This window comes from Methylobacterium mesophilicum (assembly GCF_022179445.1).
Classification (GTDB): Bacteria; Pseudomonadota; Alphaproteobacteria; order Rhizobiales; family Beijerinckiaceae; genus Methylobacterium; species Methylobacterium mesophilicum.
The window spans coordinates 1-54,618 of the sequence record NZ_BPQU01000012.1 but is presented as its reverse complement, the minus strand read 5'-3'; the positions used below and the strand labels follow the sequence as shown (position 1 = coordinate 54,618).

The 54,618-nt window shown below is 68.6% G+C and carries 58 protein-coding genes (1 of these 58 only partly in view); 21 read left to right on the top strand and 37 right to left on the bottom strand.

Annotated elements, in window-relative coordinates:
* The 8 genes from MFF40_RS13925 to MFF40_RS13890 all read right to left on the bottom strand — a co-directional run.
* A protein-coding gene (locus MFF40_RS13925; RefSeq protein WP_147853881.1) for a methyl-accepting chemotaxis protein crosses the window boundary here: on the bottom strand, positions 1 to 551 show its start. Its footprint begins 1,117 nt before the window's first position; 551 of the gene's 1,668 nt are visible here — the first part of the coding sequence; the start codon lies at positions 549 to 551; the stop codon falls past the left edge of the window.
* A 400-nt stretch (positions 552 to 951) separates the two neighbouring features.
* Positions 952 to 3,396 (bottom strand): DNA topoisomerase (ATP-hydrolyzing) subunit B, encoded by a 2,445-nt coding sequence (gene gyrB / locus MFF40_RS13920; protein ID WP_147853882.1) that lies wholly within the window; start codon positions 3,394 to 3,396, stop codon positions 952 to 954.
* A 178-nt stretch (positions 3,397 to 3,574) separates the two neighbouring features.
* Positions 3,575 to 4,537 carry an aldo/keto reductase gene (locus MFF40_RS13915; RefSeq protein WP_238260914.1) on the bottom strand — a complete coding sequence of 321 codons (963 nt, stop codon included), beginning with the start codon at positions 4,535 to 4,537 and terminating at the stop codon, positions 3,575 to 3,577.
* Positions 4,538 to 4,541: 4 nt separating this feature from the next.
* Positions 4,542 to 5,186: an MBL fold metallo-hydrolase gene (locus MFF40_RS13910; RefSeq protein WP_147853884.1), complete on the bottom strand. Its 645-nt coding sequence runs from the start codon at positions 5,184 to 5,186 to the stop codon at positions 4,542 to 4,544.
* Positions 5,187 to 5,271: 85 nt separating this feature from the next.
* Positions 5,272 to 5,661, bottom strand: coding sequence for a hypothetical protein (locus tag MFF40_RS13905; protein ID WP_147853885.1), 390 nt, complete (start codon positions 5,659 to 5,661; stop codon positions 5,272 to 5,274).
* Positions 5,662 to 5,719: 58 nt separating this feature from the next.
* On the bottom strand, positions 5,720 to 7,387 hold the full coding sequence (locus tag MFF40_RS13900) for an alpha-amylase family protein (RefSeq protein WP_147853886.1): 1,668 nt from the start codon (positions 7,385 to 7,387) through the stop codon (positions 5,720 to 5,722).
* Positions 7,388 to 7,452: 65 nt separating this feature from the next.
* Entirely contained in the window at positions 7,453 to 7,824 is a 372-nt protein-coding gene (locus tag MFF40_RS13895; protein ID WP_147853887.1) for a BrnA antitoxin family protein, read from the bottom strand.
* Positions 7,766 to 8,053: a BrnT family toxin gene (locus MFF40_RS13890; RefSeq protein WP_147853888.1), complete on the bottom strand. Its 288-nt coding sequence runs from the start codon at positions 8,051 to 8,053 to the stop codon at positions 7,766 to 7,768. The genes MFF40_RS13895 and MFF40_RS13890 overlap by 59 nt, the downstream gene beginning before the upstream one ends.
* A 173-nt stretch (positions 8,054 to 8,226) precedes the next feature.
* Between MFF40_RS13890 and MFF40_RS13885 the strand changes: the two genes are divergently transcribed.
* Positions 8,227 to 11,268 (top strand): penicillin-binding protein 1A, encoded by a 3,042-nt coding sequence (locus MFF40_RS13885; protein WP_238260912.1) that lies wholly within the window; start codon positions 8,227 to 8,229, stop codon positions 11,266 to 11,268.
* Positions 11,269 to 11,297: 29 nt separating this feature from the next.
* A complete protein-coding gene (locus MFF40_RS13880) occupies positions 11,298 to 12,344 on the top strand; it encodes a hypothetical protein (protein WP_147853890.1) in 1,047 nt (348 codons plus the stop codon).
* 55 nt (positions 12,345 to 12,399) lie between these two features.
* Here the strand turns inward: MFF40_RS13880 and MFF40_RS13875 are convergent, their stop codons facing one another.
* Complete coding sequence (locus MFF40_RS13875; RefSeq protein ID WP_147853891.1) at positions 12,400 to 12,615, bottom strand: hypothetical protein; 216 nt, start codon at positions 12,613 to 12,615, stop codon at positions 12,400 to 12,402.
* 269 nt (positions 12,616 to 12,884) lie between these two features.
* Here MFF40_RS13875 and MFF40_RS13870 point away from each other — a divergent pair, with 269 nt between their 5' ends.
* Both MFF40_RS13870 and MFF40_RS13865 read left to right on the top strand, forming a co-directional pair.
* On the top strand, positions 12,885 to 13,133 hold the full coding sequence (locus MFF40_RS13870; protein ID WP_058194484.1) for a hypothetical protein: 249 nt from the start codon (positions 12,885 to 12,887) through the stop codon (positions 13,131 to 13,133).
* A 209-nt stretch (positions 13,134 to 13,342) separates the two neighbouring features.
* The gene (locus MFF40_RS13865) at positions 13,343 to 13,951 is read left to right on the top strand and encodes a hypothetical protein (protein ID WP_238260911.1); all 609 of its coding nucleotides are present in this window, start codon (positions 13,343 to 13,345) and stop codon (positions 13,949 to 13,951) included.
* A 21-nt stretch (positions 13,952 to 13,972) separates the two neighbouring features.
* Here MFF40_RS13865 and MFF40_RS13860 read toward each other — a convergent pair whose 3' ends face one another.
* Positions 13,973 to 14,551: a polysaccharide biosynthesis/export family protein gene (locus tag MFF40_RS13860; RefSeq protein WP_187193723.1), complete on the bottom strand. Its 579-nt coding sequence runs from the start codon at positions 14,549 to 14,551 to the stop codon at positions 13,973 to 13,975.
* Positions 14,552 to 14,740: 189 nt separating this feature from the next.
* Between MFF40_RS13860 and MFF40_RS13855 the strand changes: the two genes are divergently transcribed.
* A complete protein-coding gene (locus MFF40_RS13855; RefSeq protein WP_238260909.1) occupies positions 14,741 to 16,954 on the top strand; it encodes a GumC family protein in 2,214 nt (737 codons plus the stop codon).
* A 71-nt stretch (positions 16,955 to 17,025) separates the two neighbouring features.
* Here MFF40_RS13855 and MFF40_RS13850 read toward each other — a convergent pair whose 3' ends face one another.
* The 5 genes from MFF40_RS13850 to MFF40_RS13830 form a co-directional block, all read right to left on the bottom strand.
* Complete coding sequence (locus MFF40_RS13850; RefSeq protein ID WP_147898088.1) at positions 17,026 to 18,210, bottom strand: GNAT family N-acetyltransferase; 1,185 nt, start codon at positions 18,208 to 18,210, stop codon at positions 17,026 to 17,028.
* Positions 18,211 to 18,790: 580 nt separating this feature from the next.
* Positions 18,791 to 20,302 (bottom strand): undecaprenyl-phosphate glucose phosphotransferase, encoded by a 1,512-nt coding sequence (locus MFF40_RS13845; protein ID WP_147898087.1) that lies wholly within the window; start codon positions 20,300 to 20,302, stop codon positions 18,791 to 18,793.
* 145 nt (positions 20,303 to 20,447) lie between these two features.
* Complete coding sequence (locus tag MFF40_RS13840) at positions 20,448 to 21,644, bottom strand: glycosyltransferase family 4 protein (protein WP_147857089.1); 1,197 nt, start codon at positions 21,642 to 21,644, stop codon at positions 20,448 to 20,450.
* 129 nt (positions 21,645 to 21,773) lie between these two features.
* Positions 21,774 to 22,457 carry a PAQR family membrane homeostasis protein TrhA gene (gene trhA, locus MFF40_RS13835; protein WP_147857090.1) on the bottom strand — a complete coding sequence of 228 codons (684 nt, stop codon included), beginning with the start codon at positions 22,455 to 22,457 and terminating at the stop codon, positions 21,774 to 21,776.
* Between the two features lie 147 nt (positions 22,458 to 22,604).
* Entirely contained in the window at positions 22,605 to 23,714 is a 1,110-nt protein-coding gene (locus tag MFF40_RS13830; protein ID WP_415623799.1) for a COX15/CtaA family protein, read from the bottom strand.
* A 170-nt stretch (positions 23,715 to 23,884) separates the two neighbouring features.
* On the opposite strand from MFF40_RS13830, the gene MFF40_RS13825 reads away from it, so the two are divergent.
* From MFF40_RS13825 to MFF40_RS13810, 4 genes are all read left to right on the top strand, one after another.
* Positions 23,885 to 24,091 carry a DUF2842 domain-containing protein gene (locus MFF40_RS13825; protein ID WP_147857771.1) on the top strand — a complete coding sequence of 69 codons (207 nt, stop codon included), beginning with the start codon at positions 23,885 to 23,887 and terminating at the stop codon, positions 24,089 to 24,091.
* An 80-nt stretch (positions 24,092 to 24,171) separates the two neighbouring features.
* Positions 24,172 to 24,507, top strand: a complete 336-nt coding sequence (locus MFF40_RS13820; protein WP_187193724.1) for a hypothetical protein — start codon at positions 24,172 to 24,174, stop codon at positions 24,505 to 24,507.
* A 69-nt stretch (positions 24,508 to 24,576) separates the two neighbouring features.
* The gene (locus tag MFF40_RS13815) at positions 24,577 to 24,816 is read left to right on the top strand and encodes a type II toxin-antitoxin system Phd/YefM family antitoxin (protein ID WP_147855503.1); all 240 of its coding nucleotides are present in this window, start codon (positions 24,577 to 24,579) and stop codon (positions 24,814 to 24,816) included.
* Positions 24,817 to 24,821: 5 nt separating this feature from the next.
* Positions 24,822 to 25,268: a type II toxin-antitoxin system VapC family toxin gene (locus MFF40_RS13810; RefSeq protein WP_147855501.1), complete on the top strand. Its 447-nt coding sequence runs from the start codon at positions 24,822 to 24,824 to the stop codon at positions 25,266 to 25,268.
* A 9-nt stretch (positions 25,269 to 25,277) separates the two neighbouring features.
* Here the strand turns inward: MFF40_RS13810 and MFF40_RS13805 are convergent, their stop codons facing one another.
* From MFF40_RS13805 to MFF40_RS13750, 12 genes are all read right to left on the bottom strand, one after another.
* Positions 25,278 to 26,339: a polysaccharide deacetylase family protein gene (locus MFF40_RS13805; protein WP_147855500.1), complete on the bottom strand. Its 1,062-nt coding sequence runs from the start codon at positions 26,337 to 26,339 to the stop codon at positions 25,278 to 25,280.
* Between the two features lie 341 nt (positions 26,340 to 26,680).
* Positions 26,681 to 27,034 (bottom strand): hypothetical protein, encoded by a 354-nt coding sequence (locus MFF40_RS13800; protein ID WP_147855499.1) that lies wholly within the window; start codon positions 27,032 to 27,034, stop codon positions 26,681 to 26,683.
* A gap of 255 nt (positions 27,035 to 27,289) precedes the next feature.
* The gene (locus tag MFF40_RS13795) at positions 27,290 to 29,863 is read right to left on the bottom strand and encodes a TonB-dependent receptor (protein WP_238260907.1); all 2,574 of its coding nucleotides are present in this window, start codon (positions 29,861 to 29,863) and stop codon (positions 27,290 to 27,292) included.
* A 256-nt stretch (positions 29,864 to 30,119) separates the two neighbouring features.
* Positions 30,120 to 30,755, bottom strand: coding sequence for a hypothetical protein (locus MFF40_RS13790; RefSeq protein WP_147855497.1), 636 nt, complete (start codon positions 30,753 to 30,755; stop codon positions 30,120 to 30,122).
* A 113-nt stretch (positions 30,756 to 30,868) separates the two neighbouring features.
* The gene (locus MFF40_RS13785; RefSeq protein WP_147898083.1) at positions 30,869 to 31,753 is read right to left on the bottom strand and encodes an ABC transporter permease; all 885 of its coding nucleotides are present in this window, start codon (positions 31,751 to 31,753) and stop codon (positions 30,869 to 30,871) included.
* Between the two features lie 262 nt (positions 31,754 to 32,015).
* The gene (locus MFF40_RS13780; protein WP_238260905.1) at positions 32,016 to 32,756 is read right to left on the bottom strand and encodes an ABC transporter ATP-binding protein; all 741 of its coding nucleotides are present in this window, start codon (positions 32,754 to 32,756) and stop codon (positions 32,016 to 32,018) included.
* Complete coding sequence (locus MFF40_RS13775) at positions 32,753 to 32,968, bottom strand: hypothetical protein (RefSeq protein ID WP_147899647.1); 216 nt, start codon at positions 32,966 to 32,968, stop codon at positions 32,753 to 32,755. Before MFF40_RS13775 ends, MFF40_RS13780 begins: the two co-directional genes overlap by 4 nt.
* A gap of 239 nt (positions 32,969 to 33,207) precedes the next feature.
* Positions 33,208 to 33,642: a cupredoxin domain-containing protein gene (locus MFF40_RS13770; protein WP_147898587.1), complete on the bottom strand. Its 435-nt coding sequence runs from the start codon at positions 33,640 to 33,642 to the stop codon at positions 33,208 to 33,210.
* Between the two features lie 105 nt (positions 33,643 to 33,747).
* Positions 33,748 to 34,731: a YVTN family beta-propeller repeat protein gene (locus tag MFF40_RS13765; RefSeq protein WP_238260903.1), complete on the bottom strand. Its 984-nt coding sequence runs from the start codon at positions 34,729 to 34,731 to the stop codon at positions 33,748 to 33,750.
* A 133-nt stretch (positions 34,732 to 34,864) separates the two neighbouring features.
* Positions 34,865 to 35,323: a PIN domain-containing protein gene (locus tag MFF40_RS13760; RefSeq protein WP_238260901.1), complete on the bottom strand. Its 459-nt coding sequence runs from the start codon at positions 35,321 to 35,323 to the stop codon at positions 34,865 to 34,867.
* A 2-nt stretch (positions 35,324 to 35,325) separates the two neighbouring features.
* A complete protein-coding gene (locus MFF40_RS13755) occupies positions 35,326 to 35,649 on the bottom strand; it encodes a hypothetical protein (RefSeq protein ID WP_238260899.1) in 324 nt (107 codons plus the stop codon).
* A 142-nt stretch (positions 35,650 to 35,791) separates the two neighbouring features.
* Complete coding sequence (locus MFF40_RS13750) at positions 35,792 to 37,051, bottom strand: ABC transporter substrate-binding protein (RefSeq protein WP_378994374.1); 1,260 nt, start codon at positions 37,049 to 37,051, stop codon at positions 35,792 to 35,794.
* 185 nt (positions 37,052 to 37,236) lie between these two features.
* On the opposite strand from MFF40_RS13750, the gene MFF40_RS13745 reads away from it, so the two are divergent.
* The 7 genes from MFF40_RS13745 to MFF40_RS13715 all read left to right on the top strand — a co-directional run bounded on the left by MFF40_RS13745 (position 37,237) and on the right by MFF40_RS13715 (position 42,857).
* Positions 37,237 to 37,749, top strand: a complete 513-nt coding sequence (locus tag MFF40_RS13745) for a DUF3280 domain-containing protein (protein WP_147898590.1) — start codon at positions 37,237 to 37,239, stop codon at positions 37,747 to 37,749.
* A 28-nt stretch (positions 37,750 to 37,777) separates the two neighbouring features.
* Positions 37,778 to 38,479 (top strand): (5-formylfuran-3-yl)methyl phosphate synthase, encoded by a 702-nt coding sequence (locus MFF40_RS13740; protein ID WP_238260896.1) that lies wholly within the window; start codon positions 37,778 to 37,780, stop codon positions 38,477 to 38,479.
* Complete coding sequence (locus MFF40_RS13735) at positions 38,476 to 39,048, top strand: amino acid kinase family protein (RefSeq protein ID WP_147853954.1); 573 nt, start codon at positions 38,476 to 38,478, stop codon at positions 39,046 to 39,048. Before MFF40_RS13740 ends, MFF40_RS13735 begins: the two co-directional genes overlap by 4 nt.
* Positions 39,045 to 40,604 carry a DUF6513 domain-containing protein gene (locus MFF40_RS13730; protein WP_238260895.1) on the top strand — a complete coding sequence of 520 codons (1,560 nt, stop codon included), beginning with the start codon at positions 39,045 to 39,047 and terminating at the stop codon, positions 40,602 to 40,604. Before MFF40_RS13735 ends, MFF40_RS13730 begins: the two co-directional genes overlap by 4 nt.
* A gap of 3 nt (positions 40,605 to 40,607) precedes the next feature.
* Positions 40,608 to 41,198, top strand: coding sequence for a DUF447 domain-containing protein (locus MFF40_RS13725; protein ID WP_147853952.1), 591 nt, complete (start codon positions 40,608 to 40,610; stop codon positions 41,196 to 41,198).
* Between the two features lie 115 nt (positions 41,199 to 41,313).
* Positions 41,314 to 41,847: an SRPBCC family protein gene (locus tag MFF40_RS13720; RefSeq protein ID WP_147853951.1), complete on the top strand. Its 534-nt coding sequence runs from the start codon at positions 41,314 to 41,316 to the stop codon at positions 41,845 to 41,847.
* A gap of 47 nt (positions 41,848 to 41,894) precedes the next feature.
* Positions 41,895 to 42,857: a YncE family protein gene (locus MFF40_RS13715; RefSeq protein WP_378994470.1), complete on the top strand. Its 963-nt coding sequence runs from the start codon at positions 41,895 to 41,897 to the stop codon at positions 42,855 to 42,857.
* Between the two features lie 255 nt (positions 42,858 to 43,112).
* Here the strand turns inward: MFF40_RS13715 and MFF40_RS13710 are convergent, their stop codons facing one another.
* The gene (locus tag MFF40_RS13710; RefSeq protein WP_187278183.1) at positions 43,113 to 43,400 is read right to left on the bottom strand and encodes a hypothetical protein; all 288 of its coding nucleotides are present in this window, start codon (positions 43,398 to 43,400) and stop codon (positions 43,113 to 43,115) included.
* Between MFF40_RS13710 and MFF40_RS13705 the strand changes: the two genes are divergently transcribed.
* The gene (locus MFF40_RS13705; protein ID WP_238260892.1) at positions 43,399 to 43,578 is read left to right on the top strand and encodes a hypothetical protein; all 180 of its coding nucleotides are present in this window, start codon (positions 43,399 to 43,401) and stop codon (positions 43,576 to 43,578) included. The two genes, MFF40_RS13710 and MFF40_RS13705, sit on opposite strands and share 2 nt — an antisense overlap.
* Before the next feature lie 134 nt (positions 43,579 to 43,712).
* On the opposite strand, the gene MFF40_RS13700 is transcribed toward MFF40_RS13705, so the two are convergent.
* From MFF40_RS13700 to MFF40_RS13665, 8 genes are all read right to left on the bottom strand, one after another.
* The gene (locus MFF40_RS13700; RefSeq protein WP_147898596.1) at positions 43,713 to 43,913 is read right to left on the bottom strand and encodes a hypothetical protein; all 201 of its coding nucleotides are present in this window, start codon (positions 43,911 to 43,913) and stop codon (positions 43,713 to 43,715) included.
* Between the two features lie 70 nt (positions 43,914 to 43,983).
* Positions 43,984 to 45,156 (bottom strand): lipase family protein, encoded by a 1,173-nt coding sequence (locus tag MFF40_RS13695; RefSeq protein ID WP_238260891.1) that lies wholly within the window; start codon positions 45,154 to 45,156, stop codon positions 43,984 to 43,986.
* A 94-nt stretch (positions 45,157 to 45,250) separates the two neighbouring features.
* Positions 45,251 to 45,451: a hypothetical protein gene (locus MFF40_RS13690; RefSeq protein WP_147853947.1), complete on the bottom strand. Its 201-nt coding sequence runs from the start codon at positions 45,449 to 45,451 to the stop codon at positions 45,251 to 45,253.
* Positions 45,452 to 45,531: 80 nt separating this feature from the next.
* Complete coding sequence (locus MFF40_RS13685; protein ID WP_238260889.1) at positions 45,532 to 45,987, bottom strand: response regulator; 456 nt, start codon at positions 45,985 to 45,987, stop codon at positions 45,532 to 45,534.
* A 191-nt stretch (positions 45,988 to 46,178) separates the two neighbouring features.
* A complete protein-coding gene (locus MFF40_RS13680; RefSeq protein ID WP_238260887.1) occupies positions 46,179 to 47,051 on the bottom strand; it encodes a dienelactone hydrolase family protein in 873 nt (290 codons plus the stop codon).
* Positions 47,052 to 47,134: 83 nt separating this feature from the next.
* Positions 47,135 to 47,539 (bottom strand): hypothetical protein, encoded by a 405-nt coding sequence (locus MFF40_RS13675; protein ID WP_238260885.1) that lies wholly within the window; start codon positions 47,537 to 47,539, stop codon positions 47,135 to 47,137.
* Between the two features lie 119 nt (positions 47,540 to 47,658).
* Entirely contained in the window at positions 47,659 to 48,153 is a 495-nt protein-coding gene (locus MFF40_RS13670; RefSeq protein WP_238260883.1) for a DUF192 domain-containing protein, read from the bottom strand.
* A 75-nt stretch (positions 48,154 to 48,228) separates the two neighbouring features.
* Positions 48,229 to 48,834, bottom strand: coding sequence for a cold-shock protein (locus MFF40_RS13665; protein ID WP_238260881.1), 606 nt, complete (start codon positions 48,832 to 48,834; stop codon positions 48,229 to 48,231).
* Positions 48,835 to 49,181: 347 nt separating this feature from the next.
* Here MFF40_RS13665 and MFF40_RS13660 point away from each other — a divergent pair, with 347 nt between their 5' ends.
* Positions 49,182 to 50,195 carry a heparan-alpha-glucosaminide N-acetyltransferase gene (locus MFF40_RS13660; protein ID WP_238260879.1) on the top strand — a complete coding sequence of 338 codons (1,014 nt, stop codon included), beginning with the start codon at positions 49,182 to 49,184 and terminating at the stop codon, positions 50,193 to 50,195.
* A gap of 225 nt (positions 50,196 to 50,420) precedes the next feature.
* On the opposite strand, the gene efp is transcribed toward MFF40_RS13660, so the two are convergent.
* Positions 50,421 to 50,987 carry an elongation factor P gene (gene efp, locus MFF40_RS13655; protein WP_147853941.1) on the bottom strand — a complete coding sequence of 189 codons (567 nt, stop codon included), beginning with the start codon at positions 50,985 to 50,987 and terminating at the stop codon, positions 50,421 to 50,423.
* Between the two features lie 234 nt (positions 50,988 to 51,221).
* On the opposite strand from efp, the gene epmA reads away from it, so the two are divergent.
* Genes epmA through MFF40_RS13640 form a run of 3 tightly spaced genes read left to right on the top strand, consistent with a single transcriptional unit; the run spans position 51,222 to position 53,946 of the window.
* Positions 51,222 to 52,277, top strand: a complete 1,056-nt coding sequence (epmA, locus tag MFF40_RS13650; protein ID WP_147898598.1) for an EF-P lysine aminoacylase EpmA — start codon at positions 51,222 to 51,224, stop codon at positions 52,275 to 52,277.
* On the top strand, positions 52,274 to 53,317 hold the full coding sequence (locus tag MFF40_RS13645) for a lysine-2,3-aminomutase-like protein (protein WP_147853939.1): 1,044 nt from the start codon (positions 52,274 to 52,276) through the stop codon (positions 53,315 to 53,317). The genes epmA and MFF40_RS13645 overlap by 4 nt, the downstream gene beginning before the upstream one ends.
* A gap of 17 nt (positions 53,318 to 53,334) precedes the next feature.
* Positions 53,335 to 53,946, top strand: a complete 612-nt coding sequence (locus MFF40_RS13640) for a glutathione S-transferase family protein (protein WP_238260966.1) — start codon at positions 53,335 to 53,337, stop codon at positions 53,944 to 53,946.
* Positions 53,947 to 54,618 lie beyond the last annotated feature (672 nt).

The window sequence follows — 54,618 nt, the reverse complement described above, 5'->3', positions numbered from 1 at the left end:
AGGCTGGTCCAGCCCGACGTCCGCTGCGCGCTCTCGAACGCCTCCCGCGCCTCCCGGATCTGCAAGCCCGTCAGCTGTCCGATGCTGGCTTGCGTCCGCACCATCGCGTTCAGGAGGTCCGCGTGCCGATCCGCATAGGCGCTCGTCTGGTTGGCGCCGGCGAGGCGCACGAGATCGGCGATGATCGTGTCGTTCCGGTCGATCTGCCCCTGAAGCTCCGCGGCGAGGATTTTTTCCTCGGGGGTCAGATACGTGGCGAGGTAATCGGCCCATTGCCGCTTCGCCTGCGCCTGCGCGCGCTGGATGATTTCGACCCCCGGACGCGGATCGGACTGTCCGCCACTCAGGGTGCGCGAAGCCTCCACCAGGCTGTCGTAGGCATCGCGCAATCCGCTGAACTGACCGAGCGGAACGACCCGGTCCTCGAAGACCGTCTGCAGACTTCGCGTGTTCCAGTACAGAGCCAGATTTCCGAGCGCGGTCGAGCCCAACAACAGAACGCCCAGGATCGCCAGAAGCGCAACGAGTCGGGTTTTAATAGTCACGTGCATCAACGACGTCCGGTCCACGGCGATTCGATTTTCGAAGCCGGCACGATATCAATCGATGCTCGAAGCGATGGCAAGTTTGATCAGAGTTATATTTATATGGTAATCTGTAATTATAATACTGTATTTTATCATAGATGCGCGAAAATAGATTGATGTCTTACTGAGCGCTATTGGGTTGTTGTGCTCATCGTTATGCGCGTCTCGAACGCACACACATCAAAATTTGTCACGCGAACGACACATCGATCACAGCAGCGCCGACTGGCGATCGAGCACCAGGGTCATATGGCGTGTTGCTGGATAAAGGCGTCTCGCGTCGCCGTTTCCGCCGATCAAACCGCTGCGGCGGCGGCCCATGCGGGTGGCCGCCGTCGCTTCGGGTCGTCCCCTAAGAAGCCGGTCACACGTCGAGATTAGCGACACTCAGGGCGTTCTCCTGGATGAACTCCCGCCGCGGCTCGACCACGTCGCCCATCAGCTTGACGAACAGGTCGTCGGCGTCGGTCGTGTCCTTGACCTTCACCTGCAGCAGGGAGCGCACCTCGCGGTCCAGCGTGGTCTCCCAGAGCTGCTGCGCGGTCATCTCGCCCAGCCCCTTGTAGCGCTGGAGCTGGAGGCCCTTGCGGCCGAAGGCCATCACGGCCTCGAACAGGGCGACGGGCCCGTGCAGCACGGTCTCGTCGGTCTTGCGCATCAGCGTGGCCGGCTCGCCGTAGATCTCCCGGAACGCGTCGGCGCGCTCGGACAGGCGCCGGGCTTCCTGGGACGAGATCAGGCTGGCATCCAGGGTGGCGACCTGCTTGACCCCGCGCAGGGTCCGGGTGAGGCGATAGCCGCCCTCGTGGGCTTCGCCCTGCCAGCCCTGCTCGATCTCGTCGGCGATCAGATCGAGGCGGCGCGCGGTCGTGTCGGCCAGGACCTCGGCCTCGCCCACCCTCGACGCCGCCTCCCCGTCGAACGCCCCGGCCAGAACCGCCTGCTCGACCACCGAGCGGTCGTAGCGGGTGTGGAGTCCCTGGAGCACGTTGCGGAAGCCGCGGGCCTCCTCGACCAGGCTCTTCAGCTGCGGCCCGGTGAACTCCGCCCCCGTCGAGAGCCGCAGGATCGCCCCGTCGGTGCCCTGGTCGATCAGGTAATCCTCGAGGGCGCGCTCGTCCTTGAGGTAGATCGCCCTGCGGCCGCGCTCGGCTTTGTAGAGCGGCGGCTGGGCGATGTAGAGGTGGCCGCGGTCGATCAGCTCCGGCATCTGGCGGAAGAAGAACGTCAGCAGCAGGGTCCGGATGTGCGAGCCGTCGACATCCGCGTCGGTCATGATGATGATGCGGTGGTAGCGCAGCTTCTCCGGGTTGAAGCCTTCCCGGTCGGTGGACGAGCGGCCGATCCCGGCGCCCAGCGCCGTGATCAGGGTGCCGATCTCCGCCGAGGACAGCATGCGGTCGGCCCGCACCCGCTCGACGTTGAGGATCTTGCCGCGTAGCGGCAGCACGGCCTGGAACGCCCGGTCGCGGCCCTGTTTCGCCGAGCCGCCGGCCGAATCGCCCTCGACCAGCAGGATCTCGCACTTCGACGGGTCGCGCTCCTGGCAGTCGGCGAGCTTGCCGGGAAGCGAGGCGATGTCCAGCGCGCCCTTGCGGGTCACGGTCTCGCGGGCCTTCCGGGCCGCCTCGCGGGCGGAGGCCGCCAGCACGACCTTGCCCATCACCGAGCGGGCCTGCTGCGGGTTCTCCTCGAGCCAGGTCGACAGGCCCTCGTTCAGCACGTTCTCGACCGCCGGGCGGACCTCGGAGGAGACCAGCTTGTCCTTGGTCTGCGACGAGAATTTCGGATCCGGCACCTGCACGGAGATGACCGCGGTCAGGCCCTCCCGGCAATCCTCGCCGGTGAGCGAGACCTTCTCGCGCTTCGAGACGCCCGACGAATCGGCGTAACCGGTGATCTGGCGGGTCAGCGCCGCCCGGAAGCCCGCCATGTGCGTGCCGCCATCGCGCTGCGGGATGTTGTTGGTGAACGGCAGCACCGTCTCGTTGAACGAATCGTTCCACCAGAGCGCGACCTCGACCCGGATGCCCTCGCGCTCGGCCCGGACCACCACGGGGCTCGCCATGCCTTCGATCGGCTTGCGGGACCGGTCCAGGTACCGGACGAAGGCCTCGATGCCGCCCTCGTAGTACAGCTCCTCGCGCTTGTGCTCGGCATGGCGCGCATCGGTCAGGACGATGCGCACGCCGGAATTGAGGAAGGCGAGTTCGCGCAGCCGCTTCTCCAACGTGCCGTAGTCGAACTCGATCATCGTGAAGGTGTTGGTTGAGGGCAGGAAGGTCACTTCCGTCCCGCGCCGCCCCTCGCCGGGGCCCACGATCTCGAGGGGCGCCACGGCATCGCCGTGACGGAACTCCATCGCGTGCTCCATCCCGTTGCGCCAGATCCGGAGCTTCAGGAACGACGACAGCGCGTTCACCACCGAGACGCCGACGCCGTGCAGGCCGCCGGAGACCTTGTAGGAATTCTGGTCGAACTTACCGCCGGCGTGCAGCTGGGTCATGATGACCTCGGCCGCCGAGACCCCCTCCTCCTTGTGGATGTCGGTGGGGATGCCGCGGCCGTTGTCGGAGACCGTGACCGAGCCGTCGGCGTTGAGCTGCACGGTGACGAGGTCGGCATGGCCGCCCAAGGCCTCGTCGATGGCGTTGTCCACCACCTCGTAGACCATGTGGTGCAGGCCCGAGCCGTCGTCGGTGTCGCCGATATACATGCCGGGCCGCTTGCGGACGGCGTCGAGGCCCTTCAGCACGCGGATCGATTCCGCGCCGTACTCGGCGGGCTCGTTCGGAGGGGTGTCGGCCATGAAATTCCTCGGGCAGGCGGACCAGTTCGCGACGGAGGGACTCGCGCCGTCGGGCGCCCACGCCTGCGCTCTCGCTTGGTCCGCCTGATATAGGGGTTCCGCGTTGAGATTGCACGATTTTACGGGCTCGCACGCGCCCGTGCACCCGCTTTTCTGAGGCTCCGCGCTTAACGCCCCGTTAGCCCTCGATGCCGCCCGCGCTGGCCGCGTCCAAACGGGCGATCGCCTCGGCCGACAGCCGCAGCTCGGCAGCGCCGAGCAGGTCGTCGAGCTGCGCCACCGACGTCGCGCTGGCGATCGGCGCGGTGATGCCGGGCCGGGCGATGATCCAGGCCAGCGCCACCTGGGCCTGCGTCGCGTCCCGGTCCCGGGCGACCGAATCGAGCACGTCGAGGAGCGCCAGCCCGCGCGGGGTGAGGTACTTCGCGACGCGGTTCTCCCGGGCGCGTCCCGCCGCATCCTGCGCGGACCGGTACTTGCCGGTGAGGAAGCCGGCCGCCAGCGAGAAGTAGCCGATCACGCCGACCTGTTCCGCCCGGCACAGGGGTTCGAGTTCCGCCTCGTAGCCGCGCTCGGCCAGGCTGTAATCCGGCTGCAGGCACTCGTAGCGCGGCAGGCCCGACGAGGCCGACAGCGTCAACGCCTCGGACAGGCGCGCGACGCCGTAATTCGAAGCCCCGATCGTCCGGACCTTGCCCGAAGCGATCAGGCGCTCGTAGGCCCGCAGGGTCTCCTCCAGGGGCACCTCCGCGTCAACGAGATGCGACTGATAGAGGTCGATCCGGTTGGTCTGGAGCCGCCGGAGGGACGCCTCGCAGGCCTGCTCGATGTGGCGCGCCGACAGACCCTTGCCGGCCTCGCCCATGTCCATGCCGACCTTGGTGGCCAGCACGATCCTGTCCCGGGCGCCCGGGCGCGCCGCGAACCAGCGGCCGATCACGGTCTCGGATTCGCCGCCCCGGTGGCCGGGCGCCCAGCGCGAATAGACGTTCGCCGTATCGATGAAGTCGAAGCCGCGCTCCACGAACCGGTCGAGGATGGCGAACGAGGTCGCCTCGTCCGCGGTCCAGCCGAAGACGTTGCCGCCGAGGCAGAAGGGCGCGACCCGGAGGTCGGAGCGGCCGATGCGACGCTTGTCCATGGTGTCAGCCCTGCAGGAACGGATTCGAGACGCGCTCCTCGCCGAGCGTGCCGGTCGGGCCATGGCCGGGGATGAAGGAGATGTCGTCGCCGAGCGGCAGAACCTTCTCCTTGATCGCGCGGATCAGCTGCTCGTGGTTGCCGCCGGGCAGGTCGGTGCGGCCGACCGAGCCCTTGAACACCACGTCGCCGACCAGCGCGAAGCGCGCGTCCCGGCTCACGAACACGACGCTGCCGGGCGAATGGCCCGGGCAGTGGAGGATGTCGAAGCCGAGCTCGCCGACCGTCACGGCGTCGCCGTCGTCGAGCCAGCGATCGGGGGTCACGGCCCTGCCCTCGCCGATCCCGTAATTGGCCGCCGTCTCAGGCAGGGAATCGAGCAGGAACTTGTCGGCGCGGTGCGGGCCCTCGATCGGCACGCCGAGGCGCTCGCGCAGCTCGTCGGCGCCGGCGGCGTGGTCGACATGGCCGTGGGTCAGCAGGATCTTTTCGACCCGCACGCCCTGCTCCCGGATGGCGGCCTCGATCCGGTCGAGGTCGCCGCCCGGATCGACGACGGCGCCGACCTTGGTGGCGTCGTCCCAGATCAGCGTGCAGTTCTGCTGGAAGGGCGTGACCGGGATGATCCCGGCGCGGGGCGTTCCTGGCATGGGGTTCCGCGGGTTGGCTGCGCCGCCGTCGGCGCTCTGGACCGGGTTCTAGCGCAGAACCGGCCGTGCGGCACCCCGCGGCCGGTCAGGCCGACCCGTCCTTCGGCCGGCGCAGGCTGTCGTGGAGCGCGAGCATCTCGGCCATGCCCATCGACCGGCTGCTCCACCGGGTCTCGGCGGTGTTGACCTTCGTGAAGCGGTCGTGGGACCGGCCGCCGTAGGCGCCGAAGATCGCCGTGCCCGGCTCCGTGGTTCCGGCTTCGGCCGGGGCGGAGGACGCGTCCGGCCGGTCGACCCGGTACGACGGCGCCGTCGCCTTGCCGGTGACCCCGATCCGGACCCAGGCGTCGCCGTAATGCTTCTGGCACATCCGCATCGTGACCAGCACCTGGCGCAGGTAGCCCTCGGCATCCTCGAGGCCGGGCAGCACGTCCGCGATCGTCGCGTCCGAGGGGTAATGTTTGGTCCGAACCATGTGCATCCTCGCTCCGGCACATCCCTAGCGCGCCGGGCGGGCGGGGGCGAGGCGCCGCTCAGCCCGGCGTCCGCTTCAGCAATGCGTCGAGGCCGCCGACCCGGAACCAGTGGTAGCCGTAGCCCTCCAGGAACAGGCAGTGGCTGCCCTCGGGGCCGGCGTCGCTGCGCGAGCCGGTGAGCACGTCGACCAGGATGTCGGGCTCCGGCTCGGGCACGCCGGAGCGGAGGGCGATCTCGATCGGCTCTGGCGCGAGGTTGTGCACGCACAGGATGGCGTTGCCGCGCCATTCGTAGCGCAGGGCGAGGACCGAGGCCTTACCCGTGGGCACCGCCGTCACGTCGCCCCAGCCGATCTCGGGCGCCTCCTTGCGGTGGCGGATGATGCTCTGCATCCAGTTGAGCAGCGAGCCCCGGTCGTGCCGCTGGTCGGCGACGTTCACGTGCGCGAAGCCGTAGGGGCCGTGATCGATCGGCGGCAGCACCGTCCGCTCGGCCCGGGAGAAGCCGCCCTTGTGCTCGGCGGTCCACTGCATCGGCGTGCGGGCGCAGTCCCGCTCCTTCAGGCCCAGGTCGTCGCCCATGCCGATCTCGTCGCCGTAGCGGATCACCGGCGTCCCCGGCAGGGTGAACATCAGCGAGTAGGCCAGCCGGATCCGGCGGGGGTCGCCCGCCAGCATGGGGGCAAAGCGGCGCCGGATGCCGCGGTCGTAGAGCTGCATCCCCTTCTCGGGGCCGAATTCGGCGAACACCGCCTGCCGCTGCGTCTCGGTGAGCCGGCCGAGGTCCAGCTCGTCGTGGTTGCGCAGGAAGATGCCCCACTGGCACGAGAGCGGGCGGGGCTTGGTCCGCTCGATCGCCTTCACCAGGGGGCGGGCATCGTGCGCGGCCAGGGCGTAGAAGGTCGATTGGTTGACCTGGAAGTTGAACATCATGTGCATGCGGTCGGCGTCGTCGCCGAAATAGTCGAGGTCCTGCTTCGGCAGGATGTTGGCCTCGGCCAGGATGATCGCGTCGCCCTTGCGCCATTGCAGGAACTCGCGGAAGTCGCGCAGCATGTCGAACTGCTCGCGCGGCTTGCCGCCGACGTCGGCGCCCTTCTCGGCGATGACGAACGGCACCGCGTCCATCCGGAAGCCGGACACGCCGAGTTCGATCCAGAAGCCCATGATCTTCAGGATCTCGGCCAGCACCTCGGGGTTGGCGGTGTTGAGATCGGGCTGGAAGTCGAAGAACCGGTGGAAGTACCAGGCGCCGGCCTTCTCGTCGTAGGTCCAGGTGGTCTCCTGGACGCCGGGGAAGACCATGCCCTCGTCGGTGCCGGCCGGGCGCTCCTTCGACCAGACGTACCAGTCGCGGTAGGGCGAGTTCGGGTCGGAACGGGCCGACTGGAACCAGCGGTGCTTGTCCGAGGTGTGGTTGACCACGAGGTCGATCAGCACCCGCAGGCCCCGCTGCTTGGCCGCGTGCGCGAAGGCGACGAAATCGCCGAGCGAGCCGTAATCGGGATCGACCCCGTAATAATCCGCGATGTCGTAGCCGCCGTCGCGCTTGGGCGAGGGCTGGAACGGCATCAGCCAGATCGCGGTGGCGCCCAGGCCCTGGATGTAGTCCAGCCGCCGCTCGAGCCCGGCGAAGTCTCCGATGCCGTCGCCGTTGGCGTCCATGAAGGTGCCGACCGACAGGCAGTAGATGACCGCGTTCTTGTACCAGAGGTCGTTGATCATGCCGGTCCTCGCGAGGCGCCTTCAGAAGCGCCGTTCGGCCATGAGGACCGGCCGCGCCGGCGACCCTACGACGACCGGCGGGAATTGGTTCCGCCTGATCGAAGGGGTCGATCCGGCTCCTCGCGCGCATGATCCATGTAGGCGCGCAGCACGCTGTTGATCTTGGTCTGGTAGCCGCGCCCCTGTTCCCTGAAGAACGCCAGGACATCGGCATCGACCCGCATGGTCACGATCTTCTTCCGGGACTCCGGATGGATGACCGCTTGGCTCCAGTCGATCTCCAGATCGGCCTCGTCGGGATCGGTCGCGACGGCCGCGTCGACGTCGGCATCGGTCAGCGCCTTCACGGCGTCCCAGTCGCTCTCGCTGTCGCCGTGCTCAAACATCGCTGTCAGGTCCGCCGACGAATGCCTGACTGCATGCTTGTCGTTCTTCACGCCGCGCCCTCCTGAACGAGATCAACCGCCGCCGATCCAGGTGCCAGGTCCAGACAAGGGTGACGTGCACCTCACCCAGGACCCCGACCGTGACGTGGCGCGCCTCGTCCCGGAAGGCTGCCGGACCTTCGAGCCGGGGGCGTCCGTCGAACAGGGCGACCGCGTCCCGGAAATCGAGGCGGTGCTTGGCGAGGTTCGCCCGGCGCTTCGCCTCGTCCCACTCGAACATGGCCGGCCGCCCCTTGATGTCAATACGTTCTGTCAATACGTGCTGTGGCGAAGCTTGCGGGTGGGGGCACCCCGGCAGGCTTTTCCTTAAAACAGCCGCGTTGTGCTCGCCCAGTTCGGCGGCGCACCCGGGAGGTTCGCACCCGCTCCGCCGCCCCCTCGAATCCGGACCGCATGAACGCCATCCTGATCAAGCTGTTCGCGACGGCCCTGACGCTGAGCCAGGTCACGACGCGGCCGGACGCGGTGCGGACCCAGTTCGATCCGTTCACCGATCAGGCCGAGGTCGTGCGCCTGCTGCGCGACGGCTGCGCCCACATGCGCAAGGCGTTCGACATCGAGGACATCAATCTCGATGAATTGATCACCACCGCCATGGAGGATCCGACGAGCGTCGCCGGGCCGGGGGCGCCGAAGATCCTGCACGGGCTCAACCTCGACGAGCTGAACACCAGCTACAAGCAGTTCTGCAAGGGTGAGAACCCGGCGATCTCGCCGTTCAATGCCCGCGAGGTCATCGAGTTCTACGACAACGCCACCAAGGACCTGCCCACCGCCGAGGCGCTCCGGGACAAGGTCCTGCCCGGCATGACCCGCATCCTCGACGGGTCGGGCAAGCCCTTCGCCGAGACCTTCGAGGCGAACGGCCGCCGGCTCGTGGTGCCGATCACCGCGGTGCCGAACCTCGTGCAGAAGGCGTTCATCGCGGCGGAAGACAAGCGCTTCGAGAGCCACCACGGCATCGACGAGCGCGGCGTGATCCGCGCCTTCATCGGCAACCTCGCCTCGCCCGGGCGGCCGGCCGGCGGCTCCACCATCACCCAGCAGGTGGTGAAGAACCTCTCGGTCGGCGACGACGTCACCTACGAGCGCAAGATCCGCGAGATGATCGTGGCGGCCCGCCTGGAGCGGATCCTCACGAAGCCGCAGATCCTCGGGCTCTACCTCAACGGCATCTATCTCGGCCGCGGCGCCTACGGCATCGAGATGGCGGCGCAGAGCTATTTCGGGAAGTCGGTCGGGCAGCTGACCCTGCCGGAGGCCGCCCTGCTGGCCGGCATGCCGAAGGGACCCAACTTCTACAGTCCGGACAAGTACCCGGAGCGGGCGCGCGAACGGCGCGCCTACGTGCTCGCCCGCCTCAAGGAGGAAGGCACGATCACCGATGCCGAGATGGCCGGCGCGGTCAACGCCGATCTCGGGCTGAAGCCGGTGGACGCGACGCGGCGGGATTCGGGCTTCTACGTGGTCGATTACCTGAACCGCGAGGCCCGCACCTTCGCGGGGGTGGATTCGCTGACCGCCGGCTCGTTCACGGTCCGCTCGACGATCAATGCCGGGCTCCAGCGCGCCGTCGAGGGGGCGCTGCAGGACGGGCTCGCCAACTACGAGCGCGCGACCGGACGCCAGACCTACACGGGTCCCGAACTCAACCTCGCCGACAGCATCCGCCGGATCCAGGCGGCGACGCCCGCGCCGGAAGGATCGGTACAGAGCGCGCCCGGCGTGACGGGGGCCCGGGCCGAGGCCGCGAAGGATCCGGTGAAGCCCGATGCGAAACCGGGCGCCAAGGCGCCCAAGCCGAAGGTCGCGGCGGCGCCGCAGGTGAAGCCCGTCTGGCTGCGTGCCCTGGAGAGCGCGCGGCCGACCCTGTACGACGTGCACTGGCCCGTCGCCGTCGTGCTCGAGCCCGGGCGCGGACCCGTGAAGGTCGGCCTTGCCGACGGCCGCACCGCCACCCTCGATCCGGGCGTCGCCCGGGGCAAGCTGCAGCTCTACGACGTGGTCCGGGTCAAGCTCACGGAGGGGCGCGGCGCGCCCCGGGCCCAGCTTCGGGTCCGGCCCAACGTGCAGGGTGCCGCCCTGGTCATGGAGAACCAGACCGGCCGCATCCTGGCCATGGCGGGTGGGTTCTCCTATCCGCTGAGCCAGCTCAACCGGGTCACCCAGGCGGTGCGCCAGCCCGGCTCGACCCTCAAGCCGCTGACCTACCTGGCCGCGCTGAATGCCGGGCTCCAGCCCAACACCCTGGTGATGGATTCCGCCGTGACCCTGCCGCCGATCGGCGGATCCGGGGATTCCTGGTCGCCGAAGAACTACGAGGGCGGCGGCTCCGGACCCACGACCCTGCGCAGGGGCCTGGAATTCTCCAAGAACCTCGTCACCGCCCGGCTATTGCAGGGGGGCATCGCCCCGAAGGCGCCGGCCAGCCTGAAGCGGGTCTGCGACATCGCCTTGGAGGCGCAGATCTACGCCGAGTGCGAGCCCTACTATCCGTTCGTTCTCGGCGCCCAGCCGGTCCGGATGCTCGACCTTGCCGGGTTCTACGCGGCGGTGGCCAACGAGGGCGCCCGACCGGCGCCGTTCGCGCTCGAATCGGTCGAGCGGGACGGCAAGGCGCTCTACACCCACGCCGCCCGCGAGCCCACGCGGATCGGCTCGGCCGACCGGATCGCGTTCTACCAGCTCAAGACCATGCTGCAGGGCGTCACCCAGCACGGCACCGCGGCGGCCCTGTCCAAGGTGTCGGCCTACGTCGCCGGCAAGACCGGCACCTCCGAGAACGAGAACGACGCCTGGTTCGCGGGCTTCACCAACGAGATCACCGTGGTGGTCTGGGTCGGCTACGACAACGCCGACGGCAGCCGCAAGACGCTCGGCCGCGGTCAGACCGGCGGGCATCTCTCGGTCCCGATCGCCTCCACCATCCTGCAGGCGGCCTGGGCCAACGGCATCCCGAAGACGCCCCTGCGCGGCCCCTCCCCCGAGGCGCGGCCGTTCATCGCCGACCTGGCGATCGACCCGCATAGCGGCCAGCGGGTCGCGGGCGGCGGCTTCATCGAGCATTTCCGCACCAGCGGCGACGGCCAGATGGCCGACACCCAGTTCCGCCTGGTGCCGCGCGAGACCCTCTACGCCATGCGGCCGGACGCGCAGGACGGCGACCTCTCCGGCAGTGAGGACGGCGCGAGCGTGGCCGGCGACTATTACGGCAACATGACCGGCGAACGCGCCGCCCCCGATCCCCTCGATCCCTTCGGCGAACGCCCCGCTGCGCGCAGCCGCCGTGCGCAGGGCGATCTGGATTCCTACGGCCAGGACGCCTACAGGCCCTGGCCCGGCCAGACGGCGCGCTCGCCTTTCGGAGACGAAGGCGTGCGCCGGCCGCGCCGCCGCGACCCGGACTACCTGTTCGGCGAAGACCCGGGCTACTGACCCACCCGCTCCGACCGATGAGACGCCCGTTGCGAACGCAGTTTCCTGCCGCCCTCGCCCTCGTCCTGACGACCGCTGCCCCGGTCTGCGCGCAGACTCCCGCGGCCAACACCGTGCCGGGGCTGGAACGGATCAAGGAGGTGCCCTCGGTCACCGCCCTCGATCCGGCCGCGCTCAAGCCGGGGCAGATTCTGTTCACGGATCACCGCGACAACCCCACGGCGCCCGAGAACGGGCTGATCCCGTACCTGGACTGGCTCAAGGTCCGCCCGGCGGAGGCCGCGGTGCTGGCGCCCTTCCCCGGCTACAAGGAGCCGGACTACACCGTGACGGTGAACGGCGTGACCAAGCCGCGGCACGAGACGCTGAAGGTCTACGTGGCGGAAGGGCGATTCGTGGTCGCCCGGCCGCCCGAGGCGATCGACCTCCAGGCCTTCGCCAACCTCGGCTTCGTCCAGAAGATGGACCCGGCGATCAAGCACAAGGCGATCACCACCGGCGAGGTGGCGCCGAACAAGGACCCGGCCGCCGCCTTCGCCAAGCGCCCGGACCGGCCCTGGTGCGAGGGTGCCGGCGCCTGCATCGAGTCCCGCTACGACCTCGAAGGCAAGCTGCCGCTGGGCGTGAAGCTCGCCAACAAGCTCGAAGAGGGCTCGGCCAAGAAGATCGCCGAGTACGTCTCGTTCCAGAGCGAGCTGCGGGTGCTCGGCGCCGACCAGGGGGCGGCCCTGAAGGCGCTGACCAGGATCGACACGCCGGTGACGGGTGGGCTGGAGCAGACGATCTTCTGGGTCAACCAGATCCTGCGCTTCGGCAAGTTCCTGGCGGTGTTCCAGCCGTTGCCGAACGATCCCACCAAGACGGTGGTGACCACATACATGGCGCTGGCCATCAAGGCCGATGTCCTCGACCGCAAGGCCGAATATGCCCGGGTGCCGGTGCTCAAGAACCTGCTGCCGGCCCAGGTGCTGATGGGCAATTCGAGCTTCAACACGGGCAGCTCGATCAGCGCCGGCCTGCCGGTCTACGCCCGCAACCGCATCACGACCTTCGCGGACGCGATCGCGAAGCGGTGACCGGTCGACACCTCGATCCCGGATCGACGTTCCGGGATCGAGGCGGCTCGGGGGCTCAGAACCCGCGGTTGCCGATCGAAGGCAGGGTCGGCTGCGTGTAGGCGCGGTTCACGTCGCGCCGGGTCTGGGTGCCGTTGGTGTCGTTCGAGGCGCGATAGTTGTCGAGCCGGAAGCTGTCGGCGAGGCCGCTGCGCCCGTCGGGGCTGTCGGTGTTGCAGGCGCCGAGGCCGCCGACCGCCAGGAACGCGACGGCAAGAAGGGTAAAGCGCATGATTGGTCCTGAGCGATGCCGAACCGCGCGAGGGATCACTATCCGCCGCCGAATCGCAGGGTGAAAAGTCGGTGTCGGCATGGTCAGCGCGCTGGCAAGTCCGTCAAGACCGGCGGCGAGGTGTAAACCGATTCTGCCGCCTCCGATGCGCGGCGGCCACGGAAAATCCACCTTTCCAGCCGTTAGCGGCGGATAGAGGCCGCCATTTGCCGGAAGTCGGGTCCCTCCCCCTGGCGAATCCGGGGCCTTTCGGGCCAGAACCGTCGGCGATGAGCAACGTCCTGCCCTTCCGGCCGCGCCCGACCGTCACCCGCCTCGCCCGCTGCGAGGTCGTGACCGTGGCCGGCGATCTCCTCGCCCTGCTCGAGCAGCTCGAGGATGTGAGTGCCCGCGCCGCCGCGATGGGCCGTCCGACGCTCGAGGTCGAGCGCACGGTTCAGAACCTCCTCGACGCCGTCAGCGCCGTGGAGCGAGCCCTCGACTGCATCGGCGAGGGCGAGCAGGTCGCCCCGGCCTGACCCGCGCCGACCGGCGGACCGAACCGGTTTTGCACAATAGATCCTGATCCGATTCGGTAGAATACCGCCTCGGTAGCAACGTTCGTCGAACTTCGCTTCAAGACGTCTAATATTCCGGAACTCTCCCGCGCACCTTGCGGTTGAACGTCCGGCGATCGATACCGACGCCGGTTCCGGAGGACGTTATGAGGTTTCGTACGGGCAGCACGTTGGCCGTCATCGCCGCCGCCGGGCTCCTCGCAGGAACGATCGTCCAGGCTCCGGCGGCCGAAATCGGCTTCCTCGAAATGCTGTTCGGTGCCCGGCCGGCGCCTCAGGCGGTCCAGCAGGCCCCCGCGCCGCTCGAAGATCGCGCCGTCTACCGGCGCTCGACCCCGCGGCTCGGCAACGCCCGGCACCGTCTCCAGACCCGGTACGCCGCGCTCCCGGTGCGGATCCGCGCCAAGGAGAGCGAACTTAGCGAACGGCAGACGCCCATCGACATGAAGGCCGGCGCGGCCGCCGCGCTGATGAAGGACGAGACCCTGATGCCGGGTGACATCGTCGTCCTGAACACCGGCGCCAAGGTGTTCACCGGCAATCCCGACAAGCGCCACGCCCTGCGGGATTTTGAGCCGGTCCATACCTCCCGCTTCGTCAGCAAGGGCACCCGCAAGCAGCTCGCCGGATTGTTCACGCCGGTGGGCGCGTCGCCCGCCAGCGAGGCGCGCCGCGTCATGGCGCGTGGCACGTCGGTTCCGTCGTCGCCGGTGGCGACACCGATCCCGCCGCAGCAGACCGCGATGCGGGTCATCAACGTGTGGCAGCCTACCCGCTGAGCGGGACGGCGGTGTTCCGGGCTAGAAAAATCGCTCCTTGACCACGATCGTGTCGCCCGGCCGGACCGAGTAGGTCATCGGCACGATGCCCGACACGAGTCCGCCCCCGGTGTCGCGGGTCAGCACCGCGTAGTCGCGGGCCGCCCGCGGGCCGAAGCCGGCGGCGATCGCCACGGCCGTCTCGACGGTCATGCCGTTGACGAACGGGTATTGGCCGGAGGTCGTGACCTCGCCCAGGATGTAGAACGGGCGGTAGGTATCCACCTCCACGGTCACGTGCGGCTCGCGCACGAAGCCGGAGGACAGCTTGGCCTCGATCGCCTTCGCCGCCTGGCCGGTGGTCTGGCCGCCGACCTGCACGGTGCCGATCAGCGGCATGGCGATCTTGCCCGCCCCGTCGACGGCGTAGATGTTCGACAGGTTGTCCTGGCCGAACACGATCACCCGCAATTTGTCGCCCGCCGAGAGCGGGTAGCGGGCGCCGATCGAGCCGGTGCCGGTGGCATCGAGCTGGTCGGTCCGGAAGGTCGGACGCAGGCAGCCGCCGAGCGCCAACGTCGAGCCAAGTGCGAGGAAAAGAGCGCGCCGGTTCATCACCATCGCCGTCATGGGTGCCAATTCAGTTCGGTCTAGGCCGTTAAGGTTAATGAACCTTGATCAGCGAGGTGGCCTGTTCCGAACAGGGCGACACGCGGCCGGCCTTAACTCTCAAGCAACCTTAACATCCTCTAATAGCGCCCGGGCGGCACTGATCGCCGCCCCGTCGGCCGTCGTGCTCAGAGCGTATTCATGTCTCGTATCAGCCTGCGCTCGCCCATCGCCGCACCCGCGCAGCGGACCCCTCCGCGGGACGGCGTCGGCCTCGCGCAGGTGCCGCAGATCCTGCGCCGGTCGATCGGCTGGATCGTCGGGCCGACCCTGGTGGTCGCGCTGGGCGCTGGCATCTTCGTCAACGTCGTGAGCCCGCGCTACACCGGCGAGGCGAAGCTGATCCTCGAGAGCCGCGACCCGGCCTTCGCGCGCACCGCCCAGGAGCGCGCCGACCAGCTGGCGCCGATCGACGAGCAGGCGGTGGCGAGCCAGGTCCAGGTGGTCATGTCCCGCGACCTCGCCCGGGAGGCGATCCGCCGGCTGAAGCTGGTGGGCAACCCCGAGTTCGATCCGGGTTCGAGCGCCATCGGCCCCGTCCAGCGCGTGCTGATGATGCTGGGCATCGGCGCCAACCCCCTCGACCGCCCGGCCGAGGACCGCGTGCTCGATGCCTATTTCGAGCACCTGCTGGTCTTCCCGGCGGGCAAGTCCCGCATCCTGACGATCGAGTTCCGCGCCAAGGACGCCAAGCTGGCCGCCGAGGGCGCCAACACCATCGCGCAGCTCTACATCGCCTCGCTCGAGGCCGACAAGGTCGACACCGCGCGCTACGCCTCCTCCTGGCTCGGCGGCAACATCGACGGCCTGCGCAAGCGCGTCGCGGAGGCCGAGGCGAAGGTCGAGGCGTTCCGCGCCAAGAACGGCCTGGTCGGCAGCGGCGGCGCGACCGGTCAGCCGCTGACCACCCAGCAGCTCGGCGAGCTGTCGAGCCAGCTGTCCCAGGCCCGGATCCTGAAGGCCGACCTCGCCGGCCGGGTGAAGGCGATCAAGGACCTGATCAAGGATGGCCGCGCCTTCGAGATCACCGAGGTCGCCAACAACGAGGTCGTCCGGCGCATCGTGGACAACCGGATCGCCGTCCGGACGCAGCTGGCGCTGGAGTCCCGCACGCTGCTGCCCGCCCATCCGCGGATCAAGGAGCTGCACGCCCAGCTCGAGGATCTCGACGCCCAGATCAAGACGTCGGCCGAGCGCATCGCGCGCACGCTGGAGAACGACGCCAAGATCGCCGGCTCCCGGGTCGAGAGCCTGCAGGCCGCGGTGGACGGCCAGCAGGATGTGGTCGTCAAGGGCAACACCAGCGAGATCCAGCTCCGGGCCCTGGAGCGCGAGGCCAAGGCGCAGCGCGAGCAGCTCGAATCCTACCTGTCGCGCTACCGCGAGGCGGCCGCCCGCGACGGCGAGAGCGCCACGCCCGCGGATGCCCGCATCGTCTCGCGCGCCGTGACCCCGGAAGTCCCCTCGTTCCCCAAGAAGCTGCCGATCGTCAGCTTCGCGACGCTGGTGACGCTGATGCTGGCGGTGGGCGGCGTGCTCGCGAGCGCGCTCCTGGCCGAGGGAAGCCGGAACGCCAAGGAATCGGACGCGGCGTTCGACACCTCGGACCGGCGCCCCCGCCGCGAGCCCGAGCTCGAGCGCCCGACCTTCGCCTTCCCGGAGGCGATGCCCCCGGCCCACTGGTCCGAGGACGCGGACGCGGCCGCCCCGGCGCCCGTCGCCCGGATGCCGGCCGAGGCCTACGACCTCGCCCCCCTCATCGCCCGGATCGGGGCCGCTTCCCGCCTGCCCGGCGACCGTTCCGGGCACCGGATCCTCGTCATGGAGACGGAGGCGTCCCCGGGCGAGAACGCGCTGCACGACGCCCTGGTGCGGGCGCTGGGCCGCAAGGCCAGCCTCGTCACCATCGACCTGAACAATCCGCATGCCGCCACGGCCGAGCGCGGGTTCAGCGATCTCATCGCGGGCGACGCGGCCTTCCTCGACGTGATCCAGCCCGCAGGCGACAGCGGCCTGCACCGGATCGCCGCCGGGCGCATCGAGGCCGACGTGCTGTTCGACGAGCCGGACACCCTCAGCCTGACCTTCGAGGCCATGGCGGAGGCCTACGGATGGGTCGTCTGCCGCCTTCATGCGGCGCCGGGCGCCGTGGACCTGCTCGAATTGACGGCGGGCTACATGGACACCGTGATCATCGCGTCGAACGCCGCCGCCGAGGATCCGGCGCTCGCCGACCTCTACGCCATCGCGGAGGATGCGGGCGCCGGCCAGATCCTGGTGGCGCAGGACCGCGCGGCCGAGCACGTTGCGCAGTCAGGCTCGACGGATCCCGAGCTCCGCCTCCGCGCCGCGTGAGCGCACGCCAGGATGCGTCCGTCATCGCTGCCAGCTCACCCGAACGGCAATGACAGCCGTTCGGGCCGTTTTTATCTCCGCAGCAAGGTCCGCAGCTTCGCGGCGACGGCGTAGAGGCGGGGATCGCGCTTGATCCGCCGCTTCGTCCGGGTCAGGCCCAGCCGCATCAGCCCATAGGCCCGGCCGCGCAGGCTCACCGGCACGATAGTCTCGACCAGCCCGATGGTCTCGTCGCAGATGCTCGCCTTGTAGCGCGCCTCGCCGACGCCGAGATCGAAGCCCTGACGGCCCCGGGCGGTCTGCTCGCCGACGAGGTGTTGCAGCAGCAGGTCCCCCGGGCTGAACCGGGCGATCTCCGGGTCGGGATCGAACGCCGTCATCATGCCGCTGAACCGGTGATCGCTGACGGCGCCCCCGAAGGTCGCCAGCACGCGACCGCTCTCGGCAAGGCACAGGACGTGGATCTCGACCGCCGGTTCGGCGCCGGACGTGGCCGCCGCCAGGAATCGGCGAACCGCCTCGTCGGCGTAGGGGTCGGCGACGCCCATGCTGGCGAACCGCACCGCCTTGTGAGCGTAGAAGGCCGTCAGATACCGGGCCGCGTCCTCCGCGGTCTCGGCCCGGCGATAGGCCAGGGCGCCCTTGGCCTCGATCAGCCGCTTCTCCTTCGAGCGCAGCTTCTTGCGGGCGTCGGCGCTGAACACGCGGCGCACCGTCGCCTCGGGGTCGGGGCCCAGCATCAGCCCGTAGGCGTCGCTGGCCTCCGGCTCGCCGGCCTGCGCGAACGGGTTGGCCGCGCCCTCCCACATCAGGGGCTGATGCTGCAGCGCGTAGGCGTCGATGCCGGCCGACCGTCCCACGCGGATCAGAGCCGCGGTAACCTCCCCGGCGGAGATCGCGGCCGCGTCGCGGGTGGCGAACAGCGGCATGTGGTAGTTGGCGTGCGTGTCGCCGACGATCCGGGCCACCACCATCCCGGCTGTCCGGGCGAGCACCAGGGGCAGCAGGATGCGGGCACGGCCCTCGGCATCCCGCAGGACCACGATGCGGGCCTCGGCCTCCGTACCGGTCGCGCGCAGGTAGGCGCAGACCCAGTCATACCGCTGATAGGGCGTCTGCAGGCTGGCCGGATCGGCCTCGAGCCGCCGCCACAGGGCTTCGACCGCGGCCAGGTCGGAGAAGATTTCCGCCGTCAGCGTTCCGGACGCACGCGCACCGATCATGTCCGTTCCCGCCACCTGGACGCCGGTCGCCATATCCGATTCTCCCGCCTGCTCGGGCATGGCCCGGAGCCGAGCGCCGACCTTGCGCGGCACGCGCTGAATGCCCGGTGACCTTGAGCATCGAGACACCCGGCTCACGACGGCAAATCGCGACCTTGGCTAATACAATCTTCCCACGGGGCTCTTTGACCGGGTTAGAGCCTGCGATCCCGATCGAACGACGCGTTCGATTGCAGAGACTTCGTTATATCCAATAGCCCGCGCCGTCATTCCGGGGCGCCGCAGGCGAGCCCGGAACCCAGAACCGCTACCCGTGCAAGCGTTTGACACGTCGGCGCCCCTGGATCCCGGGCTCCGCTGCGCGGCCCCGGGATGACGGCGCGTGGCCGCCTCGATCCAGTCACCGTTTGGAGAACAAGGCCGAGCTTTTCGCTGGCTCAGAAGATAAAATTCTTTACCGACGTAAACCGTTGCCAGAGGGGGCGAGAGGAGAGCGCGTCGCGCATGGCCCCGCACGCGGGATAACGGGATCCCCGGTCGCGCTTCGCGGCCGAAGCCGCGCTCACACCTCAGGCTGAGCGATCGGCGCAGATCGGCCTTACGAACTCCAACCTCAATACGCGTTCTCCGTCTTGAACAACGCGAACGGCGTCGTGATCAGGATCTGCAGGTCGAGCAGGACCGACCAGTTCTCGATATAGAACAGATCGTGCTCAACGCGCCGCTGCAGCTTCTCGGAGGTGTCGGTCTCGCCGCGCCAGCCGTTGACCTGGGCCCAGCCGGTGATGCCGGGCTTGACCTTGTGGCGGGCGAAGTAGCCGTCGACCACTTGGTCGTACAGGGTGTTGGCGGCCTTGGCCTGGAGCGCGTGCGGGCGGGGGCCGACCAGAGACAGGTCGCCCTTCAGCACGTTGAACAGCTGCGGCAGCTCGTCGAGCGAGGTCTTGCGGATGAACCGCCCGACCGGCGTCACCCGCGCATCCCCGCGCGTGACCATCCTGGCCGCGCCGGCATCGCACTGGTCGACGTACATCGAGCGGAACTTGAACACCTCGATCAGCTCGTTGTTGAAGCCGTGGCGCTTCTGGCGGAACAGCACCGGCCCGCGGGACGTCAGCCGGACGGCGAGCGCCACCGCGATCATGATCGGCGACAGCGCGAGCAGCATGACCAGGCCGACGCAGCGGTCGAACAGCGCCTTCACCACCACGTCCCAGTCGGCGATCGGCCGGTCGAACACGTCGAGCACCGGCACCGAACCGAGATACGAGTAGCTCCGGGGTCGCAGCCGGAGCTTGGCGGCGTGGGCCGAGAGGCGGATGTCGATCGGCAGCACCCAGAGCTTGGCGAGCATCTGGAGGATCCGCGCCTCGGCGGTGATCGGGATCGTGAACACGATCAGGTCGAGCCGGGCTTGCCGGGCATAGGCGACCAGGTCGTCGACGTTGCCGAGCTTCGGGTATCCGGCCACCTGGTCGGCGGACCGGTCGGCGTTGCGGTCGTCGAACACGCCGACGATGCGGATGCCGCTCTCGCTCTGGGCTTCCAGCGCGGCGATCAGGTCCTCGGCGGGCTTGCCGCCGCCCACGATGGCGGTGCGGCGGTCGAAGCGGCCGGCGCGGGTCTGCCGGTTGATCACCCGGGACAGGGCGAAACGTCCGGCCAGCAACGCCGCGAGGCCGGTGCCGTAGAAGGTGGCGAGCCACAGGCGCGAGTAATGGTCGGCTACCTTGGCGAGGACCAGGATGGCCGCGACCATCAGGAAGGTCATCGACCAGGCCGCGATCAGCCGGATCGCGGCCTTGGCGAAGGTCCGGAAGGCGGCGATGCGGTAGCCGCCGGAGGCCTGGGTCAGCGCCATCATGAGGCCGGCGACCAGGGCGATCGCGCCGGCATAGCTCAGCCCGAACGGTACCCGGCCGCGCAGCATCAGCAGGTGAAGGAGCGCGCCGAGGCTGAAGATCAGGCCGAATTCCAGGGCTCGCACCAGGCCGGCCACGACCACCGGCGAGATTGCGGCCGGGCCCAGGGCCGGCGACGACGCGCCGTCGCCGGGCTCGAGCGCGGCCCGGCCGTCGCGCGGTCCGGTGGCCTCAAGGAGATCGCGGATGTCGAACGCGCTCATCGAACGGCTCCTCCGGGGCGATGTCCCCCGGCCTATAGGCGCCTGATCTATTTCGGGACTTTGGAAACAGATCAGGCTTTAGACGGAAACTCTTGCATCCGAGCCTGATAGCAAATCCTAAACGCGGGGCCGTCCGCGAGGGCCTCTACGCCGTGCGGGCCTGCGCGACCTTCCCGGCTTCGACGCCGAGGCGGTCCGCGCGTGCCTGGAACGCCGCGGCATAGCCCGACACCACATCGGCCCCCATCCGCTCCAGCGAGAACCGCTGGCGGATCGATTCGCTGAGCGCCCGGACCCGCGCCGTCAGCACGTCCGGGGATTCGTCGAGCACCTGACGGATCGCGCCGGCGAGCGCCCCGGCGTCGCGGGACGGGACGAGGTCGCCCGCCATCGGCCCGAAGATCTCCGGGATGCCGCCGACCCGGGTGGCGACCAGGGGCTGCGAGGCGGCCGCGGCCTCGAGCACGACGTAGGGCAGCGATTCCGCGAGCGACGGCACGACCAGGATCCGGCCCCGGGCCAGAACCGACCGGATCGCCTGCGGTGGCTCGAACGCGGCCGCGTCCGAGAGGCCGAGCCGCTCGACCATGGTGCGCAGGCTCTCGGCATCCGGGCCGGAGCCGACCATGAGCAGACGCAGCGCCCGGCCCTCGGCGCGCAGCCGGACCAAGGCTTCGAGCAGGAAGGGCAGGCCCTTCGCCTCGCGCAATTCGCCGACATAGAGCAGGTCCGCGGCATCCTCGGCCAGGGGGACCGGGGCGAACTCGGCGTCGGCGATGCCGTTGTGCACGATCCGGGTCACCTGCTCCGGGCCGCCCACGAAGGTCCGGTGCCGGCCGGCGACGTACTCGCTCTCGAACAGGAACGCGTCAGTCCTGCGGGCGAGCACCGCCTCGGCGGCCATGTAGGTGCGGTGGAGCGCGCTCCCGGGCCGGTAATTGTAGCTGCCGCCATGCGGCGTGTAGGCCCGGATGGCGGTGGCGGAGGCCAGGCGGGCGTAGGCGCCGCCCTTGGCGCCGTGGCCGTGCAGCACGGTGGCGCCGACCTCCGCCGCCCGGCGGGTGACCGCCCGCAGGCAGGTCCAGTCCGACAGGTGCGGGTTGCGCCGCATCGGGATCCGGACGAGGCCGAGTTCGAGGCACGGGCTCAACTCGGCGAGGGCCCGGGCGGCACGCTCGCCGCCGGTGGACGTGTCGCAGACGATCCCGACCGCGTGGCCCGACGCCGCCTGGAGGCGGGCGAGGTCCATCACGTGCCGGAACAGGCCCCCGACCGGCGCGCGGAACACGTGCAGGACGCGGTGGCGTTGGGGGATTCGGGTGTCGCTCGGCTTCACAGCCACGGTATCGCTCCCGGGAATAACAGTCCCGAGAGTGTGGTGCAGCCACCGTCGCAGTAAACTTAAACGGTCTCCGTCTGGATGGGCCTTTTCGACGGAAAGGTAAGCGGAGTTTTACTGCTGTGGATCAATTCACGTCAGTGGCAGGCCGTTGAGGCTGGCCCAGATCGTGCCGTAATGGCAGGCCGTGGCCGCGAGCACGAAGCCGTGCCAGATCGCGTTCTGGAACGGCAGGGTCCGCCAGACGTGGAACAGGACGCCGACCGAGTAGAGCAGCCCGCCGATCGCCAGCAGCCACAGGGCGGTGGGTTGGAGGGCGGCGATCACCGACTCGTAGGCGAGCAGGCCGCTCCAGCCGAGCAGCAGGTAGAGGGCGATGGAGAGCCGGTCGAACCGGCCGGGCAGGAACAGCTTCACCGCGATCCCGACCAGGGCGACCAGCCAGATCACCGCCAGCAGCAGGTAGGCGCGGATGCCGGAGCCGACCAGGGCGACGAGGGGCGTGTAGGTCCCGGCGATCATCAGGTAGATCAGCGCGTGGTCGGCCCGGCGCAGGAGCCATTTCCGCGGGCTGACCGGGTAGAGGTTGTAGACCGCGGAGACGCCGAGCATCAGCACCAGGGCGGTGGCGTACAGCACCACCGCGGCCCGCTCGCCGAATCCGAGATGCGCCGTGAGCGCCGTGGCCACCAGCGCCGCTGCGCCGGCGAGGCCGAAGACGACCCCGAGGCCGTGGATCACCCCGTCCGCCACGATCTCGCGCGGCGTGTAGTGCCACGTCAGGGTCAGCGGGCGACCATCCTCCGCGAGAGACATCATGAAGCCTCCTGCTACGCCTGCAGCCTAAAGCTTAAGATGGCTCAACCGTTCCCTATGCAAAGTGCTGACGGGGCGTTTATCCCAAGGTTCTATTGCCGCGTGGTGAAAGACTTGTTGTGCGTGGCGGTGGCGCCGCAGCCCTGATCAGGCGCCGCGACCCACAAAGCCCTCGAAGCCGAGCACCGGTTCCCGGGCCGGGCGGCGGACGACGCCGGTGCCGCGGCTCAGCCGGGCGTGGACCACCGCCATGGTCAGCACGGCCATCGCCAGGACCTGATGGGCCAGCGCGGCCCAGAGCGGCACCGCCAGCAGCAGGGTGGCGATGCCGAGGCCGGCCTGGGCCAGGGACAGGGCCGCGACGCCGGCGGCACGCCCGGCCGCGCCGGCCGGACCGGTCATCCGCGCGTCCACCGCGTGCAGGAGCGCGACCACCAGGAGCAGGTAGGCGCTGACCCGGTGGTCGAACTGGACCAGGGCGTGGTTGTCGACGAAGTTCTCGATCCAGGGCCGGATCGCGAACAGGCTGTCCACCGGCGGGACGAGGGCGCCGTCCATGTCCGGCCACGTGTTGTAGACGAGGCCGGCATGCGACCCGGCGACCAGCCCGCCGAGGAAGATCTGCACCAGGACCAGGGCCGGCAGCAGCGCGGCGACCCGGCGGATGCGGCCGGGGGCGGGATCGGCCGCGTCGCTGCGCTGGCCGGCCGCCAGCCAGACCAGCCCGGCCAGGATCAGGCTGGCGGTCGTCAGGTGCAGGGCGAGCTTCAGCGGTGCCACCGCGGTCATGCCGGGCTGGAGCCCCGACGCGACCATGATCCAGCCGATCGCCCCCTGGAGGCCGCCGAGGATCCCGAGGCCGAGCAGCCCGAGGCCGAGGCGCCGGCCGATCATGCCGCGCCACCAGAACACGACCAGCGGCAGGAAGAACACGAGGCCGATCAGCCGCCCGAGCACGCGATGGCCCCATTCCCAGCCGTACAGCACCTTGAACGACGACAGGCCCATCCCCTGGTTGAGGATGTTGTATTGCGGCGTGTCCTTGTACTTGGCGAACTCGGCGGTCCAGTCCGCCTCCGACAGGGGCGGCACGATCCCGGTCACGGGGCGCCACTCGGTGATCGACAGGCCGGAACCGGTCAGGCGGGTCGCGCCGCCGACCGCCACCATGGCGACCACGAGGGCCGCCATCAGGTAGAGCCAGGTCCGCACGGCTCCCGATCGCTGCTCGCCCGAGACTCTCATCACCACGCGCATCCCTTCCGCGGTCGGCCCGGATGTCCCGGCCCTCGCGACGCGTTAGGGGAAGCGCGGGACGCGGGCAACGTCGGCGGCGCCGCAGCCCGCGGCGCTGCGCGCGTTGCCAACCGGGCCGACGGGCGATAGCCGTCTCACCACAGGGAGAGACAGGGCTTCGGATAACCATGATGCGCCGCCGCACCCGCACGTTGATCGGCACGGTCGCGATGCTGGCCTTCGTCTGCCTGTACGGGCCGCTGGCGATGGCCTTGGCCGACAGCCGCATCGCCGAGACCCCGGCGGCGATCCAGGCCGTGCTCTATTCAATCCTCGGAATCGCGTGGATCTTTCCGCTGATGCCGCTGATCCGCTGGATGGAGCGTCCGGACCGTTAACCGGACCCCTCGATTTCGCCGCACTCGGCCGGCAGAAGCCTCGGATCCGAAACCGAGACCCGTCCGTGTATCGCTTGCCCATGCGCCTCAAGCATCTGGCCGCACTCGCCGTGCTGCTCGCGCCGTGCTCCGCCCTGGCGCAGGGCACGCCGCGTTCGATCGGGGAGTGCGAGCGGCTGAAGAACGATCTGGCCTACAACCAGTGCCTGGCGATGTTCGGCCCGGCCGCCAAGAACGTGGCGGGCGGCTACGCCTCGGCCGACGCGGCCGCCGCCCCGGCCCTGGCCGAGGCGCTGCCCCAGGCGGACGAGGCCGTCGAGGCGGCGGCCGGCCGCCGCGGCCGGTACCGCTCGCGGCGGGGCGGCCGGCAATACGCCTCGTTCTCGACCGGCTACCGGCATCGCCGCCGGCGCTGAGGACTTTCAAGCAGCGTTGCCGGCGCCGATCCCCACCCCTACGATGCCGATGTCGTCGTGGAGGGTCGGATGCGGGAAATCCAGTTGCGGGACGCCAAGGCGACGCTCTCGGCCGTCATCGACAAGGCCCGGCAGGGCCAACCCTCCGTCATCACACGCCATGGCCGGCCCGAGGCCGTGCTGCTCAGCTTCGAAGAGTGGCAACGGCTTTCGCAGGTCCCATCCTTCGGCCGGCTCCTGATGGCCGCGCCTCTCGAAACGGAGGATCTTCCGCCGCGATCCGGTGCGCTGAGAAGAATCGATCTCTGACGCCTGTGTACCTCGTCGATACCAATGTCCTTTCGGCGGCCGCACCAACCAAGGCGATCCCGGCCGACGACCTGATCGCCTGGATGCACCGAAACAGCGCCAGCCTGCACCTTTCGGTGATCACCATCGCCGAAATCGAGGACGGTATCGCCAAATGCCGCCGGGATGGCGCTTCTCGCAAGGCGGCGCGTCTGTCGGATTGGCTGGAGACGCTGCTGCACCTCTACAGCGCTCAGATTCTGCCGATCGATCTCGAGATCGCCCGGTGTATCGGCCGCCTGTCCGACGTGGCCAGGCGAGAAGGCCATGCCCCCGGCATGGCGGACCTCGCCATCGGCGCGACGGCGCTATGTCGCGGCTGGACGATCCTGACGCGTAACGTCCGTCACTTCCGGCCGCTTGGCTTGGCGGCGCACGATCCGCACGACACGTTACCGGCAGATATCGCATGAGCGATCCGGTCAGGCGACGTTGAGGCGCCGCCCGCGGTTCCAGGCCAGGAACGGGACGCCGGACAGCAATCCCGCCAGCGCCGCCCGCGACTGGTGGCAGCCGTTGATCGAGACCCGCGGTAGGGCGCGCAGATGCCCGGCATGGTCGGCGAACAGATGGCCGGGTCTCGTCGTCACCGCGGTGGCGAAACCCTGATCCGCGGCGAGGGCGAATTCTCGGGGGCCGGCCGAGGTCGGGTCGCCGACTGGGTAGGACAGATGCCGGATCTCGCGGCCGAGCTCGGCCTCGATCCGGGCGCGGCTCTCGGCGATCTCGCGGGCGACGGTCGCCGTATCGTGCTTGGCGAGCATCGGATGGCTGACCGTGTGCGCCCCGAACGTCACCGCCGGGTCACGGCCCAGCGCCCGCAATTCATCCCACGACAGACACAGTTCGGGTGCGATCCTGCCCGGTGCGAGGCCAGCCTGCCGGCACAGGTCGGCGATCCGGTCGAGAAGCGCGGCCTCGCTGCCGCGGCGCAGGTCGCGGTAGAGCGCCTCGAAGGCCAGGGCCTTCTCCTGCGGGTTGCGGGCCGGCAGATCGAGGCTGCGGCCGTGGATGTCGATCCGTACCCGGTCGAGACGCGCGATCGCCCGCTCCAGCTCGATCCACCACAGGCGCCCGCGCTGGTCGGCGAAGCCGCTCGCCACGAACAGGGTCCAGGGGGCGCCGTGCCGCTCGAGCACCGGGCGGGCGTGCTCGACATTGTCACGGTATCCGTCGTCGAAGGTCAGGACCGCGAAGGGCGGACCGTAATCCCGGGCGGCCAGCCGTTCCGGCACCGCATCGAGCCCGATGATGTCGAAGCCGCGCGCGTCGAGTTCGCGCAGGGTGAGATCCAGGAAATCCGGGGTGATGCTGAGGAGCCGGTTCGGCGCGAAGGCCGGCACCGGATCCGGGCTGACGTGGTGAAAGGTCAGGATCACCCCGAGGCCGCGGGCGGCCGGAGCCAGCCAGCGATCAGCGCCGAACGCCTGGATCGCGCGGAAGCCGGACGCGAACACCCGATGCTTGGCACGCGACGAGATCATGACGTTGCCCCTCTCGGGCAACACGGCCCGGGCGGATCAGCCATCGCGCGACGAAGTAAAGAAACCGGAACGTGGCGCGGTGCCGGGCGGCGTGTGCGATCGGGATTTTCCCGCGACACGGGCCTCGATCCGACACCGCTGATGCCATGCTGCCGGTGCAGCCTACGACGCTGCGGAGGCCATCGGGCAACCGATCGAAGAACGTTCCGCCTCGACGGAGCCCGTCCGGAGACACCATGCCTCCGGAACGGGTCCATCGAAGCCCCGGCTGGGCGGACGCATCCCGGGACGAGGTCGCGGGGGGAACTGTCCCGACGAGGTATCCGGCGTCCCGAAAAACCCTACGGGAGGGCGCCGGCCTTTTCCTTGGCCTGCATGATCGTGTTGCGGCAGGCCTCGGCGTTGCCGGCCTTGTCCTCGGCGGCGGCCTTGGCGACGAGCTTCTTCGCCTCCTCGACGCCGGAGGCGGTCGGCTTCACGTCGGCGTCGCCCTTGGTGAGGGCCGGCGGGGTCGCGAGCGCCTTGTCGGAATGCGACGAGGTCGTGCCGCCGGGGGGCGTCGTGCCGGTCACAGCGGCGGCGCCCGCGCTGTCGAGGCGCTTCTGCAGCGTGGACACCTCGTCGGCGCACGGGGTCGCCCAGGCCGGCGTGGCGGCCGCGAGGGCCAGGGCTGCGAAGGCGAATCTCATCATCATCGAGGCGTGTCTCCAAATCGTTCGCGCAGGTTCGGAGGCGGGTCGCCGGATCGAGGACCGGCCGCCGCCTCTGGCGCTCCCGGATGAGACGCGGGGCGCCGGGGCCCGTTCCTGAGACGTGAGGCCGCACGGCCGGCGTCGGGCGGGGAGCTGAAAACGCCAAGGGCGCCCCACCCGGTCCGAAGACCGCGCGGAGCGCCCTGGCCCGACGCCTTCGACAGCGTCAGTACTTCCCGGCTTCAGTACTTCCGGGGTTCAGTACTTGCGGATGATCGGCTCGGCCGACATCGGCACCGGGTCGGCGCCGAAGGCGTAGCGGATGCCGCCGTAGATCGAGAGCGGCTGCGACAGCGTCGTGGTCCGCGGGTCGGTGATCCGCAGGTTGCCGGCCACCGCGCCCGGCTCGGCGAAGGTGCCGAACGTGGCGTAGCGGTTGTTGGTCAGGTTGGTGACCAGGCCGAACAGCTCGAGGTTCTTGGTGACCTGGTACTTCGTCTGGAAGTTCAGGACGTAGTAGGGCGGCAGCTTGCGGTTCAGGTTCGACTCGTCGCCGCGGAAGTAGGACGCCGAGAAGGCCTGGAGGTAGACGCCGAACTGCCAGTTCGGGGTGACGAAGTAGTCGAAGCCGGCCTTGAACTGGTGGGTCGGCACCAGCGGCACGACGTTGCCCTTGCGGACGTTGATCGCGCCGTCATCCGCGAGCGGATTGTTGGGCGAGGACAGGGTGCCGTTGAACTGGAAGGTGGCGTCGATCAGGGCGTAGTTGGCGTAGACCCGGAGGTAGTCGGCCGTGTACTCGCTGCCGACCTCGATGCCCTGACGCTGGGTCGAGGGCACGTTCACGAAGTAGGCGCGGGCGGTGTTGCCGGGGGTGGCGAGCGACAGGATGTCGTTCGACAGGTCGGTGCGGAAGGCGCCGATCTTGTAGCTGATGACGCCGCCGTCATAGGTGTTCGGCAGCGCGCCGCGGAAGCCGACCTCGTAGGTCCGCCCGGTGACCTGCTTGAGCGGCGGGTCGGCCACCAGCGAGTTCGGCAGCAGGCACGGCCGGTCCGGGTTGGAGCAGGCCAGTTCCAGCGGCGTCGGCGCGCGGTTCGATTCCGAGTAGCTGCCGTAGAGGTTCAGCGCGTCGGTGAAGCGGTAGGTCAGGCCGGCGACCGGGTTGATCTTGTTGTAGTAATGGGTGCCGGTCACGTCCGGCGAGAAGCCGGTCAGGTCCTCGCTCTGGATGCGGGCGAAGTTGAGCCGCGCGCCCGCCGTGAGCGACAGCCGGTCGGTCACGTCCAGGGTGTCGAGGGTGTAGAGGCCCATGTAGAGGTTCGAGCCGTTGACCGAGCTCGGCGCGATGCCGAGGGCGCCGGCGGTGCGGAGCTGCGGCGTGCCGAGGCCCGGGATGTTGCCGTAATAGGGGTTGCTCGGATCGGTGGTGATCGACAGGTTCGGGTTGATCACGCCGAGGGTACTGGACGACTTGAACGAGTAGTTGGCCGCATCGATGCTGCCGCCGACCAGGAAGGTGTTGGGCAGGCCGAACACCCGGTCGCGGTTGGCTGCCTGGAGCGAGCCGCCGAAGCCCGTGGCCTCCGTCTTGGTCACGTCGAGGGTGCCGTACGGGATCCCGGACCGGAACGGGACGCGCTGGTTCTGCTGGCCGAGGATCAGGAACTGGTTGCGGAAGGCGAGCTGCGACTGGCCGGCGCCCGGGCTGAAGCCGTCGTCCTCGAAACAGAGGTTGCCGCGGAAGCTGGAGCGGGTGCTGCAGTTCTCGAAGTTGCCGTCGTTGCCGTCGACGTAGGTCTGGCTGAAGCGGCGGAAATAGGCATTGCCGGCCAGGTCCCAGGTCGGCGACACGTCGACCCGGCCGGTGAGCTGGATCGTGCCGACTTCGGTGGTGCTGGTCTGCGGGTAGGTGAAGATCGACCGCGGGTCGCGGTGGCTGAAGTCCACCGGCGTGGCGGCGGCGGCGCCGAAGAAGCTGCGGGCGGCGAGCCCGATCAGGTGGAACTCGGAATCCTGCGAGCGGTAGCCGACGTCGCCGTAGAGCCGGCCGATCGTGCTCGGGCTCTCGTAGCGCCAGCCGCGGTCGTTCAGGCCGTCGCCGGTGAAGTAGACGCTCCACGGGCCCGAGACCTTGCCGTACTCGACGTAGCCGGCGGTGCGGGCGTCGGAGCCGCCGAACGCGGTGATCTCGGTGCCCTGCCAGGTGAAGCCGTTCTTCATCTGGATGTTGACCGCGCCGCCCAGCGCGTTGAGGCCGAAGACCGGGTTGCCGGTGACGACGTCGATCCGCTGGATCGCCTGCGGCGGGATCAGGTCGAAGTTGACGGTGTCGCCGAAGGCCTCGTTGATGCGCACGCCGTTCTGGTAGACGGCCAGGCCCTGCGGCACGCCCTGGACCGGCGAGACGGTGAAGCCGCGATAGGTCACGTCGGGGCGGTTCGAATTGCCCTGCGAGTCGGACAGGTTGAGGCCGGGCGTGCGGCGGGCGAGGGTCGCCACGACGTTGTCGGTGCCGCGGTCGACCGTGATGTCGCTGGCGGTGACGGTCTCGACCGTGCTGGGGATCTTGTAGAGCGGCTGCTCGCTGCCCCGGAGGCGGACCGGGCCGATCGGCGGCGGCGCCGAGCCGGCCGGCTCCAGCCCACCCGGGCCGTTGAGGTTCTGCACGCGGCTCGAGTTGCCGCCGCCCGAACCCACCGGCGAGGTCGAGACGACGCTGATCTCGCCCAGCGTCACGGCGTTCTGAGCCTGCACGGCCGAGGGCAGCATCGCCCCACCCAGAACCGACGCCGACGCGATCAGGCTGCTCCGAAGCCCCCTCAATGACATCCCAAACCCCTTGCCGTGAACCCACGCTCGTTTCAGCCGAGCTTGGCGTCACTCTTGGCGGGTGAAGGAAAAGGACACAATTGATTGAACACCACGCGCGCCGTGTTTCAGCAACCTTTGGGAAATACCGAACTCGAACGTCGACGCACGTGGTTTGACAGCAACAGTTTCGATAACGATTTCAGCGACTTAGGGATCATTCGGCAAACCGGACGGGATAATTAGGCAATGCCCGCATCCCATCCGCGGCCGCCCCTCAGAGCCGGGCCTGAATCAGGCGGGCGACCTCGCCGAGGCGCTGCTCCAGAAGCTGCGGAACCTCGCAGACGTAGGTGAGCGACTGGCTGCGCTCCTGGAAGATGCGGCGGTCCCAGGCGAACTTGGTCTCGATCTCGGACTGGTCCTTCGGCAACTCGGTGGCGTCCGTGGCGCTGGGCGCGTCCTTGGTCTGGCTGATCTTGTCGGCCTCGTCGCGGATCCGCTCGGCCATGCGCCGCTGCCCCTGCGCGTAGCGCGCGATGCCGCCCATGATCTTGTCGCGCTCGCCGTTGATGACCTCGAACACCCCCGCGTAGACGTGGGTCAGGGACTTGGCCCGGGCATCCTTGTCGGCGCCGAGCTTGCCGACGAACCCATCGAGCAGCGGGCCGACCTCGGACAGCTCGGTGCGCCGGGACGCGATCTTCTGCGCCAGCACCGCCGCGTCGTTGTCGCTGCCCCAGTCGCCGGCCGCGGCGATGTCCGGCCCGGTCCAGAACTGCCCCGGGCTGAGGGTCGCGACCTTGCGCTGCACGCAGGGCCAGTCCGGGTCCTGCCTGGGCTGCGCGAGCGCGGGGCCCGTCATCAGGGCGAGCCCGAAGGCCGGGACGAGGAGGCGGGCGAGGCTATGCATCGGGCGGGTTCCGTCGGGGCATGATGCGGAAGGTGGAAAGCGGTCTTCCGAAATCATCACGCGGTCATAAGGAGATAGGGTCGCAGGCCGGGTACGCTATCCGGCACGCGGCCCTAGGTGGCGTCGCCGGCCGGGCCGCCGCGCCGGGCCATGATGCCGCGGCCCGGATCGTAGGCGACGACCGCCATGCCGAAGAAGGCGAGGGTCACGCCGACCACGACCGCGCAGGCGACCGGTTCGAACTGGAGGTAGAGGGCGAAGCGCACGAGCTGGACCGCGTGGCTGAACGGGTTCAACTCGCAGATCCAGTAGAGCGTTTCCGAAGATTCCCGGATCCGCCACAGGGGGTAGAGCGCCGACGAGGCGAAGAACATCGGGAAGATCACGAAGTTCATCACGCTGGCGAAGTTCTCGAGCTGGCGGACCAGCGACGACAGGAACAGGCCGATCGCCCCCAGCATCAGCCCCGAGGCCAGGAAAGCCGGGAGCGCCGTGAGGTACCCGAGCGGCGGGATGTCGGTCTCCCAGAAATATGCCACCGCCAGGAACGCGTAGGCCTGCACGATCGACACCGAGACGCCGGCGATCAGCTTGGCGAACAGCAGCAGCCAGCGCGGATACGGCGACGTCAGCAGCACCTTCATGGAGCCGACCTCGCGGTCGTAGACCATGGAGAGCGACGATTGCATGCCGTTGAACAGCTGGATCATCACGGCGAGACCCGGCACCACGTAGGCCTCGTAGAGCACGTAGGTCTGGTAGGGCGGCTCGATCGAGACCCCGAGGGTGTTGCGGAACCCCGCGGCAAAGATGAACAGCCACACCAGCGGCCGGACCAACGCCGAGAAGAACCGCTCCTTCTGATTGAAGAAGCGCAGCAACTCGCGCCGGACGATGCCGCCGAGGCAGATCAGGTAGCCGACCGCATCCAGCCGGCCCATGCCGGCGTTTTTTTGGGACGAGGTTGCGGGATCGGCCGTGGCGAGGGGCGCCGTCATGTCAACTGACCCATGTCGAACGGCACGCCTTTGATTTCGCAGCGAGGGCGTGGGCCGGAAACACGCATCTCCCCCTCCCCCCTCTGCGGGGGAGGGTGGCCCCCGAAGGGGGGCGGGAGAGGGGCAGCGCGACGGTGCAGGATGTGGTTGGCGTCGCGACCCTTCCGGATACGGCGCTCCCCTCTCCCGACCCGGCCTGACGGCCGGCCCACCCTCCCCCGCAGAGGGGGGAGGGAGAGCGCGCGTAACGTCCGGTCGGCCATCACGCCGCCGCCCTCCCCGGTTCTGCGACGAGACGGCGGAACGCGTCGGCCAGGTTTTCGCCGGGCGCGCCGATAGTCCCGGCCCGGCCCCGGGCGACGATCCGGCCCCGGTGCAGGACCACGGCCTCGTCCTCCGGAGAGATCTCCTCGAAGATGTGCGTCGCCCACAGGACCGACAGGCCTTCCTCGCGCACCAGGGCGCGGACGATGGCCACGATGTCGGCCCGGGATTCGAGATCGAGGCCCACGGTCGGCTCGTCGAGCAGGAGCAGGTCCGGCCGATGGATCAGCGAGCGGGCGATCTCGATCCGGCGCGACTGGCCGCCCGACAGCGTGCGGACCTTGTCGTGCCTGCGGTCCGCCAAGCCGACCCGGTCGAGCAACGCGCCGACGCGCAGCTTCCCGACCGTGCGGGTGATGCCGTGCAGGCTGGCGTGATAGAGCAGGTTCTGCTCGACGGTGAGGTCGGTATCCAGCGTGCGTGCCTGGAACACCACGCCGAGCCGGGCCAGCGCCCGGGAGGGCTCCCGGTCGAGTCCGTGGCCGAAGATCGAGACCCGGCCGCTCTGGTTGTTGTACAGGCGGGTGATCACCGAGAACAACGTGGTCTTGCCGGCGCCGTTCGGCCCCAGCAACGCCGCGAAACGCCCGCGCTCCACCGTGATCGACACGTCGTCCAGCGCCGCGCGGGCCCCGAACCGGTGGCCGACATGCTCGACCAAGAGTGCCGCCTCGCTCATCGCCCGAGCGCCCTGCGGGCATCCGCGACTGCGTCGAGGCACTCGTCGAACTCACCCTCCTTCTGCTCGCGCTCGGCGACCCGCAGGGCTTTCTTGAGTTTTGGAAGAGCGGTTTCGGACGAATTCGCCGCCAACGCGTCGCGGATCATCGCGATGCCCTCCGCGCAGGACGCCGCGTCGTCGGCCGCCAGGGCGGGGGTGGTCAAAAAGATGCTGACGAGTAAGAGCGCGAACCCCCTCCCCCCCCTGCGGGGGAGGGTGGCCCCCGAAGGGAGTCGGGAGAGGGGAGCGACGGTGCAGGATGAGGTGGTGACCTTCATACCGACACAGCCTTGTCCTGAAGCCGGGCTCCCCTCTCCCGACCCGGCCCGACGGCCGGCCCACCCTCCCCCGCAGAGGGGGGAGGGAGATGCGTTTGTGGCCGCGCGCGCAACTCTGAACCCGGCGCCCATCACTTCACCGTCAACGTGCCGGTCATGCCCTTCGCCTCGAGGCCGCGCGCCTCCCATTTGTAGGTGCCGGGCTTGATCGCCACGAACTCGACGGCGATCTCGCCGGGATCGTCGAACTCCAGGTGGTCGGGCGCGCCGCCGCCGTGGATCTCCTTGTGCTCGATGACGATCTGGTTGAGCCAGATGTAGCGGAAGAACTCGGGGGCGTAGAACTTGTACTCCTGCCGCCCCTTGGCGACGATGCGCAGCCGGTAGGCCTTGCCGGATTCCAGCGTGATGTCCTTGTTCTCGACCACAAAGTCGTTGCCCTGATCGTCGCCCAGGACGAGGTCGGGCAGGTTCTCGCGCTTCTTGGTGAGGTCGAGGGCCGAGGCCGGCCCAGCCGCGAACAGGCCGACCAGAGCGAGGGCTGCGATCCGAAACGTCCGCGTCATGTCGTTCCTACCCCTGTGCCGCCGGTTCGGCGATCCTGTTCTGCGTCATGGACGTTCAATCGGAGGCGCGCACCCCCGATCTAGCGCCTGTGTTCGAGTGACAAACTAGTTCGGGGAGATGGCGACGCCCCAGGGCAGCAGGCCCACCGGGATGCTCTTGACCACCTTCTCGGCGGCCACGTCGATCACCGAGACGTCGTTCGAGGTGCCGTTCGTGGTGAACAGCATCTTCTGGTCCGGCGTGAAGGCGAGCTGCCAGACGCGCTGGCCGACGGGCAGGTACTTCTGGACGTCGTAGCTCTTGGCATCGATCACCGCGACCCGGTTGGCCGGGCCCAAGGCCACGAAGGCCTTGGTGCCGTCCTTGGTGATGCGGATGCCGACCGGCTGGATCGCCTCGTCGTTCACGCTGGGGATCTTGAAGGTGATCTTCTTCACCACCCGGCGCTGGGCCACGTCGATCACGCTGACCGTGCCGCCGACCTCCGCGGAGACCCACAGGAACTTGCCGTCGGCGGTGAACTCGGCAAAGCGCGGCCGGGCGTCAACCAGCACGTTGTCGATCACCTGGAACGTCTTGGTGTCGATGAAGTGCGCCATGTTGGTGGTCTCGGAGGTGTTGACCAGGATTTTCCCGTCCGGCGACAGGCCCATCCCCTCCGGCTCGACCCCGACCGGCACCTCGGCCAGGACCTTGTTCTTCTCGATGTCGATGATCGTGACCTGGCTGTCGTCCTCGTTGGCGACGTAGAGCGGGTTGCCGGAGGCATCGAGGATGAACTGCTCGGGATCGGGGCCGGAGCGGAGCGAGCGCACGACCTTACCGGAGCTGGCATCGAGCACGTCGATCCGGTCGTCGTCGCTGGCGCAGACGAACACCTCCTTGCCGTCCTTCGACACGGTTATCCCGCGCGGCCGGCGCCCGACCTTCCAGGTTCCGGTGACGGTCATCGTATTCGTATCGATGACGCTGACGGAGTTGCCCTTCTCGTTGCTCACGTAGGCGGTGAAGGCAAAGGCCGGCCCGCAGAGGCCGAGCCCCGCTCCGAGGGCGACAACACTCAGACCTGCCTCGAAGCGGCGGCGCATACGACTTCCTTCCCTGGGTGCCCTTTTCGGCACTTTCTGGCACCAACTGTAGTGCGATCTTGGCCGGTTGCGAGGGGTTGCGGCGTTTGCGGCCGTGGCCGGCGTTCCCTTCGCAGGGCGTCAGCCGCGATGCTTATTCACACATCCTCAGCTCTGTGAAGTGCAGGACATCGGTCGAGCGCGTGCGTGCTGCAGCGTGCAGGTTACCGTCCTCCGTGATGAGCACACGGTCTGGAGCTAGACAGGCCAGGATCGAGGCGTCGTTGAATCCGAGCCACGCGTAGGTGTCGTCATGGACGGCATCCCAGCCCGTCGGCTGCAACTCGCGGACGTGCAAGACGAACAGCTTGAAGAACGCGGCGATCTCAGACCTGATCGGATCCCGGACCTGGCGGAGCAGGTTGGCGGTCTCGGACAGGATCTGCGCCGTGGTGATGACCCCGGCCGCCACCGAAATATGCAGCAGCAGGGCATCGTAGTCGGCGCGCGAGAACCGCGAGCAGTTTTTATGGATTCGGATGTAGTCCGCGCACGTTCCGCCGACGATGAACAGCACGAGGACGTTCGTATCGAGCAGAACGTATTTCCGCATCGCTATTCGACGTCGCGACTCTTCATCGAAACGATCTCCCCGGTCGTCTCATCGACCGTCACGATCTTGTAGGTCCTGCGCATGACGACAGTGCCGCTCAGCACCGATATGGCGTTGCGCGCCTCATCCCAGGGTCGAGAGAAGCCCAGAGTGATATTCCAGTATCCTGGATGATGCTCGACCTCTTCGAGGCCGAGATTCGAGACGTTCTCCGTCGACATCGTCGACAAAAGCCACTCTTTCGCGCGGTCGATCGCATCGTTGACGCTGATGCCGGGGCTCCTGGTCTCCATTATGGGCCGTTCTTCTTGGACCTCGTGGCTCATCGTGAGTCTCGGACTTCGAGAGGACACCGTCTCGGTGGAGCGCGCCTCCGGAAGGTGGCCCCCCTGGGCCGCCCGCGTCAATGGTGGCGGCGACATTCCTGTGCCCCGCGATGGAACCGCTCGACGACCCGCGAGAACACGGTCATTTGAACTTACAGGTGGTCTCCGGCAGGTCGACGCCCAGCGTGTCGAGCGGCGTGCGCTGATGCAGGAAGCCCTGTTCGGGCGCGACCGAGACCAGGGCCTTGGGCTGGACGACGATGACCGGCTGACGCAGCTGGTGATCCCAGGGGCGGAAGCTCAGCGACACACCCTTGTAGGCCGGCAGGTTGAAGGCCGGATCCACCAGGTACGGGGTCAGCACGGCGGGATCGTTGGTCTTCTTGGCGGTGACGGCCTCGCCGACGGTCCGGATCGCCGCCCAGGCCTGGTAATCCAAGGGGCGCATCAGCCGGGAGGCAAGCCGCCGGAACCGGTTCTGAGCCTGCGCGGCCCCCCAGGTCTCCAGCACCGGCGACCACGTGGTCGAGGTCAGCGCCTGCGTGCCGCCGACGGGCCGGGGATCGACGGTGCGGTAGGAGACGTAGTCGCCCCAGTCGCCCTCCTCGTCGGCCACGATCGCCATGTCGTAGTCGAGCCCGCGGGTGAAGACCATCGCCTCGGCCCGGGTCGGGGTATCGCCCCGTGCCTTCGCCAGCGGTCCGAAGGTCCAGGGTTTCTCCGCGGTGATCTTCAGGGCGAACTTGCGCGCGGAGTTGCGCACGGCCTCGGCATAGGCCTTGTCGGCCTCGGTCGGCCCGAAGATCAGAAAGACCTTCCGCCAGCGCATCACCGTCAGGTACTGCGCGATGGCGTCGGTCAGCATCGCTCGGGACGGCAGGATGTGGAATACGTTGGACCGGCAGTCGGCGCCGCGCAGCCGGTCGTCCGGGGCGCCGGCATTCAGCACCACCGCCCCGGTGTCCTTCACCGCGTCGGCCACCGCCAGCACCGCATCCGCCGGCAGGGCCAGGACCAAGTAGTGCACGCCCTTGGCCGCCAACTCCCTGGCCGCCGCCACGGCGTCGGGCTTGTCGTCGCTCAGCGCGACCGCATCCAGTGAAAAGGTCTGCTTGGTGAACCGGCCGGTGGTGTTGTTGTCGGCGATGCCCATCTTGGCGCCGGCCAGCCCCTCGTCTTCCGGGGCGGCCTCGGCATCGTACGACGACGGCGCCGGCTGCGGCCGGTAGATCAGGCCGATCGGCGTTTCGATCGGTTGCGGGGCCGGCTGCTGGGCTTGCGCGGCGACCGGCGTCAGCACGGTCCAGCACGTGAAGAGAACGCGAAGGCTGGCCGAGCGCGGCGTCGGATAACGCGAAGGCTGGACGGGAATCGGGGCCGAGGCGTGTGCAGGATCGTGCATATACGCGGCCTCTAGCAGCTTCGGATCCGGCCGCTCAACCGCGGCGCCCCGGTCGGACGTTCACGTTCGCGTCGTGGGCTACCGGCGCGGCGATGTACATTGCCAATTTGTCCCTTCGCCCGAGCTATAGGGGCGAAAACGCCGGCGGCAGCGTCGGCGCCGGTCATCGAGAGGGAGCCCCGAGGATGCGCCACCTGTTATCGTGCGCGGTGACCGCCTGTCTGCTGGCCGGGGTGTCCGGTGCCCACGCCGCCGAGAAGGCCGCGGTGTTCCCGGTGGAGCTGTTCGATCCCGGGGCCACCTACGGCACGCGGGTCCGGCCCGTCGACACCAAGAAGTTGACGCTGGTGACGGACGAGCTGCGCAACGCCCTCCGCAACCAGGCCGGCCTGGACATCGTCGACACAGCCCCGAAATCCGACGTGGTCGCCAAAGAGGGCCCGCTCTACAAGTGCAACGGGTGCGCGGCCGACATCGCCAAGAGCCTGGGTGCGGATCTCGTCGTGACCGGTTATGTGGAGAAGGGATCCGGCCAGATCTTCAACCTGAACGTCACCATCGCCGAAGCCGAGACCGGCAAGATGGTGCGCGGCGGGCAGGTGACGATCCGGGCCGATACCGACGACACCTGGGCGCACGCCATGCGCTGGGTCGTGAAGAACCGCCTGCTCGCCGAGCCGTTGCCCGGCAAGTCGTGATTGCGTGCCGCCCATCTTCGAGAGATCCGTGTCCGCGTACCCCGTACCGCCAGGCCCCCTGCCCCGCCTCCTCGTCAGCGTGCGCGATCCGGCCGAGGCCGAGGCCGCCCAGCTCGCCGGGGCCGACCTGATCGACGCCAAGGATCCGGAGCGCGGAGCGCTGGGCGCCCTGGAACCCGCACTGGTGGACGCGATCGTGGCGCGCGTCGCCGGCGCGGCCGTGACCAGCGCGGTGGCAGACCCGACGCCCGAATCCGTCACCGCGATGGCGGCGACCGGGATCGACTGGGTGAAGACCGGCCTCGCCCCTGCGCAAAGCCGCGATCCCCGGGCGCTCGCCGCCCTCGCCGAGGGTGCCCCCGGCCGCCTCATCGCAGTCCTGTTCGCCGAAGACGGCCCGGCGGCGGACCTGGTCCCGGCTTTGGCGCAGGCCGGATTTGCGGGAGCGATGATCGACACGTCCGGAAAGGCCGGCGTCCGCCTGACCGACCTTGCCGAGCCCCTGGCGCTCGCGGCGTTCACGGCAGCGTGCCGGAGCCACGGGTTGATGAGCGGATTGGCAGGTTCTCTCCGGGTCACCGATATCCCTGCCCTCAGCGTACACCGCCCCGACTATTTCGGATTCCGCGGCGGCCTGTGCCGCGACCTGGATCGGCGCAACGGTATCGATCCGCTACGGGTCGCCGAGGCCGTACGCGCCTTGCGCCCGAACCAACGGGACGCCGCGTGACGACGGTCCTCAAGATCGGAGGCAGCCTCGCGGCGGATCCGAAGCGTCGCCGAGCCCTTCTGGCGGATGTAGCGGCAGGCCTGCACGGACGCTGCGTCGTGGTGCCCGGCGGCGGCGCCTATGCGGACGCCGTGCGTGCCGCCCAGATTCGGGACGGCTTCGACGATGCGGAGGCCCACTGCCGGGCGTTGGACGCGATGGGCCGCATGGCGACGGACTTTTGCTCGATCGAGCCCCGCCTTGCGCGCAGTTTGGAGCCGTGGACAGAGATCGCCAATGCTTCCCGGGTCTGGGACCCGACGACCTTGAGGGTGGGCGACCCGGAAATCCCTGAGAATTGGGGCGTGACATCCGACAGTCTCGCGCTCTGGCTCGCGCGACGGATGCGTGCTGGACGCTGCGTGCTGGTGAAGTCGGCTGACGCCCCGTCACAGGAGGATGCAGATGGACTTGCCCAACGCGGGTTCGTGGATGCCGCCTTCTCCGCCTTCGCTAAGCGCTACGGCGGTTCGATAGCGATCTGGGGGCCGACCCGGAACGTCACGCTCCGCCAGCGGGTGGCTGCTTGAGCGCCCCCGAGCACATCGTGTTCGTCACCGGTCGCCTCGCCCGGGCGCGGCTCGAAAAAGTCGCGGCCGGCCTTCCGGCGACGGTCCGCTGGAGCATCGCGGATGCCGGCGTAAAGGTCGCCGCGCTGATGACGGAAGAAATCATCCGCCGCCGGATCGAGATCCCCGAGGGCGCGACCCGAATCGTCCTTCCGGGCCGCTGCCGGGCCGATACCGGCCGGCTGTCCGAGCATTTCCATGTTCCGGTCGAGCGTGGCCCGGACGAGGTCGTCGATTTGCCGGCCTGGCTGGGGCTCGCCGGGCGCAAGGTGGACCTCTCGAAGCATAACCTGCGGATCTTCTCCGAAATCGTCGATGCCTCGAAGATGACCCCCGACGAGATCCTGGCGAAAGGGCTCGACCTTGCCCGCCGCGGCGCCGACGTGATCGACCTGGGCGGGCTGCCCGACACAACCTTCCCGCATCTGGAGGAGTCCGTGGCCGCCCTCAAGGGCGCGGGTCTGAAGGTGAGCGTCGATTCCTTCTCACTGGACGAACTCGCCCGGGGCGCCGGGGCCGGGGCGGATTACCTGCTCAGCCTGAACATCGACACGCTGGATCTCGCCTTCGAGACCGACGCGGTACCGATCCTAGTGCCCCTGAGGCCGGACGACCTGCCCTCCCTCGACTGCGCGATCGAGCGGATGTTGAAGGCCGGGCGCCCGTTCCTGGCCGACCCGATCCTAGAGCCAATCCACCACGGCTTCGTGGATTCGATCGGGCGCTACCGCGACACACGCACCCGCTGGCCCGACATCCAGATGATGATGGGCACCGGCAACCTGACGGAGCTGACCGAGGCGGATTCGCTCGGCGTCACCGCCCTGCTGGTCGGGATGTGTTCGGAACTATCGATCGGCAACGTGCTGATCGTTCAAGTCTCGAATCACACCCGCCGCACCGTCGAGGAGCACGACGCCGCCAGGCGGGTGATGTACGCCGCCAAGGCCGACTCCGCCCTGCCCAAAGGCTACGGGCGCGCGCTGCTGGCCCTTCACGATAAGCGCCCGTTCGTGCAGACCGCCGCTGAAGTCGCCCAGGCTGCAGCCGAGGTCCGGGATCCGAATTACCGGATCGCGGTCGCCGAGGACGGGATCCACGTCTACAACCGCGACGTCCACAGAGTCGGCACCGACGCGATGGCCTTCTTCCCCGATCTCGACGTGAAGAGCGACGGCGCCCACGCCTTCTATCTCGGAGCCGAACTCGCCAAGGCCGAGACCGCTTGGCGGCTTGGAAAGCGCTACGTTCAGGACGAGGCCCTCGACTGGGGCTGCGCGGCCGACGCCGACGTTGAGGACTCGACCGCGTTCAAGAAGGCCGGACACACTCGCCATTCCGGCCCCGACGCGCCCCCGCCCGGCACCCGCGATGCGCGGCTGGTGAAGCCCGAGGCGGATGCCGACGCCCCTGAAACGATCTCGGAAGCCGAGGCCCGCGACGAGGCGCCGCCAGAGACGCCTCAGCCCGCGACCAAGCTGGTCTGCGGCCGGCTGGTGCCGGCGGACAGGGCCTGAGCGATGCCGCTGATCCTGGAGACCATCGTCACCACGCTTGCGCCGTCCGGTGACTTGCACCTCGTGCCGTTCGGGCTGATCGGCGACGAAGACGGCTACGTGCTGGCGCCGTTCCGACCCTCACCGACCATCGTCAATCTCGAGGCCAATCCGTGCTTCGCGGCGTCGAGCCCGCGGGACATCCGGGTGATCGCGGGCGCTGTGACGGGCCGGCGCGAATGGCCGACCGTGGCGTGCGCGGCCATTGCCGGCCGGCGGCTGGCCGACAGTTTCGGCCACGCCGAGTTCCAGGTCGCATCGGTCGAGGACCACGAGACCCGGCCGCGCTTCCGCGGCCGCCTCGTGCATTCGGCCGCCCACGCGCCGTTCATCGGCTACAACCGCGCCCAAGCCGCGGTGCTCGAGGCGGCGATCCTCTCGACCCGGCTCCACATGCTTGAGCCGGACAAGGTGTTGACGGAGATGGCCTACCTCGCCATCGCCATCAGCAAGACCGCGGGCCCGCGCGAGCGCGAGGCCTGGGGCTGGATCGAGGACAAGGTCGCGGAGGCTTTCGGGGCCGAAGCGCGCATTCTCGGTCGGGACGCAAGCTAGATCCGTATCCGAGAGATCGAATGCGGCTCTGACACTCACTTGTGACACGCTCTCGGACGCAGAACCGGTATCTCGATGCCGGACCGCGCCCCGGAGGCGGGAGGAGCAATACACGATGAAGAAAATGACCCTGGCCCTGGCGGCCACGGCCGCCCTGGTGGCGGCGACCGCGCAGGCCCATGGCCCGACCCGGCGCAAGATTTCCGAGTCGATCGAGATCAACGCCCCGGCCGACAAGGTCTGGGCCGTGATCGGCGACGTCAAGAACGCCGACTGGATGGAGAACGTCACCAAGACCGAGGTCAGCGGCGACGTGCCGAACAAGTTCAAGCGCACCCTCACGCTGAAGAACGGCAACCAAATCCAAGAGACCAGCAACAAGTACAAGCCGGACGAGAAGCTGTTCTCGTACTATATCGAGAAGGTCGATGTGAAGGACCTGCCGGCCAACGACTATTCTGCCACGATCACGGTGGAGCCCGCGGGCGACGCCAAGTCCAAGGTCGAGTGGAAGGCTGCCTTCTATCGCGGCTACATGAACAACGATCCGCCGCCCGAGCTCAACGACGAAGCCTCTGAGAAGGGTGTGGGCGCCTGGATCAAGGCAAGCCTCGCCAACCTGAAGGCCAAGGTCGAGAAGGGCTCGTGAGCCTGCGCGGGTTTCGCAAAAGCGTCCTGCGGTTTTGCGATACGAACCTGCGTCGTCACCTCAAATGCGGCCAGGCGGCGTTCGTCGCCGGCCTCGCCCTGACCGCGACGTACGCCCGCGCCGAACAGGCGCGGGAGGCGATCGTGACAACCCAGCTTGGCGGCGCGGTCGAAATTGTCGACCTCGCCGCCGGTAAGGTGGTGCGTAGCATCAAACTCGACGGGGCGCCGGCTGGGATCGCCCTGTCGCCCGATCGCAAGCGGGCGTATGTCACGCGGCCCGAAGGTCACGGTCTCGCGGTGCTCGATCTCGATGCCGGCGTCGTTGCCGCGGAAGTGCCGCTGCCGGGTGGGCCGCTGGGCGTCGCCGCTGATCCGAGGGGTGGCAAAGTCTACGTGGCGGATTGGTACGGAAACCGCCTGTTCGTTCTGACCGAACGTGACGGCCGCCTGATCCCCGACGGCGAAATCGCGGTCGGCGCCTCTCCATCCGGTATCGCCGTTTCGCCCGACGGGGCGACCCTCTACGTCGCCAACCGGGAGGCCGACACGGTCTCTGTGGTCGATGCCGACGCCCGCAAGGAAACCAAGGTCATCCCGGTCGGGCAACACCCGTTCGGGATTACTCTCGACGCCCCCACGGGCCGCGCCTATACGGCGAACGTAACCAGCGACGACGTCTCCGTGATCGACCTCGCGGCCGGTCGGGAGATCGGCCGGATCCCAACCGGCCGGCGACCCTACGTGATCGCCCTCACGCAAGGGCGCGGCTTCGTGACCGACCAGTATGCCGGCAGCGTCACAGCCTTCGATCTTACGACCCTAAAGCCGCTCGCCGATATCGACGTGGGTGATCATCCCGAGGGCATCGCGGCCGACGCCGGCGGTCGCCTCTACGTCGCCAACTGGGGTGACAACACGCTGAGTGTCCTCGACGGCCGGACGCTGAAGGTGCTGAAGACCATCCCGACTGGGAACGGTCCCCGCGCGTTCGGCGACTTCCTGCGGTAGTGCAACTGCACGGTTGTCGGATTACGGGTCGCGCCCTCGCCTTCGTCGCCCCATTCAATGGCGGCGGCCGCTTCTAACAGGTCGCCATCACGGGAGCGTGGCACTTGCCGTTGCGATTGGCGACGGCATTTGACTGGGACCCCAAAGCGAGGCTGTGGCGTGCGAGGCCTGAGCGGCCTGCTGGAGCAACCTCGAATAGAACGCCGTACCGGACAACCGCGACACAGCTCAGGAGGGCGGCAGGCGCGGCGCAGCCTAAGGATCGGAACACGCCAAAATCCCGATGTGGCCGGCGAGACCGATCCGGAACGCCTGCACTGCGGTCCGCGCCGTCACGGCTCCGTCGGCGAAGAAGTCTGCCGAGGGCTGCAAGAAAGCCACCGCCGGAGAACCGAGCAGGCTGCGTGTGAAATGCGACGAGGAACTCCGAAACAGCAAAGTTGCTTGCCCTGTCATGCCGGACAGGACACCCACGAAGAAGAAAACGCCGGCAAAGCCGAGGCGGGCTAACGCGGTCGAGAGACCGCCTGCCAAGGTCGGCATGGCCACCCAACTCGCCGCGATCCAGGACCGCTACCGTCGCGCGATGACGGCTGCCCTCGATCACCCGCATCGCGAGCAAGGCGATCTGATCCGCATCGCCCTGGCCGCCCTGCTGGCCGAGAAAGCCGCGCTCGGCGTCGCGGACGGTCAAGAGATGGCGGAGGCTTTGGAGTCGTAGTTCCTGGCGCCTATGTGTAGGCAACCGCCCGCCTCGAACGCGTCGCTGCCCAACCGACCAGGCAGAACGCTCTCGATGCGAGCGGGGTCTCTGTCCCCATCCGTTATGTCAAATCCGCAGAACGACCGGATTGCTCAGTCCAGCTGACGGTGTGGCGCCCGACGGTAAGCGATCCGGGCCAGAATCAGGGCGCCGCCGATCTGGAGGAAGCCGGATTCACCCAGATCCGCCGGCGCATAATGCGCCTGGATCAGCAGCCGGGTCAGTGCGTTCAGCGCGAGGAGAGTCAGGCAGAAAGCTCCTGCAGCGAGCAGGCTGGCGACGAACTCGGGCATGCTTCGTCTCCCGTGTCGAACACGGACAGAGTAGCAAGCCCTACGCCAAGAGGAAGTCTGGTGTCGTCGATCAGCGCTTCCTACTTGGCGCGGCCGGAGTGGCTGCCTGAGCCGCCGGCGCCACCAGTCGGGGTGTTTCCACCGAAAGGCGCTTCACCGGCCAGCCGTCGCTCCAGCGCTCCATGTCCGCGAGCCGCGGATTGTTCTTCATCGCATTCGCGTCCGACCCGGCGAAGGCCGCGGCAGCGGCGATGTCGAAGGTCTTCCAGAAGCCGAGGTAGTCCAGCGCATCGACGCGGGCGATGTTGATCTGCGAGACCAGCGTCTGCTGTTCGCCGGTCAACGCCATGTCGGCGGACCACCGGAATGGCGGCGGCTTCGGAGCGTCCTTGGCCGCGTCCTTGGGCTCCGGCCCAGGCTTGATCGCGCCGCCGTCGTAGGCGGTGTCGGTGCCGGCGGGAGCCGCGAGCGTGGCCGTCAGGGCCGGGAAGCCGTGATCGTCCGAGAGGGCACGGATGAACAGCTTCCGTTCCAGCGGTACGGCACTCGCCTCGCGTAGCAGCCGCTTCGCCGCAAGGTCCGCCGCCCGGGTATCCTTGTCGCCCACCATGGCAATGAGCAGGGTGGAAGGATCGATGCCGGAGAGTTCCGTCAGCGCGATACCGCGCGATTTCGGGCCGCTGGCGATGCCGCCCGGCGCAGCCATGAAGATCAGTTTCGGGACGGGCAGGCCGTGCTGCTTGGCGTCGGCGGCCATGTCCATGGCGAGCGGGGCGCCGGCCAGATGTCCGATGAGAACGACGCGGCCGAGATCGGGTTTTGCGTCTGCGTCGGAGGCCAGGTCTGCCAGTGCCGCTTTGACCAGGCCGTCGGCGAGGCCGGGTGCGTCGGCTGGGCGGGTCCGGTTCACCTCTTGGAAGCGCGGATACAGCACGAGCCAGCCCTGACGAGTGAGATGGTCGATCCAACCGCCGTAGCTTTGCGGATTGACCACACCCCATCCGTGCAGGAACACGACCACTGGCCGGCCGGCCTCGGGCGCGGTACCGGCAGCGTGGAACGCGAACGTCGTAGCGGATCCCCGCCCGAGCAGGCGCTTAACGATCGTCGCCTTGCGGTCTCCGAATCCGCCGGCTCCTTCCGACGGCTGCGGCGGTGGGGATGCAGCTCGAGCGGCACTCAACCCCGCAAGCGTCAGGATCACACCGACGGCGAGCGATCCACGAAGAGCATTGAGACGCATGAGGGGCTCGACTGAGAGACGCAATGCGCCGGCAGGTCAGAGCGCGCTGAATAGCAGATTCATTCGCCTTGGCGACTCATCCCGATAGGATCGGTCAGGCGCCGTAAGCGCGCTCGGATTCCGGATGGTCCAGACGTTCGGCCAGGGCCAGGATCTCGGCTGGGACCGCATCGGCGACAGGACTGTAATGCGCGCGCAACTCGTCGGTCACCGTATCGAGGATATCGGCCTCTGGACGATCGTCCCACGAGCGCCGACGCAGGGAATCGGCATAGTTGGCAGCGACGATGAGCATGATTGATCTGAGCTGCCGACGGAGTTGTTCGGGATCGGGCGGCTAGCGCCCCGGGAGTGCCGTACAACCCGGAGTAGGTCTCAGGTTTCCAGACCCGGCGTAATTAATTTTCCGCCCGGTCCGATCACCGCCGGGCCGGTCGACACCGAGGGACGGCCCGCGGCCTGCTCGACCCAGGCCAGAATATCCTCGGCGCGCCAGGGCTTCGGGATGAAGGTCGCCGACATGCGTAGGTCGCTCGGCTGGTCGCCCGCATCCCCGGAGGTGAGCAGCACACGGACGCGCGGCCAGGTCACGCCGATAATCCGCGCAAGTTCGAATCCGCCGATCGGTCCGGGCGTACGCACATCGGAGAACACGACACTGACTTCGTCGGCACGGTCGTTGAGGATGGCGAGAGCCAGTTCGGCAGTCTCGGCCTCAATCACCGTGAAGCCAGTATCCTCCAGGAGAGTGGCCGCGAGGAAGCGCTCGTCGGGTTGGTCCTCCACGACGAGGATCACGGGCTTCTGTCCGGGCTGTACCGAGTCGCTCATGGGCCGGGACACTCTACAGGGGCTGAACGGCGGTCGCGACGATCGGTTCAACGCTCTGATCGTCGCGAAGGGCCGGACCCGCGCAGGCACAGATCCTCCTGCGACCCTCGCATATTCGGCAAGTTGTGGCCGTGTCCCGGGAAGCACAGCCATCCAGGAACATCCCGCCAAGACCGCCAGGAGCGGTTTGATCAGCCGACGCCGTTGGCTTTCAGGAAGGCGAGAGCGCGGGCCCAGCCATCCTCGGCCGCGTCCTTGCGGTAGCTCGGGCGATAATCCGCATGAAATCCGTGCGGCGCATCCGGGTAGATCACGAGTTCGACGCTCCTGCCCGCATGCCTGGCCTTGTCGCGAGCTTCCTCTGCGGATGCGGGCGGGATGCCGGTGTCGGCGCCACCGTAGAGGGCAAGCAACGGCGCATGGATCTCGGCCGCCACATCTCCGGCGGTGCGCGGCTGAATATCGGTCCGATCGCCGCCCAGTGGTCCGTACCAAGCGACCGCCGCCTTCAAGTCGCGACGATGCGCCGCGTAAAGCCAGGCGTCGCGACCACCTCGGCACCACCCCATCACGCCGAGTCGGCCGGCATCGCCCTTGGCAGCGGAGGCCGCCCAAGCCGCGGTGGCGTCGAGATCGCCGATCCACTGTGCGTCCGGCGTTTTCGAGATGACGTCCCGGATGATGATCTTAGGATCCGTCATGGTCGAGAGGTCGCCCTGCCGGGCGTAGAGTTCGGGTGCGACGGCGCAGTAGCCGGCCTTGGCGAGGCGACGGCAGATATCCTTGATATACTCGTGGACCCCGAAGATCTCTTCGATCACCAGTACGACAGGAAAAGGCCCCTCCCCGGCGGGCACCGCCCTGTAGGCTGGCATCGGACCGTCGGCCGCCGGGATCTTGACCTCGCCCGCCTCGATACCGGTCGCATCGGTGTGAATCACCTGCGCCTCGACACGGGTCGTGGCGACAGTCAGACCGCTGATGAGACTGGTCATCACGAAGCCGCGCCGCGACAATGGCGGTGTCACCAACCCGTCGAGTCCGGCGTGATTGCTGTCTGCCATGATCTTCCCTCCCGCGGTACAGCGTAGAGGGCTATCTGCCGGCACCGGCCGTGGTCAAATGCGACCCCGGCACGAACTGGCGTTCACGCGCCTGCCGCCGCCAAGGCGCGCGCGGCCGGCTCGGCGGCGATGCGGACCGTTGCCGGAACGGCGCGGGGCTTCAGCACGTCGGCAAGCGTAACGAAGCCGTCCGACGTGGATGCGTCCCCTGCCCGGATCCCGTAACCCAGCGCGAAGGATCGGGTCAGGCCGGCGTCGCGCGCGATTCCGAAGCGGTCGAGCGCTGCCAGGAACGCCTCGCGAAACAGACTCGGCCGGCACCAGCTCTTCTCGGCCAATTGTAGGGGCCAGTCCCAAAGGCCCTCGGCACGCCGTATCGTCACGGCGTCCCGGCTGATGAAGTAACCGGTAGCGCGGTGCTCAAGCCCATCCACGCTAACCGACCAATCGTCGTTGCCGAACAATTCGGCATCGGCCACGTCGCTCATCGGGTCCTCCGCGCAGGGCCGGCACTCCGAAGCACCGGAACAATTCCGGAACATTGGCGCGGAACATCCCGACGGTCAAGGCCATTGTTCCCGCTGCGTTCGCGGCAGGCCCGATCGCTTCATCGCTCCTTGAACAAAGGGTGCTCGACCCGGTCGCCGACTTGAATCCCGAGCTTAGCGGCGGTCCCGGCATTGAGTTCGAGCACAGCGGAGACAGGGCCGCCGGACGGGATGATCGCGGTCGAAAGCGGCTCGGTGTCGGCTGCGATCCGGCTCACGGTCCCATCCGGGCGGATGAACAACATGTCGAGGGGGAGATAGGTGTTCTTCATCCACATGGTCACGGGTTCGGCGCGTTCGAAATCGAACAGCATGCCATGCTCGGGCGCCATGTGCCGGCGGAACATCAGCCCGCGGGATCGGCTGGCGTCGTCACGCATCACTTCGACGTCGAACCGCTTCGGCCCGGCCTTGGTGGCGATGATCAGCGGCTCTGTCTTGGCGGCGTTCTGCGGCGCCGCGCTCTGGGCAGTGGCCTGGTGAACGGGAACCGGTGCGACCAGGATGAGGCAGGCTATGGCCGCCGCCTGCGAGACGCGGAAAAGAACTCTCAAGGACTGCCTCTCGGGAAACGCGATCGCGGGCGGTGTGCCGACCGCGGGTACAGATAGCGCGCGCGAATTGGGGCGTCAGTGCGAGGCCGGGAGCGCCCCGTCGACGAGACGGATCTCGGCCGCCATCACACCTTTGGAGCCGTCACCGTAGCGTACCAATACGGCGTCGCCTGGCTTGAGTTCGGCGATGCCGTAGCGGCGCAGAGTTTCCATGTGGACGAAAATGTCGGGTGTGCCGTCGCCGCGGGTCAGGAAGCCGAAGCCGCGCAAGCGGTTGAACCACTTCACCACCGCCGTCTCCAGGCCGCTCGTGGGCGTGACCGAGACATGGGTGCGCGGCATCGGCATCTCGGAGGGATGCACAGCCGCGGACTGGTCGAGAGACAGGACTTTGAACGCCTGCCAGCCGCGCGGGCGCTCCACCGCCTCGACAACGATGCGCGCGCCCTCGCTGGCCGCCTGGAACCCGTCCCGCCGAAGGCAGGTGACGTGCAGCAGGATGTCGGGGGCGCCGTCGTCAGGTACGATGAAGCCGAAGCCCTTGGACACGTCGAACCATTTGATGCGGCCGGAGACCTCCACGAGGTCGAAAGCCTCGTCCTCGCCGGCCGCCGCTTCGGCGACACGGCTGTCCTCGATCCGACTGGGGTTCTGCGGCCCGGATCCGCGTTCATCAGACATGGCCGAGCAACCTACACCGAATCACGCCGCGCGCTCTCACAACAAGATTAACGAAGTCCTGATTCGCGGAAAGCCCATATGACCGGCATTGGAGCCCTAGCGAGTTGCAATCTTGCCTGGGGGAGGCAGGTCCGCAACAGTCGATCGGTCGCAGGGAGAGCCGAATTGGGCGTCCTGTCGCTATCAAGGCATCTGGTTCGCCCGCCTTATGGCTTCCAATCAGGTTTCTGCGACCGTCGTGGGCCCGCGTTCACGTCTTCGAGAGCAATCGCGATATGGGTCCGGGCGCGTTGCGGCTTCGAGTAGCGGTGGCGTCCGAGGTCCAGGCGTGGTTTGAGCCCATCGCCATGTCGATAGTGCCCACACCTCCCGAGCCCCTTGAGCCGCCCACGCGCGCCGCACCGGCAGGCCGCTACCCGATCATCGATGCGGCGCGGGCGGCGGCCCTCGTGGCGATGGCGAGCTACCACACGCTTTGGGACCTCGGCTTCCTGCGGCTGACGGCCGAGAATTATGCTCTGACGGCGGCGGGCCATCGGGCGGCGGAGACGATCGCCGGGACCTTCCTCACCCTTGTCGGCGTCGGACTTGTGCTGATGAACGGGCGCGGCATCCGTCCGCGCCAGACCGTGCTGCGGCTCGCGCGGATCGGTGGGGCGGCGCTCCTCGTCACACTCGGGACCTGGATCGCCTTTCCCGACGCGTACGTCTTCTTCGGCATCCTGCACTGCATCGCCGTCTCGAGCGTACTCGGCCTGCCGTTCCTCTTCGCCCCCTTAGCCGTGACGGCACTCGCCGCGGTGGCGGTCTTCGCCATGCCTCTCCTGGTGCACGCGTCTCTCCTCGATGACCCGATCTTGTTCTTCCTCGGCCTCGGTTCCGGGACGCCGCGAACCAACGATTACGTGCCGCTGTTCCCGTGGTTCGGGTTCGTCCTGTCGGGGATCGTCCTCGGGCGGCTCGGCCTGCCGCGTCTTGCGCGATCCCGGTTCGGCAACTGGACGCCGCGTTCGGCGCTTGGGCGTGCGGCGACGTTCTTGGGGCGCCACAGCCTGATCGTGTACCTCGTCCACCAGCCCGTGCTGCTCGGGCTGCTCACCGGCCTCGTCACCCTGACGGGACCGAACCCGATGGCCGGTCTGCGCGCGTTCCGGGCCGATTACGTGACGATCTGCTCACGAACCGGCGGCGAGCCGCCGCTCTGCCGCATCGCAGCCCGGTGCACCTCCGACGCGCTGCTCAAGGAGGATCTGTTTCGCGAGGATGGCCGCCCGTTCAGTCCGGCGGAGCGGTCGCGGGCACAAGCCCTATCGCAGGGCTGCTACGGGGCGATCGAGGCGGCCTCGCGGATGCCGAGGTAAAGTCGCGGCTGCGCTGCACGATGGCGCACGGTCCGTCCTACCCACCACCTTGGTCCTGAGACGAACGGATCGCGGGCTTCGGGGTAGCCGGCCGGGGATCGTCGAACGATCGGGAGAACTCTCGAGAGGCTTCCGCCTTGCGTCGGCCTCCGAGGAACAGGGCGCGGGCAGGATGAGATTCCCTGCCCGTGCAATCATCAACCCGCCGCGCGAAATCCGAAACAATCAGTCCTTGGCGCGTTCGACGTAGGCGCCGTCCGCCGTCATCACGACGACGCGGGTACCGGCAGCAATGTGCGGCGGCACGGTGGTGCGCACGCCGTTCGAGAGGGTGGCCGGCTTGTAGGACGAAGAGGCGGTCTGGCCCTTAAGGACCGGCTCGGTCTCGGTGACCTCCAGGGTCACCCGCTGGGGAAGCTCGATGGTCAGCGGCACGTCGTTATGGCTCGACAGCATCACGGCCATGCCCTCCTGCAGGTAGGGGGCGGCATCGCCGACCACGTCCGCCGGCACCGCGACCTGCTCGTAGCTCTCGGGGTTCATGAAGTGGAACCCCTCGGCGTCGCTGTACAGGAAGGTGTGCTCGCGATCCTCCACGAAGGCCCGCTCGACCTGCTCGGTGGTCCGGTAGCGCTCGGACACCTTCACGCCGTCCGTGATGCGGCGCATGTCGAGCTGGGTCACCGGGGTGCCCTTGCCGGGGTGGATGTTCTCGACGAACAGGATCACGTAGAGCTTGCCGTCCTTGTCGACGACGTTGCCCTTGCGGAGCGTTGAGGCGATCACCTTCACGGAATTCGGTCCTGCATTGACAAGGCGGGTCGGCACGCGCCAAGCGCGTGCACTGGATCTCAGGCCCCGCCACTATCGCATCTGCGGCGTGGTTGCCAGCCGGCGAACCTCAACCGGCGGTCTCGGCACGCGGCACCGATGCGTCCCCGACGTGGATCGGAGGCGAACCTGGCGCCCGGTTCACACTCAGGCCCGCTCGCTCGTGCCTGGGGCCGGCCATGCTGGAGACCGATTGTGACCGGAGCCGTCTCGCCCTGGTGGGCGCCTGACCGCCACGCCGACCGCCGGCCTCGCCTGTTGCTGCGCAACCGGATCCTGGCCGCGTTCCGGGCCTGGTTTGCGGAGCGGGATTTCGTCGAGGCCGAGACCGCCTGCCTGCAGGTCTCGCCCGGTAACGAGGCGCATCTCTCGGCGTTTGCCACAGAGGCGATCGGCGGGAGTGGCGCGCGGACGCCGCTCTACCTGCACACCTCTCCTGAATTTGCCTGCAAGAAGCTGCTGGCGGCAGGCGAGGCGCGGCTGCTCAGCGTCGCCCGGGTGTTCCGAAACCGCGAGCGCGGCCCGCTTCACCACCCCGAATTCACCATGCTGGAATGGTACCGCGCCGGGGTGCCGTACACGGCGTTGATGGTGGATTGCGCCGAGCTTCTGGCGCTCGCCGCCGAGACCGCCGGCACGCGCCGGTTCGTCTACCGGGGCCGGGAGGCCGACCCTTTCGCGGAGGCCGAGCGGCTGACCCTGGCCGAGGCCTTCGCGCGCTTCGCCGGCATCGACCTGCTGGCCACGATAACGCCGCGTGGCGAGACCGACCGCGACGCCCTTGCCGGCGCCGTGACGGCGGCGGACCTGCGGGTGGCCCCGGATGACACGTGGGCGGATCTGTTTTCCCGGGTTCTGGTGGCGCGGATCGAGCCGCATCTCGGCATCGGGCGCCCGACGATCCTGTGCGAATACCCGATCGGCGAGGCGGCTTTGGCCCGCCCGGTGCCGGGCGATCCGCGGGTGTCCGAACGGTTCGAACTCTATGCCTGCGGCGTCGAACTCGCCAATGCCTTCGGCGAGTTGACAGACCCGGTGACGTTACGCCGACGTTTCGACACGGAGATGGCGGTGAAGCTGCGCGTTTACGACGAAGCCTACCCGATCGACCCCGACTTCTTCGAAGCATTGGCGGTGATGCCCGATGCGTCGGGGATCGCCCTCGGGTTCGACCGCTTGGCCATGCTGGCCTGCGGGGCCGATCGCGTCGACGACGTCATCTGGACGCCGGTGGCGGAGACCTTGCCATGAACCGCACGCTTCGCAGCGCCGCCGACTTGGCCGAGGCCGGGTTGCTGTCCGGCCCGGAGGCGGAGGCGTTGCACGATGTGCTGGCCCGCTACGCCGTCTCGGTCACCCCGGACATGGCGGAGCTCATCGACCGGGACGACCCGGCGGATCCGATCGCCCGCCAGTTCGTGCCGCGGGCCGAAGAGGCCGTCGCCGCCCCGGAGGAGCGCGCCGACCCGATCGGCGACGAAGCGCACGCTCCGGTTGTGGGCATCGTTCACCGCTACCCCGACCGGGTGCTGCTGAAGCCGTTGCACATCTGCCCGGTCTATTGCCGGTTCTGTTTCCGCCGGGAGATGGTCGGGCCGGACGGCCTCGGCTCCCTGACCGACGCGGAACTCGATGGCGCCCTCGCCTACATCGCGCAGGATCCGCGGATCTGGGAGGTCGTCGTCACCGGCGGCGACCCGTTCGCGCTCTCGCCCCGCCGGCTCGGCGCGATCGCCGGGCGGCTGTCGGCGATCGCGCATGTCCGGGTGATGCGGATCCACACCCGCGTACCGGTGGTGAAGCCCGACCTCGTCGGCGGCGATCTGGTGCGGTCCCTTAAGCGGTTCGGGCGCGCGGTGTTCGTGGCGCTCCACGCCAACCACCCGCGCGAGTTCACCCCGGCGGCTCAAGAAGCCTGCGCCCGGCTGGTCGATGCCGGGATCCCGATGGTCAGCCAGTCGGTGCTGCTGCGCGGGGTCAACGACGATCCCGCGACCCTCGAGGCGCTGATGCGGACCTTCGTGGAGAACCGGATCAAGCCCTACTACCTGCATCACGGCGACCTGGCCCCAGGCACGGGCCATCTGCGAACCAGCCTCGACGCGGGACAGGCGCTGATGCGCGCCCTGCGCGGTCGCCTCTCGGGTCTGGCCCAGCCGACCTACGTGCTCGACATTCCAGGCGGCCACGGCAAGGTGCCGGTCGGGCCCGGGTACCTGCGCGAGGCGGCCGACGGCACGCGGGTGACCGATCCGAACGGGTGCGAGCACGCCTACCCACCGAAAGTCTGAGGGAGGTCTTGGTGACGATGCGCAAGCTCTGGGGGCGGCTCACCTCGGTGAACGTGCAGAAGGCGGTCTGGGGGCTCGACGAGGCCGGACTCGCCTACGAGCGGATCAACGCCGGCGGCGCTCACGGCGTCGTCGCCGATCCCGCCTATCGCGCCAAGAACCCGAACGGGCTGGTCCCGACCCTGGAGGAGGATGGGTTCGTCCTCTGGGAATCGAACGCCATCCTGCGCTACGTGGCCTCGACCGCGCCGGCCCTGGCGCTGCCGGCCGATCCGCGGGCCCGCGCCCACGTCGAGCAATGGCTGGACTGGCAGGCCACCACCTTCACGCCCGCCATGCGCGACGCGTTCTGGCAGCTCTACCGCTCGGCGAATCCCGACCGGACGGTGGTCGCAGCCTCGATCACGCGCTCGGAGGCGCTGGCGGCCATCCTGGATGCGCACCTGGCGGACCGAAATTACATGGTGGGCGACGGCTTCGGCATCGCCGACATCGCGCTCGGCTGCGCCGCCCATCGCTGGCTGAACCTGCCGGTCGAGCGCATCGAGCGCCCGGCCCTGCGCCGCTGGTACGAGCGGCTGGCCGGCAGGCCCGGCGCGTCTCGGGCGCTCGGCGAGCCGATCGCCTGAGCAGCCGTCTGGCTTTGGTGCATCGAGGCGCGATGGATGGTTGGGCGATCCCTGAAAGGTCCCTCGCAGCTCATTGATCCGTCGGACGAATCGAGGCTTGACCCGATCCAGCCTTTTCGAGGTGGTTGGATTAACTTCTACGCGCGGAGCGTTGGCAACGGGATCAGGCGTTTCAAACCGCGCTGGCGAGCTCCGGCGGCATGCGGCCATCTCTCACCAAGGTCATAGCCGAGAAGGCGGCACGGGAGGAAGCGGCAAGCTGCAGAGGGCCACCCTTCCCCCCACGGATCCCAGGTTTCCGCGGACACTTCGGCCGCTACCCCGTCATCCCGGGGCGCCGTAGGCGAGCCCGGAACCCAAAGCCGCGGACGGCGCAAGTCATTGATCCGATAGTGGTTCTGGATCCCGGGCTCCGCTTCACGGCCCCGGGACGACGAGGCTGTTTCCGGCCGAGCGGGGCGGACATCTGCCGACCGCTGCTGCAAACACTTTGAAACGTCTGGGACCTGATCCCTCAGCCTGTCACCCTCCCGCACTTGCTAGCGGAGTCACGCATCGGGTTCGGCAGGATACGCTGGGGACACCGCGGCTCTCCCTCCCCCCTCTGCGGGGGAGGTTGGCCCCCGAAGGGGGTCGGGAGAGGGGCAGCGCGACGCTGGTGGATGTGACTCC

What these genes read in the sequence shown, in the direction of transcription:
- MFF40_RS13855 (WP_238260909.1), top strand. Translation starts at nt 14,741, where the DNA reads ATGTCTCGTATCAGCCTGCGCTCGCCCATCGCCGCACCCGCGCAGCGG.
- MFF40_RS13705 (WP_238260892.1), top strand. Translation starts at nt 43,399, where the DNA reads ATGGCCACCCAACTCGCCGCGATCCAGGACCGCTACCGTCGCGCGATG.
- MFF40_RS13825 (WP_147857771.1), top strand. Translation starts at nt 23,885, where the DNA reads ATGCGCCGCCGCACCCGCACGTTGATCGGCACGGTCGCGATGCTGGCC.
- MFF40_RS13915 (WP_238260914.1), bottom strand. Translation starts at nt 4,537, where the DNA reads ATGGACAAGCGTCGCATCGGCCGCTCCGACCTCCGGGTCGCGCCCTTC.
- MFF40_RS13820 (WP_187193724.1), top strand. Translation starts at nt 24,172, where the DNA reads ATGCGCCTCAAGCATCTGGCCGCACTCGCCGTGCTGCTCGCGCCGTGC.
- MFF40_RS13870 (WP_058194484.1), top strand. Translation starts at nt 12,885, where the DNA reads ATGAGCAACGTCCTGCCCTTCCGGCCGCGCCCGACCGTCACCCGCCTC.
- MFF40_RS13875 (WP_147853891.1), bottom strand. Translation starts at nt 12,615, where the DNA reads ATGCGCTTTACCCTTCTTGCCGTCGCGTTCCTGGCGGTCGGCGGCCTC.
- MFF40_RS13660 (WP_238260879.1), top strand. Translation starts at nt 49,182, where the DNA reads ATGTCGATAGTGCCCACACCTCCCGAGCCCCTTGAGCCGCCCACGCGC.
- MFF40_RS13675 (WP_238260885.1), bottom strand. Translation starts at nt 47,539, where the DNA reads ATGAGCGACGTGGCCGATGCCGAATTGTTCGGCAACGACGATTGGTCG.
- MFF40_RS13700 (WP_147898596.1), bottom strand. Translation starts at nt 43,913, where the DNA reads ATGCCCGAGTTCGTCGCCAGCCTGCTCGCTGCAGGAGCTTTCTGCCTG.
- MFF40_RS13755 (WP_238260899.1), bottom strand. Translation starts at nt 35,649, where the DNA reads ATGAGCCACGAGGTCCAAGAAGAACGGCCCATAATGGAGACCAGGAGC.
- MFF40_RS13710 (WP_187278183.1), bottom strand. Translation starts at nt 43,400, where the DNA reads ATGCCGACCTTGGCAGGCGGTCTCTCGACCGCGTTAGCCCGCCTCGGC.
- MFF40_RS13680 (WP_238260887.1), bottom strand. Translation starts at nt 47,051, where the DNA reads ATGGCAGACAGCAATCACGCCGGACTCGACGGGTTGGTGACACCGCCA.
- MFF40_RS13640 (WP_238260966.1), top strand. Translation starts at nt 53,335, where the DNA reads ATGCGCAAGCTCTGGGGGCGGCTCACCTCGGTGAACGTGCAGAAGGCG.
- MFF40_RS13790 (WP_147855497.1), bottom strand. Translation starts at nt 30,755, where the DNA reads ATGCATAGCCTCGCCCGCCTCCTCGTCCCGGCCTTCGGGCTCGCCCTG.
- MFF40_RS13900 (WP_147853886.1), bottom strand. Translation starts at nt 7,387, where the DNA reads ATGATCAACGACCTCTGGTACAAGAACGCGGTCATCTACTGCCTGTCG.
- MFF40_RS13695 (WP_238260891.1), bottom strand. Translation starts at nt 45,156, where the DNA reads ATGCGTCTCAATGCTCTTCGTGGATCGCTCGCCGTCGGTGTGATCCTG.
- MFF40_RS13685 (WP_238260889.1), bottom strand. Translation starts at nt 45,987, where the DNA reads ATGAGCGACTCGGTACAGCCCGGACAGAAGCCCGTGATCCTCGTCGTG.
- MFF40_RS13815 (WP_147855503.1), top strand. Translation starts at nt 24,577, where the DNA reads ATGCGGGAAATCCAGTTGCGGGACGCCAAGGCGACGCTCTCGGCCGTC.
- MFF40_RS13890 (WP_147853888.1), bottom strand. Translation starts at nt 8,053, where the DNA reads ATGTTCGAGTGGGACGAGGCGAAGCGCCGGGCGAACCTCGCCAAGCAC.
- MFF40_RS13645 (WP_147853939.1), top strand. Translation starts at nt 52,274, where the DNA reads ATGAACCGCACGCTTCGCAGCGCCGCCGACTTGGCCGAGGCCGGGTTG.
- MFF40_RS13805 (WP_147855500.1), bottom strand. Translation starts at nt 26,339, where the DNA reads ATGATCTCGTCGCGTGCCAAGCATCGGGTGTTCGCGTCCGGCTTCCGC.
- MFF40_RS13785 (WP_147898083.1), bottom strand. Translation starts at nt 31,753, where the DNA reads ATGACGGCGCCCCTCGCCACGGCCGATCCCGCAACCTCGTCCCAAAAA.
- MFF40_RS13905 (WP_147853885.1), bottom strand. Translation starts at nt 5,661, where the DNA reads ATGGTTCGGACCAAACATTACCCCTCGGACGCGACGATCGCGGACGTG.
- MFF40_RS13910 (WP_147853884.1), bottom strand. Translation starts at nt 5,186, where the DNA reads ATGCCAGGAACGCCCCGCGCCGGGATCATCCCGGTCACGCCCTTCCAG.
- MFF40_RS13845 (WP_147898087.1), bottom strand. Translation starts at nt 20,302, where the DNA reads ATGAGCGCGTTCGACATCCGCGATCTCCTTGAGGCCACCGGACCGCGC.
- trhA (WP_147857090.1), bottom strand. Translation starts at nt 22,457, where the DNA reads ATGTCTCTCGCGGAGGATGGTCGCCCGCTGACCCTGACGTGGCACTAC.
- MFF40_RS13750 (WP_378994374.1), bottom strand. Translation starts at nt 37,051, where the DNA reads ATGCACGATCCTGCACACGCCTCGGCCCCGATTCCCGTCCAGCCTTCG.
- MFF40_RS13800 (WP_147855499.1), bottom strand. Translation starts at nt 27,034, where the DNA reads ATGATGATGAGATTCGCCTTCGCAGCCCTGGCCCTCGCGGCCGCCACG.
- MFF40_RS13765 (WP_238260903.1), bottom strand. Translation starts at nt 34,731, where the DNA reads ATGCGCCGCCGCTTCGAGGCAGGTCTGAGTGTTGTCGCCCTCGGAGCG.
- MFF40_RS13830 (WP_415623799.1), bottom strand. Translation starts at nt 23,714, where the DNA reads ATGCGCGTGGTGATGAGAGTCTCGGGCGAGCAGCGATCGGGAGCCGTG.
- MFF40_RS13885 (WP_238260912.1), top strand. Translation starts at nt 8,227, where the DNA reads ATGAACGCCATCCTGATCAAGCTGTTCGCGACGGCCCTGACGCTGAGC.
- MFF40_RS13770 (WP_147898587.1), bottom strand. Translation starts at nt 33,642, where the DNA reads ATGACGCGGACGTTTCGGATCGCAGCCCTCGCTCTGGTCGGCCTGTTC.
- MFF40_RS13850 (WP_147898088.1), bottom strand. Translation starts at nt 18,210, where the DNA reads ATGGCGACCGGCGTCCAGGTGGCGGGAACGGACATGATCGGTGCGCGT.
- MFF40_RS13665 (WP_238260881.1), bottom strand. Translation starts at nt 48,834, where the DNA reads ATGTCTGATGAACGCGGATCCGGGCCGCAGAACCCCAGTCGGATCGAG.
- MFF40_RS13725 (WP_147853952.1), top strand. Translation starts at nt 40,608, where the DNA reads ATGCCGCTGATCCTGGAGACCATCGTCACCACGCTTGCGCCGTCCGGT.
- MFF40_RS13720 (WP_147853951.1), top strand. Translation starts at nt 41,314, where the DNA reads ATGAAGAAAATGACCCTGGCCCTGGCGGCCACGGCCGCCCTGGTGGCG.
- MFF40_RS13795 (WP_238260907.1), bottom strand. Translation starts at nt 29,863, where the DNA reads ATGTCATTGAGGGGGCTTCGGAGCAGCCTGATCGCGTCGGCGTCGGTT.
- MFF40_RS13745 (WP_147898590.1), top strand. Translation starts at nt 37,237, where the DNA reads ATGCGCCACCTGTTATCGTGCGCGGTGACCGCCTGTCTGCTGGCCGGG.
- gyrB (WP_147853882.1), bottom strand. Translation starts at nt 3,396, where the DNA reads ATGGCCGACACCCCTCCGAACGAGCCCGCCGAGTACGGCGCGGAATCG.
- MFF40_RS13860 (WP_187193723.1), bottom strand. Translation starts at nt 14,551, where the DNA reads ATGGTGATGAACCGGCGCGCTCTTTTCCTCGCACTTGGCTCGACGTTG.
- MFF40_RS13760 (WP_238260901.1), bottom strand. Translation starts at nt 35,323, where the DNA reads ATGCGGAAATACGTTCTGCTCGATACGAACGTCCTCGTGCTGTTCATC.
- MFF40_RS13780 (WP_238260905.1), bottom strand. Translation starts at nt 32,756, where the DNA reads ATGAGCGAGGCGGCACTCTTGGTCGAGCATGTCGGCCACCGGTTCGGG.
- MFF40_RS13690 (WP_147853947.1), bottom strand. Translation starts at nt 45,451, where the DNA reads ATGCTCATCGTCGCTGCCAACTATGCCGATTCCCTGCGTCGGCGCTCG.